Source organism: Sphingobium sp. SYK-6, assembly GCF_000283515.1.
In the GTDB taxonomy this organism is placed as follows: domain Bacteria; phylum Pseudomonadota; class Alphaproteobacteria; order Sphingomonadales; family Sphingomonadaceae; genus Sphingobium; species Sphingobium lignivorans.
In genome coordinates, this window is sequence record NC_015976.1 from 2,535,174 (window position 1) to 2,590,933 (window position 55,760).

General features: G+C 66.5%; 57 protein-coding genes (2 of these 57 cut by a window edge). 21 read left to right on the forward strand and 36 right to left on the reverse strand.

Annotated features, from left to right (window positions below):
- From ftsH to SLG_RS11705, 8 genes are all read right to left on the reverse strand, one after another.
- Positions 1-558, reverse strand: the 5' end (the start) of a protein-coding gene (ftsH, locus tag SLG_RS11670; RefSeq protein ID WP_014076674.1) for an ATP-dependent zinc metalloprotease FtsH. Its footprint begins 1,392 nt before the window's first position; 558 of the gene's 1,950 nt are visible here — the first part of the coding sequence; its start codon is at positions 556-558; its stop codon lies beyond the left edge, outside the window.
- A gap of 53 nt (positions 559-611) precedes the next feature.
- Positions 612-1,559: a tRNA lysidine(34) synthetase TilS gene (gene tilS / locus SLG_RS11675; RefSeq protein ID WP_014076675.1), complete on the reverse strand. Its 948-nt coding sequence runs from the start codon at positions 1,557-1,559 to the stop codon at positions 612-614.
- Positions 1,552-2,487: a tetratricopeptide repeat protein gene (locus SLG_RS11680; RefSeq protein WP_014076676.1), complete on the reverse strand. Its 936-nt coding sequence runs from the start codon at positions 2,485-2,487 to the stop codon at positions 1,552-1,554. Before SLG_RS11680 ends, tilS begins: the two co-directional genes overlap by 8 nt.
- A 118-nt stretch (positions 2,488-2,605) precedes the next feature.
- On the reverse strand, positions 2,606-3,493 hold the full coding sequence (locus SLG_RS11685; RefSeq protein WP_014076677.1) for a helix-turn-helix domain-containing protein: 888 nt from the start codon (positions 3,491-3,493) through the stop codon (positions 2,606-2,608).
- 168 nt (positions 3,494-3,661) lie between these two features.
- Positions 3,662-5,962, reverse strand: a complete 2,301-nt coding sequence (gene ptsP, locus SLG_RS11690) for a phosphoenolpyruvate--protein phosphotransferase (protein WP_041391963.1) — start codon at positions 5,960-5,962, stop codon at positions 3,662-3,664.
- A 97-nt stretch (positions 5,963-6,059) separates the two neighbouring features.
- Positions 6,060-7,430: an MFS transporter gene (locus SLG_RS11695; RefSeq protein WP_014076679.1), complete on the reverse strand. Its 1,371-nt coding sequence runs from the start codon at positions 7,428-7,430 to the stop codon at positions 6,060-6,062.
- 472 nt (positions 7,431-7,902) lie between these two features.
- Positions 7,903-9,300 carry an adenosylhomocysteinase gene (ahcY, locus tag SLG_RS11700; protein ID WP_014076680.1) on the reverse strand — a complete coding sequence of 466 codons (1,398 nt, stop codon included), beginning with the start codon at positions 9,298-9,300 and terminating at the stop codon, positions 7,903-7,905.
- A 154-nt stretch (positions 9,301-9,454) separates the two neighbouring features.
- The gene (locus tag SLG_RS11705; RefSeq protein WP_014076681.1) at positions 9,455-10,024 is read right to left on the reverse strand and encodes a YqgE/AlgH family protein; all 570 of its coding nucleotides are present in this window, start codon (positions 10,022-10,024) and stop codon (positions 9,455-9,457) included.
- Positions 10,025-10,194: 170 nt separating this feature from the next.
- On the opposite strand from SLG_RS11705, the gene SLG_RS11710 reads away from it, so the two are divergent.
- On the forward strand, positions 10,195-10,677 hold the full coding sequence (locus SLG_RS11710; RefSeq protein WP_014076682.1) for a peroxiredoxin: 483 nt from the start codon (positions 10,195-10,197) through the stop codon (positions 10,675-10,677).
- Positions 10,678-10,720: 43 nt separating this feature from the next.
- On the opposite strand, the gene SLG_RS11715 is transcribed toward SLG_RS11710, so the two are convergent.
- Positions 10,721-11,887: a polysaccharide deacetylase family protein gene (locus SLG_RS11715; protein WP_148276572.1), complete on the reverse strand. Its 1,167-nt coding sequence runs from the start codon at positions 11,885-11,887 to the stop codon at positions 10,721-10,723.
- 19 nt (positions 11,888-11,906) lie between these two features.
- Here SLG_RS11715 and SLG_RS11720 point away from each other — a divergent pair, with 19 nt between their 5' ends.
- On the forward strand, positions 11,907-13,355 hold the full coding sequence (locus tag SLG_RS11720) for an AMP nucleosidase (protein ID WP_014076684.1): 1,449 nt from the start codon (positions 11,907-11,909) through the stop codon (positions 13,353-13,355).
- A 94-nt stretch (positions 13,356-13,449) separates the two neighbouring features.
- Here SLG_RS11720 and SLG_RS11725 read toward each other — a convergent pair whose 3' ends face one another.
- Together SLG_RS11725 and SLG_RS11730 are read right to left on the reverse strand one after the other, a co-directional pair.
- The gene (locus SLG_RS11725; protein WP_014076685.1) at positions 13,450-15,348 is read right to left on the reverse strand and encodes a M2 family metallopeptidase; all 1,899 of its coding nucleotides are present in this window, start codon (positions 15,346-15,348) and stop codon (positions 13,450-13,452) included.
- 62 nt (positions 15,349-15,410) lie between these two features.
- Complete coding sequence (locus SLG_RS11730; protein ID WP_041393197.1) at positions 15,411-16,169, reverse strand: alpha/beta fold hydrolase; 759 nt, start codon at positions 16,167-16,169, stop codon at positions 15,411-15,413.
- A 196-nt stretch (positions 16,170-16,365) separates the two neighbouring features.
- Between SLG_RS11730 and SLG_RS11735 the strand changes: the two genes are divergently transcribed.
- The 4 genes from SLG_RS11735 (at position 16,366) to SLG_RS11750 (ending at position 20,180) form a co-directional block, all read left to right on the forward strand.
- On the forward strand, positions 16,366-16,836 hold the full coding sequence (locus SLG_RS11735; protein ID WP_014076687.1) for a MarR family winged helix-turn-helix transcriptional regulator: 471 nt from the start codon (positions 16,366-16,368) through the stop codon (positions 16,834-16,836).
- Entirely contained in the window at positions 16,829-17,944 is a 1,116-nt protein-coding gene (locus SLG_RS11740) for an HlyD family secretion protein (protein ID WP_014076688.1), read from the forward strand. The genes SLG_RS11735 and SLG_RS11740 overlap by 8 nt, the downstream gene beginning before the upstream one ends.
- 3 nt (positions 17,945-17,947) lie before the next feature.
- Complete coding sequence (locus tag SLG_RS11745) at positions 17,948-19,489, forward strand: DHA2 family efflux MFS transporter permease subunit (RefSeq protein WP_014076689.1); 1,542 nt, start codon at positions 17,948-17,950, stop codon at positions 19,487-19,489.
- 97 nt (positions 19,490-19,586) lie between these two features.
- Positions 19,587-20,180 carry a YitT family protein gene (locus tag SLG_RS11750; RefSeq protein ID WP_231848667.1) on the forward strand — a complete coding sequence of 198 codons (594 nt, stop codon included), beginning with the start codon at positions 19,587-19,589 and terminating at the stop codon, positions 20,178-20,180.
- A gap of 279 nt (positions 20,181-20,459) precedes the next feature.
- Here SLG_RS11750 and SLG_RS11755 read toward each other — a convergent pair whose 3' ends face one another.
- Complete coding sequence (locus SLG_RS11755; RefSeq protein WP_014076691.1) at positions 20,460-21,140, reverse strand: DUF2238 domain-containing protein; 681 nt, start codon at positions 21,138-21,140, stop codon at positions 20,460-20,462.
- 98 nt (positions 21,141-21,238) lie between these two features.
- Positions 21,239-22,264, reverse strand: coding sequence for an aspartate-semialdehyde dehydrogenase (locus tag SLG_RS11760; protein WP_014076692.1), 1,026 nt, complete (start codon positions 22,262-22,264; stop codon positions 21,239-21,241).
- Here SLG_RS11760 and SLG_RS21370 point away from each other — a divergent pair.
- Entirely contained in the window at positions 22,263-22,997 is a 735-nt protein-coding gene (locus tag SLG_RS21370; RefSeq protein ID WP_148276573.1) for a hypothetical protein, read from the forward strand. The genes SLG_RS11760 and SLG_RS21370 overlap by 2 nt on opposite strands.
- Before the next feature lie 36 nt (positions 22,998-23,033).
- Here SLG_RS21370 and SLG_RS11770 read toward each other — a convergent pair whose 3' ends face one another.
- Together SLG_RS11770 and soxR are read right to left on the reverse strand one after the other, a co-directional pair.
- Positions 23,034-23,612, reverse strand: coding sequence for a hypothetical protein (locus SLG_RS11770; protein ID WP_014076693.1), 579 nt, complete (start codon positions 23,610-23,612; stop codon positions 23,034-23,036).
- A 101-nt stretch (positions 23,613-23,713) separates the two neighbouring features.
- A complete protein-coding gene (gene soxR, locus SLG_RS11775; protein WP_014076694.1) occupies positions 23,714-24,172 on the reverse strand; it encodes a redox-sensitive transcriptional activator SoxR in 459 nt (152 codons plus the stop codon).
- 103 nt (positions 24,173-24,275) lie between these two features.
- On the opposite strand from soxR, the gene SLG_RS11780 reads away from it, so the two are divergent.
- Positions 24,276-24,686 (forward strand): VOC family protein, encoded by a 411-nt coding sequence (locus tag SLG_RS11780; RefSeq protein ID WP_014076695.1) that lies wholly within the window; start codon positions 24,276-24,278, stop codon positions 24,684-24,686.
- Here SLG_RS11780 and SLG_RS20415 read toward each other — a convergent pair.
- The 6 genes from SLG_RS20415 to SLG_RS11810 all read right to left on the reverse strand — a co-directional run bounded on the left by SLG_RS20415 (position 24,677) and on the right by SLG_RS11810 (position 29,980).
- Positions 24,677-26,428 carry a 2OG-Fe(II) oxygenase family protein gene (locus SLG_RS20415; RefSeq protein ID WP_014076696.1) on the reverse strand — a complete coding sequence of 584 codons (1,752 nt, stop codon included), beginning with the start codon at positions 26,426-26,428 and terminating at the stop codon, positions 24,677-24,679. The two genes, SLG_RS11780 and SLG_RS20415, sit on opposite strands and share 10 nt — an antisense overlap.
- 151 nt (positions 26,429-26,579) lie before the next feature.
- Positions 26,580-26,951 (reverse strand): 50S ribosomal protein L19, encoded by a 372-nt coding sequence (gene rplS, locus SLG_RS11790; RefSeq protein WP_014076697.1) that lies wholly within the window; start codon positions 26,949-26,951, stop codon positions 26,580-26,582.
- Between the two features lie 44 nt (positions 26,952-26,995).
- The gene (gene trmD / locus SLG_RS11795) at positions 26,996-27,697 is read right to left on the reverse strand and encodes a tRNA (guanosine(37)-N1)-methyltransferase TrmD (RefSeq protein ID WP_014076698.1); all 702 of its coding nucleotides are present in this window, start codon (positions 27,695-27,697) and stop codon (positions 26,996-26,998) included.
- Positions 27,694-28,080, reverse strand: coding sequence for a type II toxin-antitoxin system VapC family toxin (locus SLG_RS11800; RefSeq protein WP_014076699.1), 387 nt, complete (start codon positions 28,078-28,080; stop codon positions 27,694-27,696). Before SLG_RS11800 ends, trmD begins: the two co-directional genes overlap by 4 nt.
- On the reverse strand, positions 28,077-28,355 hold the full coding sequence (locus SLG_RS11805; RefSeq protein WP_014076700.1) for an AbrB/MazE/SpoVT family DNA-binding domain-containing protein: 279 nt from the start codon (positions 28,353-28,355) through the stop codon (positions 28,077-28,079). The genes SLG_RS11800 and SLG_RS11805 overlap by 4 nt, the downstream gene beginning before the upstream one ends.
- Before the next feature lie 65 nt (positions 28,356-28,420).
- The gene (locus SLG_RS11810) at positions 28,421-29,980 is read right to left on the reverse strand and encodes a serine hydrolase domain-containing protein (RefSeq protein ID WP_014076701.1); all 1,560 of its coding nucleotides are present in this window, start codon (positions 29,978-29,980) and stop codon (positions 28,421-28,423) included.
- On the opposite strand from SLG_RS11810, the gene SLG_RS21375 reads away from it, so the two are divergent.
- Positions 29,958-30,164, forward strand: a complete 207-nt coding sequence (locus tag SLG_RS21375; RefSeq protein WP_148276574.1) for a hypothetical protein — start codon at positions 29,958-29,960, stop codon at positions 30,162-30,164. The two genes, SLG_RS11810 and SLG_RS21375, sit on opposite strands and share 23 nt — an antisense overlap.
- Here the strand turns inward: SLG_RS21375 and rimM are convergent.
- Genes rimM through ffh form a run of 3 tightly spaced genes read right to left on the reverse strand, consistent with a single transcriptional unit; the run spans position 30,154 to position 32,632 of the window.
- Positions 30,154-30,636: a ribosome maturation factor RimM gene (gene rimM / locus SLG_RS11815; protein WP_014076703.1), complete on the reverse strand. Its 483-nt coding sequence runs from the start codon at positions 30,634-30,636 to the stop codon at positions 30,154-30,156. The two genes, SLG_RS21375 and rimM, sit on opposite strands and share 11 nt — an antisense overlap.
- 2 nt (positions 30,637-30,638) lie before the next feature.
- A complete protein-coding gene (gene rpsP, locus SLG_RS11820; protein WP_014076704.1) occupies positions 30,639-31,091 on the reverse strand; it encodes a 30S ribosomal protein S16 in 453 nt (150 codons plus the stop codon).
- 56 nt (positions 31,092-31,147) lie between these two features.
- Complete coding sequence (ffh, locus tag SLG_RS11825; RefSeq protein ID WP_014076705.1) at positions 31,148-32,632, reverse strand: signal recognition particle protein; 1,485 nt, start codon at positions 32,630-32,632, stop codon at positions 31,148-31,150.
- A gap of 432 nt (positions 32,633-33,064) precedes the next feature.
- Here ffh and epsI point away from each other — a divergent pair, with 432 nt between their 5' ends.
- Positions 33,065-33,790, forward strand: a complete 726-nt coding sequence (epsI, locus tag SLG_RS11830; RefSeq protein WP_014076707.1) for an exosortase-associated protein EpsI, V-type — start codon at positions 33,065-33,067, stop codon at positions 33,788-33,790.
- Positions 33,791-33,994: 204 nt separating this feature from the next.
- Here the strand turns inward: epsI and xrtV are convergent, their stop codons facing one another.
- On the reverse strand, positions 33,995-34,936 hold the full coding sequence (gene xrtV / locus SLG_RS11835) for an exosortase V (RefSeq protein WP_014076708.1): 942 nt from the start codon (positions 34,934-34,936) through the stop codon (positions 33,995-33,997).
- 145 nt (positions 34,937-35,081) lie between these two features.
- Positions 35,082-35,888 carry a CmcJ/NvfI family oxidoreductase gene (locus SLG_RS11840; RefSeq protein ID WP_014076709.1) on the reverse strand — a complete coding sequence of 269 codons (807 nt, stop codon included), beginning with the start codon at positions 35,886-35,888 and terminating at the stop codon, positions 35,082-35,084.
- Between the two features lie 86 nt (positions 35,889-35,974).
- On the opposite strand from SLG_RS11840, the gene SLG_RS11845 reads away from it, so the two are divergent.
- A complete protein-coding gene (locus tag SLG_RS11845; protein ID WP_083853377.1) occupies positions 35,975-37,303 on the forward strand; it encodes an MFS transporter in 1,329 nt (442 codons plus the stop codon).
- Positions 37,304-37,313: 10 nt separating this feature from the next.
- Here the strand turns inward: SLG_RS11845 and SLG_RS11850 are convergent, their stop codons facing one another.
- On the reverse strand, positions 37,314-38,213 hold the full coding sequence (locus SLG_RS11850; RefSeq protein WP_041391970.1) for an acyl-CoA thioesterase: 900 nt from the start codon (positions 38,211-38,213) through the stop codon (positions 37,314-37,316).
- Positions 38,214-38,333: 120 nt separating this feature from the next.
- On the opposite strand from SLG_RS11850, the gene SLG_RS11855 reads away from it, so the two are divergent.
- Both SLG_RS11855 and trmFO read left to right on the forward strand, forming a co-directional pair.
- Positions 38,334-38,684: a DUF952 domain-containing protein gene (locus tag SLG_RS11855; RefSeq protein WP_014076712.1), complete on the forward strand. Its 351-nt coding sequence runs from the start codon at positions 38,334-38,336 to the stop codon at positions 38,682-38,684.
- Between the two features lies 1 nt (position 38,685).
- Entirely contained in the window at positions 38,686-40,044 is a 1,359-nt protein-coding gene (trmFO, locus tag SLG_RS11860; protein ID WP_014076713.1) for a methylenetetrahydrofolate--tRNA-(uracil(54)-C(5))-methyltransferase (FADH(2)-oxidizing) TrmFO, read from the forward strand.
- Between the two features lie 25 nt (positions 40,045-40,069).
- Here the strand turns inward: trmFO and SLG_RS11865 are convergent, their stop codons facing one another.
- Together SLG_RS11865 and SLG_RS11870 are read right to left on the reverse strand one after the other, a co-directional pair.
- Positions 40,070-40,561 carry an EF-hand domain-containing protein gene (locus SLG_RS11865; RefSeq protein ID WP_014076714.1) on the reverse strand — a complete coding sequence of 164 codons (492 nt, stop codon included), beginning with the start codon at positions 40,559-40,561 and terminating at the stop codon, positions 40,070-40,072.
- Between the two features lie 25 nt (positions 40,562-40,586).
- A complete protein-coding gene (locus SLG_RS11870; protein WP_014076715.1) occupies positions 40,587-41,279 on the reverse strand; it encodes a hypothetical protein in 693 nt (230 codons plus the stop codon).
- A gap of 148 nt (positions 41,280-41,427) precedes the next feature.
- Between SLG_RS11870 and SLG_RS20420 the strand changes: the two genes are divergently transcribed.
- Genes SLG_RS20420 through SLG_RS11885 form a run of 3 tightly spaced genes read left to right on the forward strand, consistent with a single transcriptional unit; the run spans position 41,428 to position 44,974 of the window.
- Positions 41,428-43,629, forward strand: coding sequence for a TadE/TadG family type IV pilus assembly protein (locus SLG_RS20420; RefSeq protein ID WP_014076716.1), 2,202 nt, complete (start codon positions 41,428-41,430; stop codon positions 43,627-43,629).
- The gene (locus SLG_RS11880; RefSeq protein ID WP_014076717.1) at positions 43,629-44,318 is read left to right on the forward strand and encodes a TadE family protein; all 690 of its coding nucleotides are present in this window, start codon (positions 43,629-43,631) and stop codon (positions 44,316-44,318) included. The genes SLG_RS20420 and SLG_RS11880 overlap by 1 nt, the downstream gene beginning before the upstream one ends.
- Positions 44,315-44,974 (forward strand): TadE/TadG family type IV pilus assembly protein, encoded by a 660-nt coding sequence (locus SLG_RS11885; RefSeq protein WP_014076718.1) that lies wholly within the window; start codon positions 44,315-44,317, stop codon positions 44,972-44,974. Before SLG_RS11880 ends, SLG_RS11885 begins: the two co-directional genes overlap by 4 nt.
- Before the next feature lie 99 nt (positions 44,975-45,073).
- Here the strand turns inward: SLG_RS11885 and SLG_RS11890 are convergent, their stop codons facing one another.
- The 4 genes from SLG_RS11890 to eno all read right to left on the reverse strand — a co-directional run bounded on the left by SLG_RS11890 (position 45,074) and on the right by eno (position 49,443).
- On the reverse strand, positions 45,074-46,489 hold the full coding sequence (locus SLG_RS11890; protein WP_014076719.1) for a pyruvate dehydrogenase complex E1 component subunit beta: 1,416 nt from the start codon (positions 46,487-46,489) through the stop codon (positions 45,074-45,076).
- Positions 46,489-47,562: a pyruvate dehydrogenase (acetyl-transferring) E1 component subunit alpha gene (gene pdhA / locus SLG_RS11895; protein WP_014076720.1), complete on the reverse strand. Its 1,074-nt coding sequence runs from the start codon at positions 47,560-47,562 to the stop codon at positions 46,489-46,491. The genes SLG_RS11890 and pdhA overlap by 1 nt, the downstream gene beginning before the upstream one ends.
- A 124-nt stretch (positions 47,563-47,686) precedes the next feature.
- Positions 47,687-47,998, reverse strand: a complete 312-nt coding sequence (locus SLG_RS11900) for an FtsB family cell division protein (RefSeq protein WP_014076721.1) — start codon at positions 47,996-47,998, stop codon at positions 47,687-47,689.
- Between the two features lie 170 nt (positions 47,999-48,168).
- A complete protein-coding gene (eno, locus tag SLG_RS11905) occupies positions 48,169-49,443 on the reverse strand; it encodes a phosphopyruvate hydratase (RefSeq protein WP_014076722.1) in 1,275 nt (424 codons plus the stop codon).
- Positions 49,444-49,648: 205 nt separating this feature from the next.
- Between eno and SLG_RS22195 the strand changes: the two genes are divergently transcribed.
- The 5 genes from SLG_RS22195 (at position 49,649) to SLG_RS11930 (ending at position 51,741) form a co-directional block, all read left to right on the forward strand.
- On the forward strand, positions 49,649-50,155 hold the full coding sequence (locus SLG_RS22195) for a hypothetical protein (protein ID WP_014076723.1): 507 nt from the start codon (positions 49,649-49,651) through the stop codon (positions 50,153-50,155).
- A 28-nt stretch (positions 50,156-50,183) separates the two neighbouring features.
- Positions 50,184-50,558 (forward strand): phage holin family protein, encoded by a 375-nt coding sequence (locus SLG_RS11915; protein ID WP_014076724.1) that lies wholly within the window; start codon positions 50,184-50,186, stop codon positions 50,556-50,558.
- On the forward strand, positions 50,555-50,896 hold the full coding sequence (locus SLG_RS21750; RefSeq protein WP_014076725.1) for a hypothetical protein: 342 nt from the start codon (positions 50,555-50,557) through the stop codon (positions 50,894-50,896). The genes SLG_RS11915 and SLG_RS21750 overlap by 4 nt, the downstream gene beginning before the upstream one ends.
- Positions 50,886-51,371, forward strand: coding sequence for a DUF883 family protein (locus tag SLG_RS21755; protein ID WP_014076726.1), 486 nt, complete (start codon positions 50,886-50,888; stop codon positions 51,369-51,371). The genes SLG_RS21750 and SLG_RS21755 overlap by 11 nt, the downstream gene beginning before the upstream one ends.
- A 133-nt stretch (positions 51,372-51,504) precedes the next feature.
- Positions 51,505-51,741: a DUF4170 domain-containing protein gene (locus SLG_RS11930; RefSeq protein WP_014076727.1), complete on the forward strand. Its 237-nt coding sequence runs from the start codon at positions 51,505-51,507 to the stop codon at positions 51,739-51,741.
- Between the two features lie 34 nt (positions 51,742-51,775).
- On the opposite strand, the gene SLG_RS11935 is transcribed toward SLG_RS11930, so the two are convergent.
- The 3 genes from SLG_RS11935 to carB form a co-directional block, all read right to left on the reverse strand.
- A complete protein-coding gene (locus SLG_RS11935; protein ID WP_014076728.1) occupies positions 51,776-52,453 on the reverse strand; it encodes a rhomboid family intramembrane serine protease in 678 nt (225 codons plus the stop codon).
- Positions 52,454-52,484: 31 nt separating this feature from the next.
- Positions 52,485-52,961: a transcription elongation factor GreA gene (greA, locus tag SLG_RS11940; RefSeq protein ID WP_014076729.1), complete on the reverse strand. Its 477-nt coding sequence runs from the start codon at positions 52,959-52,961 to the stop codon at positions 52,485-52,487.
- A gap of 113 nt (positions 52,962-53,074) precedes the next feature.
- Positions 53,075-55,760, reverse strand: the 3' portion of a protein-coding gene (gene carB, locus SLG_RS11945) for a carbamoyl-phosphate synthase large subunit (protein WP_014076730.1). It continues 653 nt past the right edge of the window; 2,686 of the gene's 3,339 nt are visible here — the last part of the coding sequence; the start codon falls outside the window, past its right edge; its stop codon occupies positions 53,075-53,077.

A 55,760-nucleotide genomic window follows, 5' to 3' on the forward strand; every position in this document is an offset into this window, starting at 1 on the left:
CTTCAGGAACTCGACGATCTCCTGCAGTTCCTCGCGCGCCTCGTCGATGCCGGCGACGTCGTCGAAGGTGACGCGGCCATGCTTCTCCGTGAGCAGCTTGGCCTTGGACTTGCCGAAGCCCATGGCGCCACCCGCGCCGCCGCCTTTCTGCATCTGGCGCAGCACGAAGAAGGCAATGCCCAGGATGAGAACGAACGGCAGCGACTGGTAAAGCAGGATCATCCAGAAATTGGGCTGTTCCTCGGGCTGGCCGCTGAACTTGACGCCATTCTGGTCGAGCAGCGTGGTGAGCTGCGGATCAGGCACGGTGTAGGTCGTGAAGCGCTGGTCATTCTTGAGAACCCCGGTGATCCGGTCCGGCGCAATGGCGACTTCCTTGACGGCGCCCGCTTCCACGCGCGAGCGGAAATCGGAATAGGCGATGGCGGTGCCCTTGCCTGCGCTCATGCCCTTGCTGTCGAACACGGTGACGAACATCAGCAGCGCCAGGAACACGCCGGCCAGAATGAGCGCGCTCTTGATCCAGGGATTGCCTTGCGGCTCTTTGTTGTCGTTCATCTCATCTCGCTTTCGCGCTTCAAAATAGGACATCCCGCCCGGAACACAATGGCTCAGCGCGAGTTTCGCGCCGCCGCCCGCCGCACGGTCCACTGCGCGCCGCCGGAGACGACGCAGTCCGCCAGAGCGACCGTCCTACCATCCAAAAGCTGAAGAAGCGCTTGATCCAGCGACGGGCCGCGCGGTTTTTCGGCCTTGGGGTGGCAATGGGCGATCATCCGGAGCAGCAAACGGCGCAGAATCTCGGGCGGCAGGTCCGTGCGGCGGAGCGTCGCGCTCCCGGCCTCGAACGCGATCGACTCCGCCGCGAGCGTGTCCGTCATCCAGCCCAAGGCCGAATCGGCCTGCGCCAGCGCATCCACCGAGCGGGCAAGGCCACCGGGATCGATCAACGTGCTGCCCTCCAGCGCGGTACGCATGCGGACGCGATCGAAGCGCGGGTCCTCGTTGCTGGGATCATCGATGAAGGGAATGCCGGCTCGCTCGCAGAAGTCGCGCAAGGCCGCTCGCCGCGTCCCCAGCAGCGGCCGCAGCAACGTGCCGCGCCGCGCGCGCACGGACGCGAGGCCACCCACGCCCGCACCCCGGCCGAGACGCAGCAGGATCGTCTCGATCTGGTCGTCGGCCTGATGCGCCGTCATCAACCAGGCGAGCCCCCGCGCCCCGCGCCATTCCTCCAGCAAGGCATAGCGCGCGGCCCGCGCGGCGGCCTGGAGATTGCCTTCCAGCGGCGGCGGCGGGCCGAGAATGACGTGGGGAATGCCCTGCCCCTCGCACCAGCGGGCCACCATGGCCGCCTCGCCCCGGGCGGCCGCGCGCAAACCATGATCCACGGTGGCGGCTTCCACCCGGCCGGGCCAGGCGTGATACGCGAGGGCAAGCAGCGCCATGCTGTCCGCCCCGCCGGAAACGGCGATGCCGATGCGCTCCTCCGTCGCCAGCGGCCGGCCGAGCAGGCGGTGGGTTTCCGCCTTCAGCCGGTCCGCAAGCGCGTCAGGCACCGCACTTTGCGCGTGCCCGGCCCCTGGTCATCATGTCCCGCGCCGTGGCCGGCATGTTGTCGGCGAAGACTTCGGCAAGCTCGTCATAAGCGAGGCACGCGTCCTTGAGCCGGTTGAGCTTGATGAGCGCTTCGCCGACCCAGGCGAGGCTTTCCGCTGCCCGGTCACCCTTCGGCCGGACCCGGTAATTCTCGTAGAGGACCTTCGCGGCGGTGGAGGGCTTGCCATCGTCCAGATAGGCGCGGCCGAGCAGGTTCTGCGCGCGGCTGGCAATCGGGTCCTTGCCGTATTTGTCAACGGTTTCCTGAAGCTGCGCCTGCGCCTCGGGATAGAATTTGGCTTCCCAGAGACGGAAGCCATAAGTGTAGCTGTCGAGCGCGGCATTGCCCGTGCTCGGCTTCTCGATCGCCGCCACCTTCTCGGTGCGCGCGAGCAAGGGCGTTTCCCCGGGGGCCGGCCGCGGCTGGGTCGCGGGCGCTTTGCCACCGGCCTGGGCCGGCGGGGTCGCAAGGCCCTCCTCGGCGGGCGGCGCGACCGCCGGCAACGGCGGCGGCGCACTGAACTTGGCGAAGGCCTCTTCCAGCTGCCTCAGCCGATAGCCCGATTCCTCGACCTGGCCGGTCAGACGCGCGAGCTGCGCCTCGATCGCGGAGACGCGCGCGGTCAGATCGGCAACCGGGGATGCGGCCGGCGAGCCGGCGGACACGCCGGGCGTCGGCGTGGGCGGCGCCACGTCCGGGACGACCACCTGCCCGCCCGGGAACACCTTGCGCTGCACGGCGCGCATCTCCTGCTCGAGCCTGTCGACCCGGCGTTCAACGGTCGGCTGCTGCTGCGCGGACGCGCTCGCGCCCCAACCGAGGGAAAGGCAAGCGCCGGCGAGAAGGAAATGCCGGAAACCCCGACGATGAGATGACATCAATTTCATGATCCAGTTCCTGATGGGCTGAAATATCCATAGCCGATCCCATGCCGCGGTAAAGCGCCCAGGTGGCGTGATCGAGGGCCCAGACCGGGCCGGTGCCTGCTCGCGGCCGGTGCAGCCGTCAGTGGCCTCCGGCGCGGGGCGCCGGGCCTGCGCCGGCATTGAGGGGAGACCCAGGAGCGGGAGGCGCGGGGGCGGCATCCTCATTATCCTGCCCGGCCTGACGGGACAGCAAGGCGGCGGCACTGATCGGAACATCCGAGATGGTCCTTTCCGCCGTGCCCAGCGGCGGCACGGCCCGGCCGCTCACGGTGACCGCGAGCGCATCCGGCCGGCCGGTCAGGATCATGGGATTGCGGGCATTGTCCGGCACCGTGTAGCGCTCGTCCTTGGCCAGCATGCCCTCGAACAAGCGCTGGCCATCCGGCTCGTAAACGCGCAGCCACACCTCGTTGACCGCCGTGAGGACCACCGGCCCGCGCGGTGCGACGCCGACAGCAGCACGCGGCGGCGCGACCGGATCTGCGATCCGCGTCTCGGTGCGTTCCTCGGCGGCGAGTTGCTCGTCCGTGGGCGGCGTATTGAGCTGCATGCGCCAGATGGCGTAGCCGCCGGCGAACAGCAGCACGAGCACCGCAGCCACCCAGGCCAGATAGCGCGGGGGGACGCTGCTGGGATCGACCGGCTCCTCGATTTCGTAGGGATCCTGACCGAGCCCGCCCATCTCGTCGATCTCGGCGCGCACCTTCGCTACCAGCGCCGCTTCGTCCAGTCCGACGGCGCGCGCGAAGGCCCGGGAGAAGCCGGCGCAATAGGTCGTGCCCGGCAAAGCATTATAATCACCGGCCTCAAGCGCGGCGAGATGGCGCATCGGCACGCGGGTGCGCGCGGCGACCTCTTCGAGAGTCAGACCCGCAGCTTCCCGCGCCCGGCGCATCTGCTCCGGCGCACTGGCGTTGCTGTCCGCGACCACGTCTTGTTCTTCAGCCTTGCTGGGCTCAGGAGCCATGTCTCGTCCGTTGTTCGGTCCGCATTCCGGCTCTGCGTTGTTTCATGGCAGGCCATGCGCGTCAACGCGCTTAAGAAAGCCGGTGTGAGAGAAATGCGCACGCAAGGGATTGCGTTGCCGGGATAATCATGCGGACACGCGGTGCCGGTCCGCATCGGATCGCTTGGCTCAGCTCAGCTCCACGCCCTGCTCGTCGGCCCACTGGGCAAGCGGCTCGCGCAGATTGGGCACGCCGCCGCTCAGCAATTCGGCGCATTGCTCGGTAAGCAGTGCCAGATCGAGCGAGCGGACCATGGCCTTGACCGGACCGACCGAGGCCGGCGTGATCGAAAGCCGCCGGATGCCGAGCCCGAGCAGCGCCATCGCCTCCAGCGTGCGCCCGCCCATTTCTCCGCAGACGCCGACCGGCACATCATATTGGGCGCAGGTACGCACGATGCGCGCGATGAACCGCAGGATCGCCACGCTCATCCAGTCGTAGCGCTCGGCGAGCTTCGGGTTGGCCCGGTCCGCCGCGAACAAAAACTGGGTGAGGTCATTGGTGCCGATCGAGAGGAAATCGAGCTCCGGCAGGAGGAAGTCGAGCGTCTCGGCCAGCGCCGGCACTTCCAGCATCGCCCCGTAATACACCGCCTTGGGAAGCTTGCGCTCGCGCTTCTCCAGCCAGATCTTCTGCTCGCGGAACAGGGCCTTGGCCTGCGCCAGCTCCCAGGGTTCGGAAATCATGGGGAACATGACATGGAGGGTGCGTCCCGCCGCGGCCTCCAGCAACGCGCGGGCCTGCGCCTTCATCAGCGCGTCGCGCTCCAGCGCCAGCCGCACCGCGCGCCAGCCCATGGCGGGGTTTTCCTCATGCTCATTGTCGCCCGCGCGCAGATAAGGCAGCGCCTTGTCACCCCCGATGTCGACGGTGCGGAAGATGACCGGCCGGTTGCCGGCCGCATCCAGAACGTCGCGATAGAGGCGCTGCTGGCGCTCGCGCTGTGGCAGTGTAGCGGAGACGAGGAACTGGAATTCGGTGCGGAACAGGCCGATGCCGTCCGCCCCGGTCACATCGAGCGCGGCGACATCGTCACGCAGGCCGGCATTGACCATGAGCTCCACGGTCACGCCATCCTTGGTGACCGCCGGCTTGTCGCGCAGCGCCGCATATTCGGCACGGCGCTTCTGGGTGAGCGAGAGCCCCGCCTCGAATGCTTCGTCCATCGGCACGGTGGGCCGGATGTAGAGCCGGTTCTGGTTGACGTCGAGCAGCAGCAAATCGCCGTCATTGATGAGCGCGCGGGTATTCTTCACGCGCCCGAGCACCGGCACGCCCATGGCGCGCGCAACAATGGTGACATGCGCGGTGAGCGAGCCTTCCTCCAGGATGAGGCCCTTGAGGCGCCGCCGGTCATATTCGAGCAGCTCGGCCGGGCCGAGATTGCGGGCGATGAGGATCGTGTCCTGCCGCAGCCCCATCTGCGCGGCGGTACCGAGCTGGCCGGAAACGATGCGCAGCAGCCGGTTGGAGAGGTCCTCCAGATCGTGCATCCGGTCCTGCAGCAGCGGATCGTCGATCTGGCGCATGCGCATCCGGGTGCGCTGCTGCACGCGCTCGATGGCCGCTTCCGCCGTCAGGCCCGCGTCGATCGCCTCGTTGATCCGGCGCGACCAGCCTTCGTCATAGGCGAACATCTTGTAGGTCTCGAGCACTTCGCGCGTCTCGCCTTCCACGCCGAACTCGGCCTGCCCCGCCATGCGATCGATCTGCTCGCGCATCTTGGTGAAGGCGGAATAGACACGCTGGCGCTCGACCTCGATATCCTCCGCGACAGTATGCTCGATGGTGATGCGCGGCTGGTGGAAGACGGCATGGCCGCGCGCCATGCCCATGACGAGCTGAAGCCCGGAAAGGACCGTGGCGCCCGTCTCCAGCGGGCGGTTCTCGCCCGGATTTTCGTCGACCAGCCCGGCATTGGTGATGAGCTCGGCGAGCACCATCGCGACCGTCTGCAGCGCCTCGATCTCCACTTCCTCATAAGGACGCGGATCGACATGCTGGACGCACAGCGCACCGATGGCGCGCTCGCGCCGGACGATCGGCACGCCCGCGAAGCTGTGGAAGAGCTCTTCCCCGGTTTCGGGGCGGTAGGCGAAGTCCGGATGAGCGGCCGCTTCCTCGAGGTTCAGCGTCTCGACATTATGGGCAATGGTGCCCACGAGCCCCTCGCCCAGCCCAAGGCGCGTGACGTGCACGGCTTCCTGCTTGAGGCCGCGCGTCGCGAACAGCTCCAGCATGCCCTCGCGCAGCAGATAGACCGAGCAGACCTCGCTCGACAGCTCCTCGCCGATGATCTCCACGATCTTGTTCAGCTTGGCCTGCGCGGTGGTGCGCGCGGCCATCACGTCCATGAGACGCTGAAGAATAGCCCGGGCAGCGATAGCGGCCGAATTGGAGGAAGCATCCGTGCGATGGGGCGATGTCATGGAACCTTTGCTAACAGAAGTTGCATGAGTGACCAACCTTCCGTCCGGCCACTCATGCCAAGGCTTTGTTGCGCAGCATCAAGCCATGCTGTGACGCTCAGCCCGCCGCCGGTGCCGCCAGCCCGGGCGCGCTTGCCGGCGCCCCGTCCTTGCGCGACTCCGCCTCATCCGGAAGCGGTACTGCGCCGATGTTCGAGGCGTAGCGATAGGGGCCGAGGATCCAGTAGAGGATCGTGCCGAGCGCGAGGCAGACCAGCATGATGACATAGCCGCTCATGTAGGACCCGCTCGAATCATGCAGCCATGCCACGAGCGGCGGCGCGCAGCCCATCGAGAAGGCAAGGAACATGTTCTCGAAGCCGTGGTAGAAGCCGAATGCCTTGAGGCCGAAGAAGCGGACATGCAGATAGGTGCCGATCGGCCGCGCCGTGCCGAAGGCGAAGCCGCCCAGCCCGACCGCCATCGCGAGAAGATACCAGCCGCCGAAGCTCGCGGTGACCATCGCGAATAAGAACAGCCCCAGGAAGGAAATGAACTTGAAGGGGATCGCCACCCGACTGGTGTTGAACCGGTCCACTGCCCAGCCGCCGACCAGCGTGCCGAGCGGCGCGATGAGCGTGGTGATGCTCATATAAGTGACGGCATCGCCCTGGCTGAACCCCTTCTCGTTGAGCATGGGCACCAGGAAGGGCATCATGCCGGTGCGCGGCGCCGTGCCGATGATGGTGGCGATGACGATCAGCCAGAACACCCTGTCGCGCAGGATCTGCTTGTCGGTGAGGCCTTCCAGCTTCGCCGAGCGATCCTCCTTCACTTCCGCCTTGGGCCTGATCAGCTTGCGGTCGCTGCCGATCTCGCCGGGCTCGTCGACGGTGAAGTAGATCACCGGCAGCAGCAGCAGCACGATGCAGCCGCAGATGATGAACATCTCCCGCCAGCCGAAATCCGTGATGAGCCAGTTGAGCAGCGGGGGGATACCAGCGCCGGCAAGCGTCGATTCGACGCCCAGCAGCGCCATCGCCTTGCCGCGATGCTGGGTGAAGAGCGCGCTGACGATCTTGGTATAGCCGATCGCCGTGCTGCCGAAGATGCCGAGCATGGCGAAGCAGAGATAGAATTGCCAGAGCGTGCCATCGATGAAGCCCAGCGCGATCGTCGCCAGGCCCACGCCGATGGTGCCGAAGAAGATCGGCAGGCGCACGCCGACCTTGTCCATGAACTTGCCGTAGAAGGGCAAAGTCACCGCCCCGCACCACATCAGCGCCGTCATCGCCCAGCTATATTCCGTCTGGGACCAGCCGAACTCCTGCGTCATCGGCACGTTGACCAGCGTGATCGCCCCGAAGGGCAGCAGGCTGGTCGCGAACATGTTGGCAAGAGTGATGATGGTGGCGAGCTTGATTTTCCGGAACGAAAAATCCGACTCGTAGCGCGGCTCGGCCCCTGCCGCGGTCGCCGCCCCTGTCATGCCGGCCGACCTTCGCAGGCCATGGGGACCTCGCCCCGCTTCAGTGAACGCGTCATATCCTCTCCTTGACAGCGCACGCGCGATCTCGGCCGCGCTTTCGGACAATGTCAACGATGAGAGGGGGAACGTCAAGCGGAGATACGCATGCCCGGTCGCGGCCATCAGAGCGCCGCGCGCGCCGCGATAAAGGGGGCGATTGCTGTTGCTTCGGAACGGAATGCATGGACGGCGCCCGTCCATCCGGCTCCCTTCAGGACAGGCGGATCTGGAACGGAATCATCGACCCGGCGACGAGCCAGATGCCAGACAGCGAAATGCCGGGTTGCCCCCGCTCGCCAGCAAATGGCCCGGACAGCGAACGGCCCCGGTCCGTCCCCTCATCCGTCCCATGGACATTGCCATGGGACGACGGAGCGGGAACGGGCCGGGGCCGCGATGCGCCGGGGTGGCGCGTGCTGCGAACCGGAAAGGCTCAGTAGCGGTAATGATCCGGCTTGAACGGGCCCTGCTGGGGCACCCCGATATAAGCCGCCTGCTTGGGCGTCAGGGTCGTGAGCTTCACGCCGAGCTTGTCGAGGTGCAGCGCCGCCACCTTCTCGTCGAGATGCTTGGGCAGCACATAGACCTCGTTCTTGTACTCGCCGCCCTTGGTCCACAGCTCGATCTGCGCCAGCACCTGATTGGTGAAGCTAGACGACATGACGAAGCTCGGATGGCCGGTGGCGCAGCCCAGGTTCACGAGGCGGCCCTGCGCGAGCAGGATGATCTTCTTGCCGTCGGGGAACTCGATCTCGTCGACCTGCGGCTTGATCTCGGTCCACTTCATGTTCGAGAGCGCAGCAACCTGGATCTCGCTGTCGAAATGGCCGATGTTGCACACGATCGCCATGTTCTTCATCGCGCGCATGTGATCGACGGTGATGATGTCCTCGTTGCCGGTCGCGGTCACGAAGATGTCCGCGCGGCTCGCGGCTTCCTCCATGGTGACGACTTCATAGCCTTCCATCGCCGCCTGCAGCGCGCAGATCGGATCGATCTCGGTCACCAGCACGCGCGCGCCGCCATTGCGCAGCGAGGCCGCCGAGCCCTTGCCGACGTCGCCGAAGCCCGCGACCACGGCCACCTTGCCGGCCAGCATTACGTCGGTCGCGCGGCGGATGGCGTCGACCAGCGACTCCTTGCAGCCATAGAGATTGTCGAACTTGCTCTTGGTGACGCTGTCATTGACGTTGATCGCCGGGAAGGGAAGCTTGCCCTTCTTGGCCAGCTCATAGAGGCGGTGAACGCCGGTCGTGGTCTCTTCCGAGACACCCTTGATCGCCTGCACCGTCTTCGTGAGATAGCCCGGACGCTCGGCCAGGAACTTCTTCAGCGTCGCGACGAAGATGGTCTCTTCCTCGTTCGACGGCGCGAACAGCTCTTCACCGGCCTCGACCCGCGCGCCCCACAGGGCGAACATCGTGGCGTCGCCGCCGTCGTCGAGGATCATGTTGCAGGTCTCGTCGCCCCAGTCGAAGATGCGCACGACATAGTCCCAATATTCCTCCAGCGTCTCGCCCTTGACGGCGAACACCGGGATGCCGGCGGCCGCGATGGCGGCGGCGGCATGGTCCTGCGTCGAGAAGATGTTGCACGAGGCCCAGCGGATGGTCGCGCCCAGCTCGGCCAGCGTCTCGATGAGTACGGCGGTCTGGATCGTCATGTGCAGCGAGCCGGTGATGCGGGCGCCCTTGAGCGGCTTGCTCGCGCCGAATTCCTCGCGCAGCGCCATCAGGCCGGGCATTTCCGTCTCGGCGATCTCGATTTCCTTGCGGCCGAAACCGGCCAGCGAAAGGTCCTTGACGATATAGTCCTGGGCGATGGTGGCCACCTGAAAATCTCCTCGCGAATGAAAACGGATCGACGGTTCGCCGACGCAGCGACGAACGAAACACCCGCGCGCCCTTAACAAGCCAACGCGCGCCCGGCAAATATAAAGATATCTTTATGTGATAAAAGACCCGGGTGCCATGGCGATCGAACGCTCAGGCATGGCCGCTGCTGCTCGCCAGCATCGCGGGATCGATCCCTTCCAACGCGAAGGCGCCCGCCCAGCGCTGCTCGGGCGGCATGGCGAAGAGCCGGCGCGGATCGGCCTGGCTCACATACCAGCCGGGCGAGGCCAGCTCGCGCTCGAGTTGCCCGCTCTCCCAGCCGGCATAGCCGAGCGCGACCAGATACGCCTCCGGCCCGCGCCCTTGCGCGATGGCCTGGAGGATCTCCAGCGATCCGGTGAGCGCGACATCCCCGGCGACGGCGTGACTGTCGCGGGCCATCCAGTCGCGGCTGTGCAGGACAAAGCCGCGCCTCGGCTCGACCGGCCCGCCGGCAAGCACCGTCCCGTCCGCCACGCCCTCCACGGCGATATCGAAGGAGGACAGCAGCGTATGCAGGCCGACCCCGGCCATCGGCTCGTCCAGCGCGATGCCGAGCGCGCCGCCCTCGTCATGCACGCAAATCAGCACCACCGAGCGCGCGAAACGCGGATCGGGCATGTCGGGCATGGCCAGCAGCAATTGCCCGGCGAGGGATAAGGGAGCAGTGGGCTGCATCATCCTGCCTTCGAGACTCAGCGGACAAGATGCCCCCGCGCTTCCCCATCGTCCAGCACCAACGACGTAAAATGCGTTTCCGTGCGATGGGTTGACAGCGAGGGGCGCAACACCGACTTCCCTGCGCGAGAGCTGGAACACCAGCCATCTCCCCTTCTGACCAGGAGACTGCCATGACTATCAGCGTCGGCGACAAGCTGCCCGCCACCACGTTCGTCACCATGACCGACAACGGCCCGCAACCCATCGAGAGCAGCGAATATTTCGCCGGGCGCCGCGTCGCGCTGTTCTCCGTGCCCGGCGCCTTCACGCCCACCTGCTCGGCCAAGCACCTGCCCGGCTTCGTCGCGAAGGCCGCGGACCTCAAGGCCAAGGGCATCGGCGAGATCGCCTGCACCGCCGTCAACGATCCCTTCGTGATGGGCGCCTGGGGCAAGGCCAGCGGCGTCGATGGGGCCGTCACCATGCTGGCGGACGGCAACGGCGCGTTCGTCAAGGCGCTGGGGCTGGAGATGGACGGCAGCAAGTTCGGCCTCGGCACGCGCGGCCAGCGCTTCTCGATGGTGGTGAACGACGGCACGGTCGAACAGCTCCATGTCGAAGCGCCGGGCGAATTCCGCGTCTCCAGCGCGGACTATATGCTCGAACAGCTTTGAGACTGCGGAGGCGGCGCCGGGCAACCCGCGCCGCCTCTCCGGCTTATACCGCCATCAGGATGTCGAGCGCGATCTGCTGGAGCGGCGTGAGCGTCTGCAGCGGCGCGATCAGCCGGTCGCGGACGGTGAAGGCCGGCGCCGCGGCGCTGACCGGCATGCCGGCAACCTGCTCGCCATAAAGCCCGTTCGAGACGGCCTGCTCGCCGGTCCGCACCAGCGTGCGCGCCAGCGAATGGGGCAGCCAGTCCACACACTCCCCCGCCGGCGCCGGCCGGGGCGGATCGTCGGCATAAGTCGCTGATCGCAGGCGCGGCGAGGATGCGATCACCTCGCACAGCCGGTCGAACCGGCGCACCACGATCCTGTTCGGGCGCGTGCGCTGGCGGCACAGCAGCTCGAAACTGTGCGAGACGATGGTGAAGGCCGCCTGATGGTTCAGCGCGGCATAAGCGAGCGCGGCGATCATCTCCTGCGCGGAGAGCGCCGTGATCTGAGCGTGGCGCGAGCCGCCCGAAGGCCCGGCGATGGCGGAGACCGGCACCTCGATCACGCCCGCGTGCAGGACCGGCGCCGTCGTCTCCCGTGGCAGCGTGATGCCGCAGACGCCGTCCGCATAATCGGGCGAATAGCTGGTGTCGCAAGCGATCCCCACCCGCGCCAGCGCGCGCAGCGTATCGTCGTTCGCGCCATAATTGCCCGCGCGGAAAGCGACCGGCATCGGCGCGCCGGCGGCCAGCAGACGCTCGATGCCATAATCCAGGATGCGGACCTGATCCTCCAGCGGGAAATCGGCCATGTTCCGCCCGCCGCGTCCATCCGTGGGGCCGGACTTCGAACGCCCCAGCCACTCGGCATGGGCATGGAGCTGGACGTCATGCCCGGCCTCCAGGATCGGGTGCACGATACGGTCCACCATCTCCTGCCCGGCGACGAGCGCGACCAGCGTATCGACAAAGAAGATGCCCTTGAGCCCGAAGGCATCGAGCCGCTCCATCTGGTAAAGGATGCCGAAGTCCCCGGCCTCCGTCCGCCCGAGGATGGAGGACGCAAAATTGGCCTCCAGCCCCGCCGCCCCGTGGCGCCGGAAATGGAGGGACGACAGCTCCGTGTCGACCGTCAGATAGACATTCGTCGTGGCCCCCTGGCCAATCACCGCGGACAGTCCCCTTCTGCCTGGCTGATCGAGCAACGTCTCTTTCTTAGGTAACATGTCGTGGTTATGGAAGGCCATGACACAATCATCTAGCACAGCGATCGTAAACCGACTCATAGCGGAATATGAGGCGGCGGCGGGCAATCTGCGCGACGCCCTCTTCGCCTTCTCCCGGGACGGGACACTGCCCTCCCCCGATCATGTGGCCGAGCGCGCCTTCTGCTATCCCTCGCTGACGATCGATTATCGCCGGGCCAGCGACAGCCTGCCGAGCCGCCGCTCCTTCGCGCGCCTCTCCAAACCGGGCCGCTATGTGACGACGGTGACACGGCCCGCGCTCTTCGCCGCCTATCTCATCGAGCAGCTCGACCTGCTGATGGCCGATTATGACGTGGAAGTGAGCGTCGGGCGCAGCGACCAGCCCATTCCCTTCCCTTATGTGCTGGAGACGCTGCCGGCCGGCGCGCTCGCGGCCATTCCGCCAAGCGAACTGGCGCGGCACTTCCCGGCGACGGAGCTGTCCGAGATCGGCGACGAGATCGCGGACGGGCTGTTCCTCCCCGCCCCTACCGGCGAGCGCCCGCTGGCCCTCTTCGACGGACTGCGCACGGATTTCTCCCTCGCGCGGCTGCGGCACTATACCGGCACTCCGGCGGAGGACGTGCAGCGCTACATCCTCTTCACCAACTATCACCGCTATGTGGACGAGTTCGTCCGCTGGGGCTGCGCGGAGCTGCGCCGGCCGGGCACGCGCTTCACGGCCCTCTCGGGCGCGGGCGGCGTGCGCGTGACGTCCGAGACGGCCGACCCGGAAAGCGCCATCGCGGACAGTGCATGGCGCCGCCACCAGATGCCCGCCTATCACATGATCGCGCCGGACGGCACGGGCATCACGCTCGTCAACATCGGCGTGGGGCCCTCCAATGCCAAGACGATCTGCGATCATCTCGCGGTGATGCGCCCCGAGGCCTGGCTGATGATCGGCCATTGCGGCGGCCTGCGCCCCAGCCAGCGCATCGGCGACTATGTGCTTGCCCATGCCTATCTGCGGGACGACCATGTGCTCGACGAAGTGCTGCCACCGGAAATCCCCCTGCCCGCCATCGCGGAAGTGCAGGTCGCCATGGCCGAGGCCTGCGACCATATCCTGGGCGACAGCGGGGACATGAAGCGGCGCCTGCGCACCGGCACCATCGTGACGACGGACGACCGCAACTGGGAACTGCGCTATTCCCACTCCGCGCTGCGCTTCTCGCTCTCGCGCGCCGTGGGCGTGGACATGGAAAGCGCCACCATCGCCGCGCAGGGCTATCGCTTCCGCGTGCCCTACGGGACATTGCTCTGCGTCTCGGACAAGCCGATCCACGGCGAACTGAAGCTCCCCGGCCAGGCCAACCGCTTTTACGAAGAAGCCATTGCCGGCCACCTCGCCATCGGCCTCGAGACCTGCGAACGCCTCCGCGCCCAGGGCGAGCGCCTCCACAGCCGCAAGCTGCGCGCCTTCAACGAACCGCCGTTCCGGTGAGGGGCAAGGCTGCGGCGAAGGTCAGCCCGGGCGAGGCGTAAGCTCCCGGCGCGACAGATCGTGCCGCGCCGGAAGTCCGGTCAGTGCGCCGGGCTCACCAGCCGCACTGCTTGCCCTTGTTCTGCTGGTCGAGCCATTTGCCGAGCGGGGCGAAATAAGCGAGCATGGCCTTGCCGCTCATCTTGCGGCTGCCGGTGAAGGCTTCCAGCGCGTCCGGCCAGGGCTTGGATGCGCCCATCTCCAGCATGGCGTTGAGCCGCTTGCCGACTTCCTTGTTCCCGTAGAAGGAGCAGCGGTGGAGCGGCCCTTTCCAGCCGGCCTGACGGCAAGCCGCCTCGTAGAACTGGAACTGGAGGATGCGGGCGAGGAAGTAGCGCGTGTAGGGCGTGTTGCCCGGCACATGGAACTTCGCGCCGGGATCGAAGCTGTCGGCCGGGCGATCCGTCGGCGGCACGATGCCCTGATAGCGCAGGCGCATGTCCGTCCAGGCCTTGTTATAGTCCGCCGGGCGGATCGATCCGTCGAACACGCCCCAGCGCCAGCGATCGATCAGCAGGCCGAAGGGCAGGAAAGCGACCTTGTCCATCGCCTGCCGCAGCAGCAGGCCGATATCCTTGTCCGCGCTCGGCACCTTGGCGGGATCGAGCAGCCCGATCTGCACCAGATATTGCGGCGTGATGGACAGCGCGATGAAATCGCCGATCGCCTCGTGGAAGCCGTCATTGGCGCCGTTGAGGTAGAGATAGCCGTGCTTCTGGTATGCGCGCTGGTAGTAATTGTGGCCGAGCTCGTGGTGAATGGTGACGAAATCGTCGCTGTTCACCTTGGTGCACATCTTCACGCGGATGTCGTTGCGATTGTCGACGTCCCAGGCGGAGGCATGGCAGACCACCTCGCGATCGCGCGGCGCGATGAACTGGGTGCGCTGCCAGAAGGTCTCGGGCAGCGGATCGAAGCCGAGCGAGGAATAGAAGCCCTCGCCGATGCGGAACATCTGCTTTTCCCAATAGCCGCGCCGCTGGGTCTCGGGCGTGTCCGGCGTGTCGATCGTCTGCGGCGTGGTCTGGACGAAGCCCTTGGCGCGCAGCAGGTCGCCAATGTCATAGCCCAGGTCGCCGGTGCCGGCGGGCGCCACGATGGGGTAGATATTGCCCCATTCCTGCGCCCACATATTGCCGAGCAGATCGGCGCGGATGGGGCCGGTGGGCGACTGCACCGCATCGCCATATTTCTCGTTCAGCTTGGTGCGCGTGTAGCAGTGCAGCGCATCGTAGAGCGGCTTCACTTCCTGCCAGAGCGCTTCGGTCAGCGCGGCGAACTCATCGGGCGGCATGTCATAGCCGGATCGCCACATCGCGCCGGCATCGGCAAAGCCCAGCTCCTTCGCGCCTTCATTGGCGATGTCGACGAGGCGGACATAATCCGCCTTCATCGGCGCGCCGACCCGATCGTGCCAGCTCGTCCACATCTCGGAGAATTGCGCGGGCGTGTGCGAGAGATTGGCCATCTCCGCCTCGATGTCGCTGCCGGTCAGTTCCTTGCCGTCCAGCGTGCCGCGGCCCTTGCCATAAGTGGATTGCAGCCGGGTCGCGATCTCGTTGAGCTCGGCCGCCGCGCCGGGCTTCGTCGGGGCGGGGAGAACGATGCCCGAGCGCATGATGTCGAGCTTGCGCTTGGTATCGAAGGAAAGGCCGGGCACCTGCTCGTATTTCGCGGCCTCAAGCGCGAAGCGGACGGCCATCTCCGTGCCCTTCGCGCCGGCCTGCGCGGCCAGCGCGTCGGTATCGTCCGTGATGTGAGTCGCGTTGACCCACATGATCCGGCTGGCGTCCACGCTATAGTCGAAAGCTTCCTTCTCGGCGGCCGCCACGAATGCGTCCGCCTGCGCGCTGTCCGGCGCCTTCTGGCCCTGTCCGGCCTGCGCCAGCACCGCGGCGGGCGCGGCAAGCAGCATCGCCGCCGAAAGGGCGATGCGCGATACCAATATGTGCATGATGGTCTGTTCCCTGGACAATCTTGGATTGCGCGCAGGCTGCCCCGGCCGGGCGTCGCGCGTCAAGCGGCGAGATAGCGAACGATCGCCTCGCCGAAGTCCGGGAGCGTGATGCAGCTCATGTGATTGCCCGGGACGGTCCAATATTCGGCATTCGGCAGCGCCTGCGCGAGCGCTTGGGCCGAGCCGTTGTCCCGGTCCTCGCTGCCGCTCAGCACCAGCGTGGGCATGGTGACCGCGGCCAGATCCGCCTCGCTGATGTTCGGCATGGAGAGAAGGAGATGCCGCAGCGCCTCGCGATCCACCTTGATCGTCTTCATGAACTGGATGGCCATGAAATCCCGGTCGCCGGCCCGGGCGATATCGAACCGGTCGAGCGCATCGAGGAAGAACTGGCGGCGCGGCGCCCAGTCGAGCAGGCCCTCGAGCCCCATGCCGCCCAGCACCAGCCGGCGTGGCGCCAGCCCGCGCGTGACCAGCGCCGTGCAGATGCGCGATCCCATGGAATAGCCCGCCAGATCGAAGCTATCGAGCCCGAGGGCGGGAATGACCGCCTCCATGTCGAGCAGCATCACATCCTGCGGATAGGCCGCCGCGTCGGCCGGCGTGTCGCTACGGCCATGCACCCGCTGGTCGATCATGATCGCTTCGAAACCGGCCTCGGCAAGGCGCGCAGCGGTGCCATAGCGAATCCAGTTGATCTGCGCGCTGGAACTCAGGCCATGCAGCAGCAGCACCGGCCGCCCCTCGCCGAGACGGTGGACGGCGATGCGCACGCCATCATGGCCGGGGAAGAAATCGAGAGTGGCTTGCGCGCTCATGATCGCCTGTTGGGGATATTCGGCTGCCCAGGCAAGCCCCAATCCGGCCTCGGGGCACGCGCGTCGGCCGAAAAGGGCAAGTCCGGCGAAGTCCTGGAGGGCCCAAAAGTCGCGGTTTTCCGCCACTGCGCGAGAATCTTCGGGATGGCTACGCTCTCCAATTGCATTTAGTAAGCCTACTCACTATTTGGTGGACATGGACAACCAGCATATCGCTTTCGTCATCAGCGACGTCGCGCGGCTGTTTCGTCGGCGCTTCGACGAGCGGACGCGCAGTCTCGGCATCACCGGGCCGCAAATGCGCGCGCTGGTCGCCATCATGCGCTTCCCCGGCATCAACCAGGGTGCGCTGGCCGACCGGCTGGACGTGGAGCCGATCACCACCTGCCGGATGGTCGACCGGCTCGAACAGGCAGGACTGGTGGAGCGCAGGCGCGATCCGCTGGACCGGCGGGCCTGGCAGCTTTACCTCACCGAGGCAGCCGAGCCCGTCACCGAGAAGCTGCAGGCGATCGGCCAGACGGTCCTCACCGAATCACTCGACGGCATAGCGCCGGAGGAACGAGACGCCACCCTGGCCCTTCTCGACCGCATCCGTACAAATCTAACGACCCCTGCTCCCCACGACCGGGCAGGCGAGCCAAGAAAAGGCATGACACATGGCTGAGGCTGATCCCGCTCTCGCGAAGAAGGCAGCAACATCGCCGGCTGCCGGCGCGCAAGCTGACGCACCGACTGAAGACGCGCCCCCTGCGCGCCAGTCCGGCAAGCTGCGGCGCATCATTCTCATGATCTCGGTGCCGCTGGCCCTGCTGCTGGTCGGCGGCTGGGTCTGGGTAACGAGCGGCCGCTTCGTCTCGACCGACAATGCTTATGTGAAGCAGGACATCGTATCGGTCAGCAGCGATGTCGCGGGGCGGATCATCGACGTGCGCGTGCGCGAGAACCAGATGGTCAAGGCGGGCGATGTCCTGTTCGTCGTCGATCCCGAGCCCTATCGCGTGGTGCTGGAGCAGGCCAATGCCCAGATCGCCAATGCGCAGGTGACGGTGGGCAAGCTGCGCACCGACTATCAGGCCACCAATGTCGACATCACGGGCGCGCGCGAGAATGTCTATTATGCGCAGGAAGACCTCAAGCGCCAGCAGGCGCTGATGACGGACGGCTTCACGACGCGCGCGCGCCTCCAGCAGTCCGAGCAGGCGCTCGACAATGCGCGCACGCAGTTGCGCACCGCCGAGGCCGACGCCGCCAAGGCACGCGCCGCGCTCGCCACCGGGTCACAGGTGCCCGGCGTCAATCCGGACCTTGCCGCCGCGCAGGCCCAGCGCGACCAGGCAGCGCTCAACCTGCGCCGGACCGTGGTGCGCGCGCCGGTTTCCGGCCGGGTCAGCCAGGCGGACCGGCTCCAGATCGGGCAGATGGCCGTGCAGGGCCTGCCGCTCGTCAGCCTCGTGGCGAGCGACCGGGTGTGGGTGACGGCCAATTTCAAGGAAACCGACCTCGACCATATGCGCGCCGGCCAGCCCGCGACGATCAAGCTTGATGCCTATCCCGGCACGGAGATCCGGGGGCATGTCGAGAGCATCGGCGCAGGGACGGGATCGGAATTCTCGGTGCTGCCGGCGCAGAACGCCAATGGCAACTGGGTGAAGGTCACCCAGCGCGTGCCGGTGCGCGTCGCGATCGACAGCAAGCCCGCGCGGGACATGATCGCGGGCCTGAGCGCGCATGTGTCCGTCGACATCAGGGATCGGGCGCAGGCGGAGAAATAACAGATGGCGCACGGGGAGGACCGCGCCCAGCTCCATGTGCCCAACAAGGCACTGGCGACGATCGCGATCATGGCCGCGATGGTCATGCAGGTGCTGGATACCACGATCACCAATGTTGCGCTGCCGCACATGCAGGCATCGCTGGGCGCCACGCAGGAAACGATCAGCTGGGTGCTGACCAGCTACATCCTGGCGAGCGCGGTCGCGATCCCCATTACCGGCTGGCTCGCCGACAGGATCGGCGCCAAGCGGCTGTTCGTCTTCTCCGTCGCCATCTTCGTCATCGCCTCCGTGCTTTGCGGCATTGCCCAGAACCTCACGGAAATGGTCCTGTTCCGCACCTTGCAGGGCATTGGCGGTGCCTTTGTCGGCCCGCTCGCGCAAACGCTGATGCTGGACCTCAACCGGCCCTCGCAGCAGGCCCGGGCCATGTCGGTCTACGGCATGGGCGTGATGATCGGCCCGATCATGGGCCCCATCGTGGGCGGCTATCTCACCGAATGGTTCGACTGGCGCTGGTGCTTCTTCGTCAACGTGCCGGTCGGCATCGCCTGTCTTGCGGGACTGATCCTCCTCCTGCCGGAAAAGCCGCTCAAGCGCCGCAGCTTCGATCTCTTCGGCTTCTCGATGCTGGCGCTCGGCCTTGCTTCCCTCCAGCTGATGCTGGACCGGGGCCAGCATGCGGACTGGTTCTCCTCGACCGAAATCTGGATCGAGGCGGCGCTGGCGGTGAGCTGCCTGTGGATCTTCGCCGTGCACACCGTGACGGCGCGCAAGCCGCTCTTTTCCCGCGAGATGTTCGCGGACCGCAATTTCGTGAGCGCGTCGATCTTCATGTTCATCATCGGCATGGTGATGTTCGCGGCCATGGCCCTCCTCCCCTCGCTGCTGCAGGGGCTGTTCGGCTATCCGGTGGTGGAGACGGGCGAGATCCTCGCCTCGCGCGGCATCGGCGTGCTCGTAGCCATGGCGATATCCGGGCGGCTCACCGGCATGATGGACCCGCGCCTGCTCGTCGCCGGCGGCTTCGCACTCTCCACCGCCTCGCTCTGGATGATGACCGGCTGGTCGCTCGATCAGGGCTGGACGCCGTTCGTGACCACCGGGCTCATCCAGGGGCTCGGCATCGGCCTTGTCTTCGTGCCGCTGCAGGTGCTGGCTTTCGGCACGCTGCCCCCCTCCGCGCGGACGGAAGGCGCCGCCGTGCTCAACCTCGCACGCAACATCGGCTCGTCGATCGGCATCGCGGTGGTGATGGCGCTGCTGGCGCGCAACATCCAGGTCAGCCATGCGGACCTTGCCCAGCATCTGACGCCGGACCGGCTGCCGATCGATCCCGCGATGCTGCCCCGCTTCGGCCAGCTCGGCGAGGCCGCGCTGCTCGCGGCGGACGGCATCGTGAACCAGCAGGCCGCGATGATCGCCTATCTGGACGATTTCTACCTGATGGCGCTGGCCTGCGCGATCGCCATTCCCGCTTCCTTCTTCCTCAAGCGGCCAAAGCCGCGCGCGCCCGGGGAACCCCCGCCGGTGATTTCCGAATAGGCTCTTGTTGCAACGCAGCATATCGGCTTATTCGTCGCGGATGGGCAAGAAAGCCGGACAATTCAGGACATATGGGGACGCCGGTGCATCGCCGGCGGTGATCCCGCACAGCGCGGTGGAGGATATCTACGCGCTGATCGTCGGCTGCGTGCTGCTGACGCTCGGGCTCGCCCTGCTGAAGGCAGCGGGGCTGGTGACCGGCGGCATCGCGGGCATCGCCCTCTTGATCTCCTATCTGGTGCCGCTGCCGGCCGGCCTGCTCTTCACGCTCATCAACATCCCGTTCTTCGCCTTTGCCTGGCGGGCGATGGGCCGGGGCTTCATGATGAAGACGATCGCCGTGAATGCCGGCATTGCGCTGCTCTCCATCGCCATGCGCGCCAGCCTCTCGATCACGGTGGCCTCGCCTGCCTTCGCGGCGCTGGTGGGCGGCACGGTGATCGGCATGGGGATCCTCGCGCTGGCCCGCCATGGCGCGGGCGTGGGCGGCACCGGCGTCATCACCTTGTGGCTGCACAAGCGCCACGGCATCAATGCGGGCCTCAGCCAGATCGCCTTCGACATCGTGATCCTGGGCATATCGCTCAGCGTGATCGACGCGCGGGCGCTGGCATGGTCCGCGCTGTCCGCGGCAGCGGTGAGCGGCATCCTGATCGCCTGGCATCGGCCGGGGCGCTACACCGGATTCTGACCGGACCGGCAGGAAAAGCGCCAAAAGATATACTTGACCCACATGACTGCCGCTTTACGCTAAGGACAGTGACGGGCGGGGCGAAAAGGGCGTGGGAGGTGCCCGGCCCCATCCGGACAGCCGGGGCCGGCGGACAGAACCGGACAACCAGAACGATATTCGGCGAAAGCGATCTTCGAAGGCGGGCGGCCATGATCCGGGAGGATCATCATGCCCGCGGAGGGGGACGAGCATCCACATGCCTTCGCTCGTCCCTCTCCACCGGCGGTCAGCGCGGATTCAGCGCCCTTTCCGGTGGAGAAGAGCCGCGAGAAGCCAGGCGATGAGGCTGCCGAGCTGGGCCAGCGCCATGTCCTTCTGCGGATCCCATAGATCGCCCTGCTGACCATTATAATGATCCGCCGTCTCACCGGCGAGGACGAGCGTGAGCTGCCACTCGAACACCTCGTAAAGCGCGCCGGCCAACCCGACGAGCGCGAAGCCGAGCAGCCAGGCGGGGCGGCGGCGCAACCCGCCATGGCGCTGGCCGATCTGCGCGAGGACCGGCGTGCACAGCAGGCCGAACATGAAATGGACGAAGCGATCATAGGCGTTGCGCGCATCGCCCGGGGAACCGGCTTCGGGCAGCCCCGGCGCGTCGCCACCGGAGAGGGCAGCCAGCCACGCGTCATATGGCACATAGGAATAGATGTAGCGCCCGCCCAGCGTGTGCAGCAGCAGGAAGAGCCAGAGCAGCGCGACGGCGCCGGTGGTGAGCGGCCAGCGCCGCAGCAGCCAGGGCGCGGCAAGCGCGATGGCGACGGTCGGCACATGCTGGAGCGGCGCCAGCGCCGGATAAGGCTGCGCGATATTGGCCGCGCCGACCGCGAGCAGCAGGCTGGCGAGAAGCAGCCATTGGGCCGGCGGCACCGCGGTTCCGCCCGCGCCCGCGTCCCCGCCGGGTGGCTCAGGCGCGGACATGGTCGTGCGCACGAAGGACGCGCCGGGAGCGGCAGGCGGCCGGCGGGGACGGCGTCCTGCGCCCCCTGCCCCCGCCGCCGCGCCGGGCGCGCATGGGCTCAGCCCTTCTGCAGGTGCCGGCGGCCGAGCAGCTCGGCGATCTGCACCGCGTTGAGCGCGGCGCCCTTGCGCAGATTGTCCGAGACGCACCAGAGCGCGAGGCCGTTCTCCACCGTCGGATCTTCGCGCACGCGGGAGACGAAGGTGGCATATTCGCCCACGCACTCGACAGGCGTGACGTATCCGCCATCCTCCCGCTTGTCGACGAGCATGACCCCGGGCGCCTCCCGCAGAATGGACTGCGCCTTCTTCGCGCTGATCTCATCCTCGAACTCGATGGTGATGGCTTCGGAATGGCCGACGAACACCGGTACCCGCACGCAGGTGGCGACCACCTTGATCTTGGGATCGAGGATCTTCTTGGTCTCGACCACCATCTTCCATTCCTCCTTGGTCGAGCCATCGTCCAGGAAGACATCGATATGCGGAATGACGTTGAAGGCGATCTGCTTGGTGAAGGTGCGCGGCTCGGCCGGATCGCCCACGAAGATGTTGCGGCTCTGCTCGAAGAGCTCGTCCATCCCCGCCTTGCCCGCGCCGGACACGGACTGGTAGGTCGCCACCACCACGCGCCTGATCCGCGCGGCATCATGCAGCGGCTTGAGCGCGACCACGAGCTGCGCGGTGGAACAATTGGGATTGGCGATGATGTTCTTGCGCCGATAACCGTCGATCGCCTCGGGGTTCACTTCCGGCACGATCAGGGGCACGTCCGGGTCCATGCGGTACAGCGAGCTGTTGTCGATCACCACGCAGCCCGCCGCCGCGGCTCGGGGCGCATGCTCCTTCGTCGGACCGGAGCCGGCAGCGAACAGCGCGATATCCCAGCCGGCGAAATCGAAATGCTCGATATTCCGCACCTTGAGCATCTTGCCGCTCTCGCCGAACTCGATCTCATCCCCCGTGGACCGCGCCGAGGCGACGGCGGCGATCTCGTCGATCGGGAACTCCCGCTCGGCCAGGATATTGAGCATCTCCCGCCCGACATTGCCGGTGGCGCCCACGACGACGACACGATAACCCATGGACGCTTCCTTCCAAATAACGCGAACTGACAAGCGCCGGCGCATAGCCGATTGGCGCGGCGGGGCAAAGGCGGTTGAGGGGGGCGGGGCGGTTAGCGGTACAGACCTCAGGTCCTGCCGCTACCAATCCTTGCCCTCTTGCGTTTATCGTGCAGATGCAATCGCGATATCGGGCACAACTTCGAAATTTTCCCTTGCGGCGGCGGCGCTTCCAGTAGGTAATTTGCTTATCCAAATAGATGGCAGTTTCGAAATGGATTGGAGTGAAATAGCCCTTCCCCTCGGTAGTCCGGAACGTGGAGAGTTTGGATTGCATCTGAACTTCACACTGCCGGATGCAACCGACAACGAACCCACGAGTGAACGTCAAGCCGAAGCCGTTAAGCTGTTTTACCAAACAGACTTCGGCGAGTTACGCGGTAGCCAAGCCCACGCTCTTCTGTCGTGCCGCGAGTACGCCCGGCTATGCGCCGAAACCATTTTCAAACGATATCCGCCGGCCGTGCAGCATATAATGGGGCGAGCACTAGCAGCGTTTTTATTGTCCGACTCCCAAATGGTGGCGTTCGCTACAACCTGGAGCGATGCAGCTTTCAAGCGCGGCTCGAGTTCGCCACGCGTTCGAGGTTCGCGATTCTTCATGGATGTTGAGCACTTTGCCAGCTACCTTGAGGGCATGATGGAGCTGAGCGGCTGGACTATAGAGCATTTGGAGCAATTGCGGTTTCGGTAAGCGCATTCCAACTTCCAGTCCGCGCATGAATGCCCCCTACTCCACCCCCTCCCCAGCCTGTTCGCTGACATGCCGGATGCCCGGCTTGGCAGCGCCGGGGGCGAAGGCGAGGTGGCAGCTTTCGCAGGCGGTATCGAGGCGGCCGCCGGCGTCGAAGAAGGCGTCCTCGTTTCGGTCCTCGGCGGCGCGGGCGGCGCGCAGGGCGGCGGCGCGGACGTCCGCCACGGCCTTTGCCCAGCGCGGATCATCGACCCGCCGGCCGGGCAGCAGGAGGATGTTGGTCAGCTCGGCGAGCGCGAGGCCAGCGCTTTCCGCCTGATCCCACTCCGCGTCGGTCTTCGGGAAGAGCGAGCGCTCGCCATCCTTGTCCGTGACATAGCCCTGCCACTTCCAGATCGCGTCCGCCGAGAACTGGAAGACATGGGCCATCACTTCCTGCATGGAGAGATCGAGCGTATCCGGCGGCAGGGCATCGGCGGGCACATCCTCCATGAAGGCGAGATTGCTTTCCTCCGTGGCATAATCGGCGCCGCGCATGCCCTCCTCGCTATCCTGCAGGCCATCACAGGCGCAGAGCAGCAGCGTCGCAGCGGGGATAAGCGCGGTCCAGCGCATGAGGGCTCCTCTCTCGCGGGTCTTTCCGAGCCGCTCTCCTAGAGCATTTTCCGGCCGGGTGGAAACAGCCACGCGCACCCGGGGCTCGCGCCCCCGCCCGCTCAGCCAGGCTCGCGACCGGCCATCGCGAAACGCGGGCCGGCACCGCCACGGGCCGCGCGATCATCGGGATTGTAGAGCCTGCACTTGCGCAGCGACAGGCAGCCGCAGCCGATGCAGCCATCCAGCGCGTCCCGCGTTCGCTCCAGCGCCTTGATGCGCGCATCGATGGTGCGGCGCAGGCGCGTGCTGATGACGCGCCAGTCCGCCGCCGTGGGGGTGCGCTCGTGCGGGAGCCGCGCCAGCTCCCCGGCGATCTCCGGCAGCGTGAGGCCAAGCTGCTGGGCAATGAGCAGGAAGGACAGCCGCCGGATGTCCGATCGCAGGAAGCGCCGCTGTCCCCCGGCGGTGCGCAGCGAGCGGATCAGCCCCTTCCCCTCATAGAAGCGAATGGCGGACACCGAGAGCCCCGTGCGCCGCGCGAGATCGCCGATGGCGAGCAGATCATGTCCATGCAGCATATCCTCGCCCTCCCGGTCGGCATTCTTTCAAGCTTGACCTCAACTTAGGTTGAGCTTGTAGTGACCGCAAGCATGGCAACCGACTCGAAAAGGACCCATGCCCATGCCGACATCTCTGCCTCTGCCCGGCGCCCGCTTCGCGCCCTTCCTGGAGCATGTGAATCTCACGGTGCGCGACCCGCATCGCTCCGCGCAGCTCTTCATCGCCCTGTTCGACTGGTATGTCCGCTGGGAAGGCCCGGCGCTGAACGGCGGCCGCACCGTGCATGTCGGCGACGATCGCTTCTATCTGGCGCTCTACACCCAGTTCGGCATGGAAACGCCGCCGGAGACATTCCGGAAAGGCCAGCCGTTCAATCATATCGGGATCGTGGTGAGCGACATCGACGCGGTGGAACGGCGCGTGGAAAGCGCGGGCCTCGTCCCCTTTTCCCACGGCGACTATGATCCGGGCCGCCGCTTCTACTTTTTCGATCCGGACGGAATCGAGTTCGAAATCGTCAGCTATGGCTGAGCCGGCACCGGCAGGGCATCGAACGCCACGGTCATGCGCGGATGGGCGCTGGCGAAGGGGATCGTGCCGTGCCAGGCATAGCTCGGGAACAGGACCAGCTTGCCGACTTCCGGCCGTTCGACGCGGCGGGGCGGGAGCGAAAGGCCAAGGCTCGCATCGGGCACGCCGAAGACCAGCGCGCCGGGCACATCGCCCTCCGCCGGCGCCGCTTCCACTTCCGGCGGCAGGCTGACGTAGAAGGCCGAGCTGAGCCAGCCCTCCTGATGGATATGGCTGACATGGAAGCCGCTGTCCCGCAGGCGGATGGACCAGCTATGCCGGAAGCCGATCCACCCGGTGTTGCGGCGCAGGAAGGGATGCGTCTCGTCGCGCGGCAGTGTGGCCAGCCATTCCTCGATCTGCCGGTGCAGGGTGCGGGACAGCGCCTCGATCACCGGATCGCGCCGGGTGAAGAGATGGCCGCGCGTCTGCGTGCCCTGCCGCGCGGACTGGTCATCGGGATGATGGGCACTGGCGCCATGCATCCCCTCCAGCACCGCACGCAGCTCGGCCAGGAAGCTCCCCCGGTCCGCATAGCCGGGCGGCGGCTCGAGCATGAGAGTCGCGACGTGGCGCTCCGGATCGATCAGCCAGCGCTCGCGCGGATCGTTGAGCAGGCGCCAGGCGGTGGCGAGATAGGCCCAGCCGGTCTGCTCGTCCGGCGCGAGCGCGGTGGCGGCGCGGGCATGGCGCTCGGCCGCCTCCGGATCGCCGGTCGCCAGCCGCCAGTGCGCGGCCTGCACGGCAGCGAAGGCATCAGGCGCGGGTCCGCCGGCCAGCCGCTCCAGCAGCGCCAGCGCCGCTTGCGGATCACCCGAGAAGCCAAGCGCATCGGCATGAGCGACGGCGAGGAAAGGATCGCCCGGGAAGCGGCGCACGGCCTGCTCGCTCCAGGCAAGGCAGGCGGGCCAGCGGCGCAGGCCCCGCGCCGTCCGGACGGCACTGCGCCAGAGCGCACGATCGCCGGGCCGGGCGCGCAACGCGGCCTCGTAGCCGGCCAGCGCCTCCTCGCCCTGGCCGATCTGCGGCAGGAGGCGGGCAAGCGTCTCCTGTGCGTCCAGTTCCTCCGGCCGGGTGGCGATGACGGCGCGATATTGCGCAGCCGCGTCCTCCAGCCGATCGAGATCGCCAAGCAGATGGCCGTGCAGCGTGCGGGTGAGCGCCGGAACGCCGGGACGCGTGACGAGGGCGCCAGTGACGGCAAGCGCTTCCTGCGCGCGATCCTGAAGCCGCAGCGCGAGCGCGAGGCCATGGCCGGCGCGGAAGCCGCCCGGCACGAGCGCGAGCGCGCGCCGATAGGCAGGCTCCGCCTCGCGCGCATCGCCAAGCCGCAGCAGCAGATCGCCCAGCGCGAGCCAGGCATTCACCCCATCGGGATCGACTTCCACCAGCCGCCGCCGGGCGACGAGCGCGGTCCCCAGGTCCTCCATCTCCTCCAGCAGGCTGCCAAGCGCCGCCCAAGGGCCGGGCTGGGCCGGATCGAGATTGATCGCGGCATTGAGGGATGTGCGCGCCTCCGCCTTCAGGCCCGCGAGGCGGCAGGCCTCCGCGAACAGCCAGTAGACATCCGCATGGATGACCTTTGCTTCCAGCAGCGGCCGGATGCGCTCGATCGCGCCCTGCCCCTTCCCCTCGCGGACAAGCTGCTGCGCGCGGCGCAGTTCGGAAAGCTGATGATCGGAAAGCGGAGGCCGTGGAGTCATGCCATGTTATCGCGGCGCGGCTGCGAGGACGCAACGCCCTTGTGCGGATGGCGGAGATGAAAACCGGCCTGCAGAGCACATGAAAACGGGCGGGAAGCACCCGCCCGGTTCCGGAAATATCGCTGTACCGGCAGAACCGGCGACGCGGCGCTTACTGAGCGTCGTTGCGGACGTCGCGGCGCTCGGCAATGCGCGCGCGCTTGCCGGTGCGGCCACGCAGATAATAGAGCTTGGCGCGACGCACGACGCCCTTGCGGACGACCGTGATGCTCTCGACGTTCGGCGAATAGAGCGGGAACACGCGCTCGACGCCCTCACCGAAGCTGATCTTGCGCACGGTGAAGTTGGAGCCCATGCCCTTGTTCGAGCGCGCGATGCACACGCCTTCGAAATTCTGGACGCGGGTACGCTCGCCCTCGACGACCTTCACGCCGACGCGCACGGTGTCGCCCGGACGGAAATCCGGAATATCCTTGGAGATGGCGGCAATCGATTCCGCCTCGATGGTCTGCAGCAGGTTCATTGGTCCTGTCTTCCTTCGTCTGTTCGTCGCGCGCCAGAGGCAGGTCAGTCCCGAACGCTCCTGTAGCGTTCCCAGAGGTCCGGCCTGCGTAACCGTGTATCATCCTCCGCCCTTTGTTTCCGCCAGGCGGCGATCTTCGCATGATCCCCCGATCGCAACACTTCGGGGATTGTGCGCCCTTCCCATTCAGCAGGTCGGGTATAGTGGGGATATTCGAGGAGGCCGCTTTCAAACGATTCCTCATCTCCACTCGAAGCGGCGCCCATTACGCCGGGAAGCAGCCGAATGCAAGCGTCCAGCAGCATGAAGGCCCCGATTTCCCCGCCGGAAAGCACGATGTCGCTCATCGAGACCTGCTCGATGGCGCGCGCCTCGAACAGCCGCTCGTCGAACCCCTCGAACCGGCCGCACAGGATGGTGACGCCCGGCCCGGCGGCAAGATCGCGCACGCGCGCCTGCGTGATCGGCGCGCCGCGCGGCGTCATCGCCAGCACCGGCAGCCCCGGCCGCGCCGCCCGGGCATGATCGACCGCCCGCGCCAGCACGTCCGCGCGCAGCACCATCCCCGCCCCGCCCCCGGCCGGCGTATCGTCCACGCTCTTGTGCCTGTCCGTCGCGAAATCCCGGATCTGGATGGGATCGCAGGCCCATTTCCCCTCGGACAGCGCCCGCCCCGCGAGCGAAATGCCGAGCGGCCCGGGAAACATCTCGGGATAGAGGGTGAGGATCTGGGCGATGAAGGTCATGGGGAAAGAGTCCAGTTCTCGGTCTTCAGGCCGGGCACATCGGCGAAATCCGCCTCATTGTTGGTGATCACCGTCGCGCCGATGCTGAGGGCGTGCGCGGCCAGCAGGCGATCGAAGCGAGCGCGCCTGAATGGCAGGCGGGCATATTCGCGCGCGGCGGCTTCATCGAAAGCGACGAGGGGAATCGCGCGAAGGAAGGCATCGAGAATCTCCTGACGCGGCGGCTTTCCATTCCAGCTGCCGAGCGCCACCTCCGCGAAGCTGATCGCGGAGATGGCGACATCGCCCGGGTAGCAAGACGCAAGGCGCCTGTTCAGCACGGAGTCGGCCTCGCCGCCCATCGCGTAAATGGCGAGATCGGAATCAATGAGATAATGCGTCACTCGCCGGACAATGCCTTGCGCCGGGCGACCGTACTGGGGCGGTCCTCGAAATCCTCACGGGGCGCTGGGCTGAAGCCGGGCAGCTTCCCCGCGAAGCCACTGACGTCGATCGTCCTGCGGGGCTGCTCGACCGGCTCGACGCGAAAGGCCATGCGACCTTCCCGCAATATGCGCACCTCGGTGCCTTCCGGCACGCCAAGCCCCTTCGGCAAGCGCAGGGCCACCGAATTGCCGGACTTGAACGTCCTGCCCATATATTCCTTATCGTCGCTCATCGGAGTCTTTCGTATATACAGAATGTATATACTTCATGCCGTGACTCGTCAATCGGCGCCCCTGCTCACCGCGCGACCTCGAACTCCAGTTCCTGGATCGTCGCATTGGCGGTCGGGGCGAGGAGGACATTGCCTGTCACCGTGCCGGTCGCGCAGGTCCAGCTGAAAGTGCCGGAAAGCGCACCGGTGGCCCGGATGGGGGCATCCGTCCCGCAATCGCCCGCCTCCCGCTTCACATCCGCCAGCGCCCGCGCCCAGTGAGCGGCATCACGATCCAGCAGAAAATTCATGGCCAGCGCATCCTTCGCGGCCAGCACGTCTCCTGCCTCATAGATGCGTCCCGCTGCCACATAGCCCTGCGCGAGGAGCGGCGAGACAGGCGTGGGCCGCGGCTTGATCGCACCCGCGCGATGGAGCGCCATGGCGGCATCCCAGACGGCGGGCGTGCTGCTGTTGTAGGTGCGGTTCGAGAAGGCGAAGAGGCCGATGCCGGCGTCCGGCATCAGCAGCACGAAGCTGCCATAGCCCGGATAGCCGCCGCTGTGGCCCAGCGTCAGCCCGAGTGCGCAATCCCGCGCGACACGCATGCCGAAGCCATAAGTGACGCTCTGGCGGCAGGCATTCGCGCCGCCGCTCGCCCCGGGGCGCTGCGCCAGCGAAGCGAAGCCGGCCCCCTGCACCAGCATCCGCACCGAAGCGCGCGGCAGGGGACCGCTCTGCCCGCCCGCGCGCGCCGGCCAGGCGGAGAGCAGGAAAGCGACATAGCGCGCATAATCATTCGCGCTGACCTGAAGGCCGCCCATGGCGTTGAAAGCGCCGTCCGCCAGCTCCGGCTCGGGCCGCCACGCCTCGTCCTCCCACCGATAGCCGAGCGCGCGCCGGGCGAGGGGCGCGGCCGCCACGTCATAACCGCTGGACGCCATGCCGAGCGGGCGCAGGATATGGCGCTGCATATAATCGGCATAAGCCATGCCGCTCACATTCGCGACGATCCGCCCGAGCACCGCATAGCCGAAGTTCGAATATTCGAATGCCGTGCCGGCCGGGCGGCTGAGCGGCACGCCGGCCTGCAGCATCGCGGTGAAGGCGGCCTGCGGCAGATATTGCTGGCGATCGCCCCAGGGATTGTCCGTGACGAGCCCGGCGCTGTGCGTGAGCAGATCGCGCACGCGGATGTGCGGCCAGTCGGCCGGATAGGTCCAGCCGCGCATTTGCGGCACATGCTTCTCGGCGAGATCGTCCAGCGAGAGCTTGCCGGCATCGCGCAGCTGGAGAATGGCAAGCGCGGTGAAGGACTTGGTCATCGAGGCGATGCGGAACAGGCTGTCCGCGCTCACCGGGCGGCGCTGCTCCAGATCCTGGACGCCCAGCCCCTTCACATGAACGAGCCGGCCATTGGCGACGATGCCATAGACCATGCCGGGCGAATGGCTCTCCCGCTGATAATCGGCGAAGATGCGGTCGACTTCCGGCAGGGCGGCGGCGATTTCGGGTGGCAGCGGCGCGTCGGCATCGGCCGGGGCGGGCGTGGCGACAGGCTGCGCGATCCCGGGCGCGGCTGCGGTCACGAGCGAAAGGGCGAGCGGCGCGGCGAGGCACGGCATGATCCTTGCGGCGATCGACATGGCGTTCGGTTTCCCCCGGGGCAGAATGGCAATGCAAAGCCGCACCATAAGGAAGAACCGGGGAGAAAAGCCAGATATTCAGGGCGGCTTCGGCCGCGCGAATGTCCAGGCGAAGGGCGATTGCAGTGCCGAGACCGGCGCGACGGGCGGAAGGCTCCGCCAGCCGCGCGCGCTCAGTCGATGAAGGCCGCCTCGATGACGGCGCGCGCATCCTCGATGCGGGCGGCGTGGATCGGCACCATGAAGCGCTTGCCGTCCGGCTTCTCGATCTCGAGAACGTCCCCGGCGCCGAAATTCTCGACCGAGACGATCGTGCCGACCGCCGTGTCGGGATCGACCACGCACGGCAGGCCGATCAGATCGACATGATAATATTCGCCCTCGCCCAGCGGCGGGAGCGCCGAGCGGGGCACGGTGAGTTCCGTGCCGCGCAGCGCCTCGGCAGCGTTGCGGTCCGCGATCTCCGCGAACCGCGCCACCGCGCCATTGGGCCCCGGGCGGATGGCCCGGAGCGTCAGGGTCCGCCCGCCGGCATTCAGGCCGGCGTAGCGCTTCAGGCTGTCCGGCCCCTCGCCAAACAGCTTGAGGCGCACTTCGCCCGTCACGCCATGCGCGCCGATGATGGCGGCGAGCGTGACGGGGCGATCAGGCTGCAAGCTCAGCCCTCGGCCTGCGCTTCAGCCGGAGCCTCCTCGGCCACGGCTTCCTCGGCGGCGGGCTCTTCGGCCGGCGCCTTGGCAGCTTCCTCGGCGGCCTTCGCGGCGGCTTCGGCTTCAGCCAGCTTCTCGGCCTTCTCCTCGGCGCGGTCCTTGGCCTTCTTGCCCGGCTCGGCCTTGTTCGGATTGTTGCGCGCTGCGCGCTCCTTCACGCCGGCGGCGTCGAGGAAGCGGGCCACGCGGTCGGTCGGCTGCGCGCCGACGCTCACCCAGTGCTTCGCGCGCTCGACGTCGATCACGATGCGCTTCTCGTCGTCCTTGGCGAGCAACGGATTGTAGCTGCCGATGCGCTCGATGAAGCGGCCGTCGCGCGGCGAGCGGCTGTCCGTCACCACGATCTTGTAATAGGGACGCTTCTTCGAGCCGCCACGCGACAGGCGAATGCTGGTTGCCATAAGTTCCTTACCTTACCTTTCTAACGAATTCAGACTGTTGGTTCTAAAAATTCCGGTCATTTCTTGAAGTTCTGGAAGCCGGGCGGCAGCCGGGGCATGTCCGGCATGCCGGGCAGGCCCTTGAGCCCGCTCAGATCGCCGGCCGGGCCGCCCGCAGGTCCACCGCCGCCGCCGAGCAGGCCACCGAGCCCGCCGCCGCCACCGCCGCCGGTGAACATCTTCGCCAGCCCCTTGAGACCGCCCATCTTCTTTATCTTCTTCATGGCCGTCTCCATCTCCTTGTGCATCTTGAGGAGACGATTGACGTCCTGCACCTGCAGGCCCGCGCCCTTGGCGACGCGGATCTTGCGCTTGGCATTGAGCAGCTCGGGCTTCTCGCGCTCCTTGAGAGTCATGGAGCCGATGAGCGCGTCGAGATGGATCAGCGTCTTGTCGTTGACGCCGGCATTCGCCATCTGCGCCTGCGCCTTCTTGAGACCGGGGATCATGCCCGCGAGCATGCCAAGACCACCCATCCTCTGCATCTGGGAGAGCTGGGCGCGCAGATCGTTGAGATCGAACTTGCCCGCCGCCATGCGCTTGGCGAGCTTGTCCGCATCCTCCTGCTGGATCGTCTCGGCCGCGCGCTCGACGAGGCTGACGACATCGCCCATGCCCAGGATGCGCTGCGCGACGCGCGCGGGATGAAAGGGCTCAAGCGCGTCGAGTTTCTCGCCGGTGCCCGCGAACTTGATCGGCTGGCCCGTGACGGCGCGCATGGAAAGCGCCGCGCCGCCGCGCGCATCGCCATCCATGCGGGTGAGCACCACGCCGGTCAGCGGCACCTGCTCGGTGAAGCTGCGCGCCACGTTCACCGCGTCCTGGCCGGTCAGGCTGTCGACGACAAGAAGGATCTCGGCCGGATCGGCGACCTGCGCCACCGCTTTCATCTCGTCCATCAGTGCCTGATCGACATGAAGGCGGCCGGCGGTATCGAGCATCAGCACGTCGAAGCCCTGCAGCTTCGCGGCCTGCAGCGCGCGGCGCGCGATCTCGACCGGCTGCTGGCCCGCGACGATGGGCAGCGTGGCCACATCGGTCTGCGTGCCGAGCACGGCAAGCTGTTCCTGCGCGGCGGGGCGATTGACGTCGAGCGACGCCATCAGCACCTTCTTGCGCTCCTTCTCCTTGAGGCGCTTGGCCAGCTTGGCCGTGGTGGTCGTCTTGCCCGAGCCCTGGAGACCGACCATCATCACGACGGCCGGCGGCGTCACGTCGATCAGCAGATCGGACGCGTCCGCGCCAAGGGTCTCGGTGAGCGTGTCGGAGACGATCTTGACGACCATCTGGCCCGGCGTGACCGAGCGCAGCACATCCGAACCGACGGCGCGTTCCGTTGCCTTGTCGACGAAGGCGCGCACGACCGGGAGGGCCACGTCCGCCTCGAGCAGGGCGATTCGCACCTCGCGCATCGCGGCGCGCACGTCATCCTCGGTGAGCGCGCCGCGCCCCCGGAGCTTGTCGAACACACTGCCCAGCCGATCGCTCAGACTGTCGAACATCCATCACCTCAACTGCGGCCGGAACCGCGAAAAACCTGCATTCAGCCCCACAACGGAAAAAGCGCCGGTGGGCGAAACCTCGCCGACCAGCGTCGATCCCCGAGGCCCCTATGCGGGCCCAGCCAGGACTGTCAGAGCGCCCGGAGAGGCGGAACACCGCCCTCGGGACAAGGGGCCGTTAGCCCAATGGCGGCGAATTGGCAAGATCGGGCGCGGGGACGGGCACGGAACATGGGGAAGATGGCACAGGCCGCGAAGCCCTTGAAGCAGTCCGGTGCCGGACCCAACTGGAGAAGAGACCGCCCGGATGATCCAGAGCGGCACAGGAAGCGCCGTCAACGGCTTGTCAGGACATTGTCGGCAAGACGATTGCCGGTTTTTCGCCGCCCGCATTGCTGCTATCATGCCGGCGAGGCTCAAGAGAGGTAACGCGTGTCCATCGAAGGCAAGATTTTCCCGGGCGAGGAAACGCCAGCACAATCCAGCAGGCTGAACCGGCGGCACATCATCATGGGCGGCGCGCTGCTCGCGGTGAGCGGCCTCGCCTTCGCGCGCACGCCCAAGCGGCGCTACCCGGACCTCAATGACAAGCAGTTCAGCGCGCTGTTCCCGGCAACCTTCGGCGACTGGCGCCCCAACAATGTGAGCGAGCTGGTGCTGCCGCCCGAAAGCGAGCTGGCCGACAAGCTCTATCAGCACATCCTGACGCGGACCTACGTCAACCCGAAGACCAACGCCGCAGTGATGTTCCTGGCCGCCTACAACAGCATGCAGCTCAACAACGTGCAGCTGCACCGGCCGGAAATCTGCTATTATGCCTCGGGCTTCTCGATCGACCGCAGCCGGCCGGTCGAAATCGGCCTGCCGGGCGGTGACGAGATCCCGGCGCGCACCGTGACCGCCACCATGGGCTCGCGGACCGAGAACATCCTCTACTGGACGCGCATCGGCGAGGACTTCCCGCAGAGCTGGGCCGGCCAGCGGCTCGCCATGACCAAAGCCAATGTCGAGGGCTATCTCGCCGACGGCCTGCTGCTGCGCATGTCCGTCATCAATGACGATGGCGACCAGTCCGTCAAGCAGATGACCGATTTCGTCACGGGCATGATGGCCGCCGGCGGCCCGCAGACGCGCCGGCTCCTCATCGGCAACGCCTGATCCCCTGCCCCGCTCCCGCGCCGCCAAGGCGCCGGAGCGAACGCCGCGCATCACGCACCATCATGAGATGAGACGGATCACGCGATCCGGCAACCGCGCGTTGGCGCCTGCCGGCGAGAGCAAGAGCCTGCATGTCACAAGCGCGCCGCGAACGCCCTGAGTGCGCCTCACCCCGCTGCTTGCGGCAGGGGGTTATGCGCGAGTTCAGGCAGTGCCGGTGGCGGGTTGCTCGGCCGGCGGCGGCGGGGGCGTCGCGTCCTTCGGATTCTTGAGCCCGGGCCAGAGCAGCCCGAGCAGATGGTCGATCGCGAAGATGGTGATGAGCGCGGTCATGAACATGGTCATGCCGGCAAAATCATGCAGGAAGCCCTGCGCCGCTGCTTCGCCGCCATGATAGGTCAGCAGCACCAGCAGCAGGATGCGCACGAAATTGGCGAACACCGCGACCGGAACGATCGCGAGAAACATGAGCAGCGCATAGCGGACATTCGCGTGATGCCGCAGATAGACATAGAAGAGCGCGATCGCGGACAGGGAAATCAGCGAGTTGAGTCCGGCGCATGCCTCGGCCACGAGCAACTGATACTGCCCCACCTGGATGGTCACGCCGGCAGAGGCCGTCGGATAGCCCAGATGGTAAAGCAGCGACACCGCGCCTTGCGAGAGGAAAATCTTGAGCGGATTGGTCACCATCGCCACCAGCGTGTCGGGCGGCGGGAGCACGAAGAGCAGGTAGATCAGCGGAAACCACATCTGCTTGATCGCCGCCCAGCCCACGAAGCTGAACAGGGTCGCGACGACGAGGCCATACATGAGATAGCCCTCCGTCTCCACGATGTGGCTGACGCGCGACACGAAATAGAGCAGCAGCAAAGGCACGAAGACGACCGCGACGGTCCACGCCGGCGCCGGCCTGAACAGCGGGCGCGCCTTCTGCCACTCGCGCAGCAGCAGCCAGAGGCCAGTCGCCAGCACGATCGGCCCATGGGCGCCCTGTTCGGTCGACCAGCTCTCGTTCGCCACGAGCGCCAGGGTCGGGACGATGACCGACAATATGCCGGCCGCGAGGATCGGGTTCGCGGTCAGCCAGTCGAACATCGACTGGAGAAAGCTCTTCTGCTTTACGAGAGATGCGTCGGTCGCCATGTCAACTCTTTGCTCGGGGCCGCAAGCCTATCAACGGGGCGTTAAGAGCTGATGACTGCCTGACCATCGCCATAGCGAATAGTACCCCCCACGGACAAGAACCTACGGATATAACCACGGTTATACTGACTGCCTCATATGAATTTCACCACCAGTAAGCGATAGCCCGAATTTCGACGCTGACCCGGGGCTGTGCATCATCGGGACATCCCGGATCGTCGAAGGCCACATGCGGCACGCATCCGGCGACATCCGGCGCGCTGTCATGGGTCTTGAAGACAATGGCCTCGTCGGGCGTCATGTCCGGGAACCAGTGCCAGCGATGCGCGGGATCATGCGCAACGACATAGCCCTCGAAGCTCCAGTCCCCGGCGGGACTGTCGAAGATCGCGTCCGCCTCGATGAGTTCCCGGCCCCGCAGGCTTCCCGCATCGCAGAGCGCGAGCGGCACGTCCTGCGGCGCCGGCGAGAGCACGCGCCAGACATTGTAGTGCGCCGCGCGGGAATAGGCGCCGGGCCGGGGCTGCGAGCGGCGGGAGAAATCCGCGCCGGTAGCCTGGCTGACATCGACATGGGCGAAGCGCGCGGGATGGCTGTTATCACTCGATCCCGCCCGGCCGGAGCGCTCGGAGAAGCGCAGGATCGGCTTGCCGGTAACCACGACGTCATCGGCGCCGGTGACGCTGCGCAGCAGGGCCTCGACCTGCGCAGCATAAGCAGGACGCTGCGCTTCCTCCGCCGGATCGACTTCCAGGACATGCGGCACGAGGATGAAGCCCTGGTCGTCCAGGTCCAGCGCCTGCGCGCGACCATCGACCAGCGGCATGAAGTGCGGCGCGACCACTACCGTATCCCTGCCATGGTCATTGGCATGATAACGGGGCCGACCGCCAGTGCGCGCGGCGTAATTGATGCAGGCGGCGCCACGATCCGTCTGCTCTGTCTGGACCATCTCTCCCACAGCAAGGCAGATTAAAGCAAATGCCCGGCCGAAGGAAGGCTTTTGCCACTCGACAAAGGGCCGCCACCCTCTCCACTATGCGCCGAGGACAATCGGGCGACGGGACGGACAGCTTGCCGGACAGCAGACAGGACTTCGCCCGGGGCAGGGCGCTGCGCTCGATCGTCGGCGGCTCGCTCGGCAATTTCGTCGAATGGTATGACTGGTACGTCTATTCCGCCTTCTCCGTCTATTTCGCGAGCCGCTTCTTCCCGGCCGGCGACCAGACCGCGCAACTGCTGAGCACCGCCGCGATCTTCGCGGTCGGCTTCCTCGTCCGTCCGATCGGCGCATGGCTGATGGGCACTTATGCCGACCGGCATGGCCGCAAGGCCGGCCTCGCACTCTCGGTGAGCCTGATGGGCGGGGGATCGCTGCTCATCGGCCTCATGCCGACGGCGGACACCATCGGCCTCGCCGCACCGGCGCTGCTGCTGCTCGCCCGGCTGCTGCAGGGACTGAGCGTGGGCGGCGAATATGGCGCCAGCGCGACCTATCTCGCGGAAATGGCCGGCCCCAGGCGGCGTGGTCTCGTCTCGAGCTGGCAATATGTCACGCTGATCGGCGGGCAGCTCGCGGCGCTGGCCGTGCAGCTCAGCCTCCAGACCATGCTCAGCGAGACAGCGATGGAGCAATGGGGCTGGCGCGTGCCGTTCGTCATCGGCGCGATGCTGGCGCTCGGCGTCTTCTACCTGCGGCGCCGGATCGACGAGACCGCCGATTTCGCGGCAGCGCGGGCGAGCGGTCGCCGCTCCGGCGGCTTCGCGCTGGTGCGGGAGCATCCGCGCGAGGCGCTGCTGGTGATCGCGCTCACCGCAGGCGGCACGCTCGCCTTCTATGCCTACACCACCTACATGCAGAAATATCTGGTCAACTCGGCCGGCTTCACCCGCCCGCAGGCGACAATCATCATGGCCTCGGCGCTCGGGGTGTTCATGCTGATGCAGCCCCTCTTCGGCGCCTTGTCCGATCGCATCGGGCGGCGGCCGCTGCTGATCGGCTTCGGGCTGGCCGGCACCTTGCTCACCGTGCCGCTGTTCACCGCCATCGGCCAGGCGACGAGCGCGGCGGGCGCCTTCGGGCTGGTGCTGGCCGGGCTGCTCGTCGTCTCGGGCTATACGTCCATTAATGCGATCGTGAAGGCGGAGCTCTTCCCGCCGCACATCCGCGCGCTGGGGGTGGCGCTGCCCTACGCCATCGCCAATGCCCTGTTCGGCGGCACGGCGGAATATATGGCGCTGTGGCTCGTGCAGGTCGGCCACGAGGCACTGTTCTTCTATTATGTGAGCGGCATGTGCGCGCTCTCGCTCATCGCTTACTGGCGTATGCGGGAAACCGCCGTGCATGGCGCGATGAGCCGGGGCTGACCGGCCCCGTTCAGCCCGGCTCGCGCAACCGCATCAGGCCTTCCTGCGCAACGCTTGCCAGTAGCCGCCCATCCCGCGCGAAGAAATGCCCGCGCGCAAAGCCCCGGCCATCGCCCGCGAAGGGACTGTCGGTCGCGTAGAGCAGCCAGTCCCCGCACTCCACGTCATTGTGCAGCCACAGGCTGTGATCGATGCTCGCGCTGATGACGCCGGGACCGGCGATCTGGAGGCCATGAGGCCGATAGGCCGTACCGAGCAGGAACAGGTCGCTCATGAAGGCGAGCAGAGCGCGCTGCAGCGGCTGACCGACGCCGAGCGGCCCGCCCGTGCCGATGCGCATCCAGCATTCCGCATGCGGCGCGCGCATCTCGTCGAGCAGGCCGGACTGGATGGGCCCGACGGGACGGAACTCGATGGGGCTTGGCTGGGTCGCGATGGCGCGCAGGGCCGGGCCGGCGGGAATATCGTAGGTCGCCAGCAATTCGCGCAGGCTGCGCAAATCCTCGGGCGGCGGCACCTGAGGCATGGCGCTCTGGTGCTCCGGCCCCCTCTCCCGCCGATGGAAGGACGCGATCATGTTGAAGATCGGCTTGCCCTGCTGGCGCGCGACCACGCGGCGATTGGAGAAGGCCCGCCCCTCCATGTCCGCCTCGACCGCGAAGTCGATCTCGTGATCCTCGCTGCCCGGCCGCATGAAATAGCAATGGAGCGAATGGGCCGGCCGGTCCTCCGGCACGGTGCGCGCGGCAGCCATGAGCGCCTGCCCGACGACTTGCCCGCCGAACACCCGCCCCACGCCGCCCGGCTTGCGCGCGCCCGTGAAATGATCCTTCTCCTCGCCGGGCGTGACATCCAGCAAGCGAATGAGGGCCTGCGTCAGCCAGGCGACATCGGGCATCGGTTGGTTCATTCCTGCGTCTTCATTCTCATCGAAAAGCCCGGGACCGGGCATGGCCGGGGGAAAATGCGTCCATAACGCATGGCAAGGCAAGCGCTGGACGCATCGAGGCCCTTGCCGTAGCGTCCCGGCATGACAGATTTCTTCGCTTTCAAGCTGCTGCCACCCGAGGAATGGACCCGGTGGCGCGAATCAGGCACGTTCGAGGGATCGCCCGTCGACATCGCCGATGGCTATATCCACCTCTCCACGCGGGACCAGGTGCGCGAGACGGCGGCCAAATGGTTCGCACAGGTGGACCCCACCATCCTCGCCATGGTCGACCTGCAACCGCTCGGCGATCTGGTGAAGTGGGAAGTCTCGCGCGGCGGCGCGCTGTTCCCCCATGTTTATGGCACCATTCCCCTTGGCGCCGTTGCCGGGCACAGCAAGTTGCGCCTAGGGCCCGACGGAAAGCACGTCTTCCCGGCAGGATTCGACTGACATGACGCATCAGGTTCACATCATCGGCGGCGGCCTCGCGGGCAGCGAAGCGGCATGGCAGCTCGCGCAGGCGGGCGTGCGGGTCCGCCTTTCCGAAATGCGCGGCGCGGGCGACATGACGCCGGCTCACCAGACCGACGCGCTGGCCGAGATGGTCTGCTCCAACAGCTTCCGCTCGGACGATGCCGACAGCAATGCCGTGGGGCTGCTCCATCAGGAGATGCGCGCGCTCGGATCGCTGGTGATGGCGAAGGCCGACGCGGCGAAAGTGCCGGCCGGCTCCGCGCTGGCGGTGGACCGAGACCGGTTCGCGCAGGGCGTGACGCAGGCGATCATGGATCATCCGCTGATCGAACTGGTGCGCGAGCGCGTGGACGGCCTGCCGGCGGAAGGGCTGACCATCGTCGCGACCGGTCCCCTCACCGCCCCCTCGCTGGCGGACGCGATCGCCGGGGCCACCGGCCGCGACCAGCTCGCCTTCTTCGACGCCATCGCGCCCATCGTCCATGCCGACAGCATCGACATGTCGATCGCATGGAAGGCCAGCCGCTGGGACAAGGGCTCTCCCGATGGGGACGGCAAGGATTACATCAATTGCCCGATGGACAAGGCGCGCTATGACGCGTTCGTCGCGGGACTGCTGGCGGGGCCGAAAACGGAATTCCGCCAGTGGGAAAAGGATACGCCCTATTTCGAGGGCTGCATGCCCATCGAGGTGATGGCCGAGCGCGGGCCGGAGACGCTGCGCCACGGGCCCATGAAGCCCGTTGGCCTCGACAATCCGCGCACCGGACGCTGGCCCCATGCCGTCGTCCAGCTGCGGCAGGACAATGCGCTGGGCACGCTGTGGAACATGGTCGGCTTCCAGACCAAGCTCAAATATGAAGCGCAGGTGGAGTTGTTCCGGACCATCCCCGGCCTCGAGAATGCGCAGTTCGCGCGGTTGGGCGGGCTGCACCGCAACACCTTCATCCGCAGCCCCGAGCTGCTCGACGGCCAGTTGCGCCTGCGCGCCGCGCCGCACATCCGCTTCGCCGGGCAGATCACCGGCTGCGAGGGCTATGTCGAAAGCGCGGCCGTCGGCCTGCTCGCCGGCCTCATGACCGCAGCGCAGATCGCCGGGGAAACGCTGGCCGTGCCGCCTGCCGAAACCGCGCTCGGCGCGCTGCTCGGCCACATCACCGGCGGCGCCGACGCAGGCAGCTATCAGCCGATGAACGTCAATTTCGGGCTGTTCCCGCCGCTCGCGGACGATATCCGCAAGAAGGACCGCAAGCGCGGCTATACCGACCGTGCCCGCGAGGCACTGGCGGCATGGCAGACGCAGGCCCTACGCAACAGGGTGGCGGTGAGCGCCTGATCGCGAGGGCTGGACCTGCGAGCGGCTATTCCTCCTCGTCGCAGGCGCAGGCCTGTGTCGGGCGGGTTGATTTCTTGGCGGGTTTGGGCGCGGTCGTGGCGAATTCGGCGCGGGTGAGCTTGCTGTCGCCGTTCGCATCGGCACCGGCGAAGCGATCAGACGTGCGCACGGCCCATTCCTCGAAGGAGAGGAGATTGTTGCCGTCCTTGTCCAGCTTGCGGAAAGCGGCGGCGCGGCTGCCCATCATCTCGGCGCGGCTGATGATGCCGTCGCGATTGCGGTCATAACGGTCGAAGCGCTTTTCCTCGCGCGTGCGGGGCGTCGCTTCCGGCACGCCGGGGGGCGGCTCGCCCATCGCTGCCGGATCACCCTCGCCAGGCAGAGCCGGCCCCTGCGCCCGAGCGCCGCCCTGCGCGATCAGCGGGCGCGCGGTGCGATCCGCCTCGCCCTGCCACCAGAACAGGCCAGCGGCGACCATCAGCAATGTCGCAATCGATCCCGCCAGAATGCGTCCCATGTCGGCTCCCCCCGATGGGCAGAGACTAGCCCCGCAGGGAGGCGCGCAGCAAGCGCCCATAATGCCGGAGCGTGAAGCCCGCCGCCGGCACGCGCCCGGCGCGCACGTCCGGCAAGGCGACGGCATGAGCCAGCCGCAAGGGCCGGAACAGGCGCCCGGCGGGCAGGCTCGCCGGCCCGGCACTTTCCCCCGCGACCGCCAGAACCTGCCGGGCGAGCCCCGCATCGCTGACATGGCCGGCAAAGTCCCAGAGTGCCCAGATAGCGCCCGCGCGGCTCAGGGGCTCCGCGTCCGCCCCTGAAGCGGGCTCCGCGCTGGCCGCCAGCAGGCCGAACAGCCCGCCGCCCCGCGCCAGGCCATGGGCCGCGATATCCTCGGCGCTCAGGGCCTCGGGAGAGGCCAGCACGCGCCAGCCGTCGATCAGCCGCTCGGCTGCCTGCGCCGCAGCGGGTGGCGCGATCGCGCGCCAGCGCTCGACGAGCGGCTCCCCGCCCCCCTTGTCCTTCTCCTGCCGCACCAGCACCCCTTCCCACCAGGCAAGGCGGATCGCCGTGATGGTCGGGTCCCCGCCCCGGCGCACCACCTGCGCGAGGCGCTGGTCGAACTGCCAGCAAAGCGCTTGCCACGGCCGGGCATCCGCCGGCGCATAAGCGAGCAGGAGGCGCTGCAGAGGGGGGAGGTCCAGCTCCGGCCCAGGGGACTGCGGGCTGCCGTTCATACCTGCTCAACCATCGCCGTTAGCCCTTTCTCTACCGCTGCAAGCTAGGGGAACCGGTGGCTCAGTGCGGAACGCGGGTTCCGGCCGGGCTGGCCTGAAGGGGGCGGTGAGGGCAATCATGAAGCGCATTCGGGCAGGCGGTTCCTTGATGACGCGGCTCGGCCGCGACGTCAGCGGCAATACCATCGCGCTTGCTGCTGCCGCCATGATCCCGCTCGCAGGGCTGATCGGCGGCGGCGTCGACATGAGTCGTCTTTATCTGACCAAGACGCGTCTGCAACAGGCTTGTGACGCCGGCGCGCTGGCCGGGCGCAAGGCCATGGGCCCGGGAAGCTGGACGACCGGCGGCACGACGAGCTCCCAGGCCAGAGCCAACGAACTGTTCGCCGTGAATTTCAAGGAAGGCGCCTACGGCACGGGCGCGCTCAGCAAGGACTTCACCGAAGACAGCGGCACGGTGAGCGGGACGGCGAGCGTCGCCGTACCCATGACGATCATGCGCATCTTCGGCATGACGGCCCGCACGCTGACCGTGAACTGCACCGCCAAGATGGAAATCCCCAACACCGACGTCATGTTCGTGCTGGACGTCACCGGATCCATGAACTGCGCCACAGGCAGCTCAGGCTGTTCGAACAATGGCAATGTGCCCGCCGCCGGAGCCAAGATCCTGGGCCTCAAGAGCGCTGTGAAGTGCTTCTACGAAGCCCTGCTCAAGGTGAACACGCCGGAAGTCTGCGGCAGCGACCCGACCGGCACATCCTATACCCAGACCGCGCAGATCCGCATCGGCTTCGTGCCCTATTCCATCGCCGTCAACGTCGGCAAGCTCCTGCCGAACGCATTTCTGGCAGACCAGTGGGACTACCAGTCCCGCGTCGCCAACGTGCAGACCGTCTATGCCTGGACGCTGGGCACCGAGAGCGGAAAATCTGCCTGGAGCAGCTGGTCGCCCGCCAACATGCCGAGCAGCTTCAATACCGCCAGCGGCTTTTCCGGCTGGTCCACACCCAATTCCAACGTGACGATCAGCGGCAACACCTATTCACGCCAGCGCTCCGACCGCACATCCTCCAACTGCACCGGCCTGAACACGTTGAGCGGCTCCAGCAGCACGCTGGTGGCGCGCACTGACGTCGCCGGCAACACAAGCTCCGGCCTGAGCAACACCAGCAACAACCCGCCCGTCCATCCGGCGAACAGCCAGACCCTGACCTACACCGACACCGAGCCCCACACGGTGACCGGCTATCGCTATCGGTGGAAAAGCGTCAGCGGCACGAGCAGCTGCTGGCTGGAGCTGAGCAATGGAAGCTACGACAAGACGCGCACCCAGACCTCGACCCGGCCGATCAGCTGGACGACCTATGAAAACACGTTCCAGAACTGGACCTACCGGCAAGTCACCCATGATGTCTCCGGCCTGAAAGCAGGCGAAGCGAGCTGGAACAATGCGGTCGCCCTGCCATTGGCGACGACCAGCGGCCCCACCGTGAAGCTCTCCGGCTCCAGCTCGAACACGACTCTCGCCTACGTCGCCAACACCAATGTCGCCTGGAACGGCTGCATCGAGGAGCGCCAGACGGTCAAGAATTCCGATGGCGACCCCAGCGACGAATGGAGCCCGATCCCGACGGCGGCCTATGACATGAACATCGATCTGGTGCCCAGCGCCGGCGTGGCGGGCAGCTATTGGGGGCCAATGCTGCCCGATGCCGTGTGGGCGCGTTACTGGTCCGGCAACACCACAAACGACGTGACGACCACCAGCAATCTCATCCGCAACTATTACAACTACTGCGGCACGGAAGCGAAGAAGCTGCAGACCTGGTACACGCCCAATTCCTTCGTCTCCTATGTCGATTCACTGCATGCGGAAGGGAACACCTATCACGACATCGGGATGATCTGGGGTGCCCGGTTCATCTCCCCGACCGGCATCTTCGCCAGCGAGAACGCCGCGACATCGACCGGCGGCGCCATCCAGCGCCACATCATCTTCATGACTGACGGCGACACGATGTCCTACAATGACGACTATAACAGCTACGGCATCAGCTGGTGGGACCGGCGGCAGACGACCTACGCGCCCTCCAACTACAGCGGCACGAACAGCCACACCTCCAAGATCGTGAATGCGCATCTCGCCGGCCTGTGCACGGCGATCAAGAACAAGAACATCACGCTCTGGGTGATCTCCTATGGCGGCGGGATCAACGAGGAAACGGAAGCGCGCCTCCAGGCTTGCGCGACCAACGGCAAATATTTCAGCGCGAGCGACACCCCTGCCCTCATCGCGCAGTTCAAGCAGATCGCGTCCGAAATCGCGCAGCTGAGGCTCACGAGCTGATGATCGCCCGGCGCATCCCCCTGCCCCGCCGGCACCCGCGCGACATCGCAAGCGCGCAGGACGGCGTGACCATCGTCGAGTTCGCTCTCATCGCGCCGGCGCTGATGGTGCTGCTGTTCGGCGCGCTGGACGTGGGGCACACCCTCTACATGCAGAGCGTGCTGCAGGGGACGGTGCAGAAGGCGGCGCGGGATGGATCGCTGGAGTCGGCGGCAGGGACGGTAACGACGCAGCGCGATGCCATCGACACGATGGTGCGCGACCAGCTCCTGACGCTGAATCGGACGGCCACCGTCAAGTTCAACCGCCGCTTCTACAAGACCTTCTCCGACGCAGCGGCCGCGAAGGCCGAGGAGTTCACCGATTCCGCGGTCGGCAGCCCCTTCCGCGACGGCAAATGCAACAATTATGAATCGTTCGTCGATGCCAACAATAATGGCCGGTTCGACCGGGACGGCGGCGATTCCGCCGAGCGCGCGGGGGCACGGGACAACGTCGTCTACACCGTGACCATCCAATATGATCGCATGTTCCCCATCGACAGGCTGATCGGCGGCAACGGGCTCACGACGCTCAGCGCAGCGACAGTGCTCTCCAACCAGCCCTTTGGCGACCAGTCGAGCACCGGCACGCCAACCGTCGCCCAATGCGGCCTCGGCGCCCCCAATGTGGAAGCGCCCGCGCCATGATGCTGCGCCTGCGCCATGACATCGCCCGCCTGAAAGGCGACCGCAACGGCCTCGCCGCCGTCGAGTTCGCGTTGTCCGCGCCGGTCATCCTCACCATGTTCCTCGCGGGCGCGGAGCTGACCAACTTCGCCATCACCAAGATGCGGGTCAGCCAGGTAGCGCTGCACATCGCCGACAATGCCTCCCGCATCGGCACGAACAGCCTGCTCACCGCGCCCCAGATCAGCGAGGCGCAGATCAACGACCTGCTGATCGGCGCCAATCTGCAGGCGGGCAAGCTGCAGCTCGCGACGCGCGGGCGCGTGATCGTCTCCAGCCTCGAACCGATCGCCAATCCCAACCCGACCGGGAAGTTCAGGATTCGCTGGCAGCGCTGCTACGGGACGAAGTCCCATCCTTCCAGCTACGGGCTGCAGGGCGACACGAACCTGACCGGCATGGGACCGAGCGGCCAGCATGTGACCGCCCCGGACGGCGGCGGCGTGATCTTCGTCGAGGTCGCTTATGATTACGAGCCGCTGATCTCGGACCGGTTCCTGCCCTCCAGCCAGATCAGGGACATCGCCGCCATGACCGTGCGCGACGACCGCGACTTCGGCGGCAACGGGGAAATCGGCATCTACAACAGCGAAGGCGTGACGCCCTCCACCTGCTGAGCGCGGTTAAGCCGGAAAAGCAGGGCATGGCGAAAACGATGAGCGCCGGTTCTGACTGGATCAGACCGGCGCCCTCGGATCGACAAATCTTGCCGATGGTCAGTCGCGATAGCAGACCTTCTTCGCGGCCGCGACGACGCGCTTCGCGTCGATCAGCGCGGCCTTCTCGAGATTGGCGGCATAAGGCAGCGGCACGTCCTCATTGGTGACGCGCAGCACCGGTGCATCGAGATCGTCGAAGCCCTGCTCCATGCACACAGCCGCGATCTCGCTGGCGATCGAGCAGACCGGCCAGCCTTCCTCGACGGCGACGATGCGATTGGTCTTGGCGAGGCTCTCCAGCACCGTCTGCGTATCCAGCGGACGGAGCGTGCGCAGGTCGATGACCTCGGCATCGATGCCATCGGCGGCCAGCATCTCGGCTGCTTCCAGCGAGACGCCCACGCCGATCGAGTAGCTCACCAGCGTGACGTCCTTGCCGGGGCGGACGATGCGGGCCTTGCCGATCGGCAGGACATGATCCTCGACCTGCGGCACATCGAAGCTGCGGCCATAGACCAGCTCGTTCTCGAGGAACACGACCGGGTCCTCGCTGCGGATCGCCGCCTTGAGCAGCCCCTTGGCGTCCGACGAGTCATAAGGCGCGATGACGACCAGACCCGGCACGCTGGCATACCAGGGCGCATAGTTCTGGCTGTGCTGCGCGGCGACGCGCGACGCAGCGCCGTTCGGGCCACGGAAGACGACGGGGCAGCGCATCTGGCCGCCCGACATGTAATTGGTCTTGGCCGCCGAATTGATGATGTGGTCGATCGCCTGCATCGCGAAGTTCATGGTCATGAACTCGACGATGGGACGCAGGCCACCCATGGCCGCGCCCGTGCCGACACCGGCAAAGCCATATTCCGTGATCGGCGTATCGATGACGCGGCGGGGACCGAACTCGTCGAGCAGGCCCTGCGTCACCTTGTACGCGCCCTGATACTCGGCCACTTCCTCGCCCATGACGAAGACACGCGGATCCTTGCGCATCTCTTCCGCCATCGCGTCCCGCAGCGCCTCACGCACCGTGGTCTTCTGGAAGGTCGTGCCTTCCGGCAGCGTGGGATCGGCCGCGGGTGCGGCTTTCGATACGGCCAGATTGCTGGTGCCGCTCTCGGCCTTGGGCGCGGCGCCCGTGCCGGACTCCGCGGCCTTCTGCTCGGCCTCGGGCGCCTCGGTCTTGGGAGCCTCGGCAGCAGGTGCGGCAGCGGCGGGTGTAGCGGTTTCCTCGCCCTCGCCCGACAGCATCGCGATCACCGTGCCGACCTTCACATTGTCGGTGCCTTCCGCGATCAGGATCTTCTCGATCGTGCCTTCGTCGACCGCCTCGAACTCCATCGTCGCCTTGTCGGTCTCGATCTCGGCCATGATGTCGCCGGCCTTGACCTCGTCCCCTTCCTTCACCAGCCATTTGGCCAGCGTGCCTTCTTCCATGGTCGGCGAAAGGGCCGGCATCTTGATCTCGACACCCATCAATACTGCTCCACCAGAACGTCGGTATAGAGTTCGCCAGGCGCCGGCTCGGGCGAAGTCTCGGCAAAGTCGGCCGCCTCGCTCACGATCTTGCGGATCTGAGCGTCGATCGCCTTCATTTCGTCCTCGGCGACGCCGGCCTCGGCCAGCGCCTTCTTCACGCCCTCGATCGGATCGGACGTCTCGCGCACATGCTGCACTTCGTCACGCGAGCGATATTTGGCGGGATCGGACATCGAGTGGCCGCGATAGCGATAGGTCTTCATCTCGAGGAGGATCGGCCCCTTGCCGGCCCGGACCCACTCCAGCGCTTCCTGCGTGGCGCCGCGCACCGCGAGCACGTCCATGCCGTCGACCTGGAGGCCGGGGATGCGGAAGCTCTCGCCGCGCCGGTAGAAATGATCCTCGGCCGACGAGCGCTGCACCGAAGTGCCCATCGCATACTGGTTGTTCTCGATCACGTAGATGATCGGGAGCTTCCAGAGCGCGGCCATGTTGAAGCTCTCGTAGACCTGGCCCTGATTGGCGGCGCCGTCCCCGAAATAGGCGACGCACACGCCGCCATCCTCATTATATTTGTGGCCGAAGGCGAGACCGGTGCCGAGCGACACCTGCGCGCCCACGATGCCATGGCCGCCGTAGAATTTGTGGTCGACGCTGAACATGTGCATCGAGCCGCCCTTGCCACGGGAAATGCCGGCCTCGCGGCCCGTCAGCTCGGCCATGATGAGCTTGGGATCGATGCCATAGGCCAGCATGTGGCCATGGTCGCGATAGCCGGTGATGACGCTGTCCGCGCCCGGCGTCAGCGCCGACTGGATGCCGACGGCGACCGCCTCCTGACCGATGTAGAGATGGCAGAAGCCACCAATCAGGCCGAGGCCGTAAAGCTGGCCGGCACGCTCCTCGAAACGGCGGATGAGCAGCATCTGCCGATAGAATTCGAGCAGCTCGTCCTTGCTGGCCTCGTAACTTTTCGGTTCGCCGGGACGCTCGCGATTATGATCGGCAGCGGGCGGCGGGGAGGACGCCGAAGAGGTCTTTCCCGATCGGCTGGAAGCTGGCTTCGCCAATGTTTCAGGTCCTTCTCGCGTGGAAATTTTGTGCAGCTATAGGCACGGCACATGCAGGAGCGCAATGTCCAGATAGGTTAAATGCACGCCTCGATCCCGAAAGAGGGACGAAGCGGGCCGCGCCTCACTTCGTCGGAATCACGACTTCGTCCGGGTGCGCGACGCCGAGTTGCCGGCGCACGAGCTCGTCCACCATGTCCGGGTCCGCCTTCTTGGGATCGAGCAGCTTCACGCGGTTCGCCAGCGCGGCTTTCTGCGCCTGCAGGACGCGCAGTTCGGACTGGCGCTGCTTGAGCTGGCGACTGTAATCGCCCCAGGCGAGAATGCCGTTGGGCCCGATGATGGCATAGACGATGAAGACGAGCAGCAGCACGATCGCAATGGCCGGCATCATCGCCGAACCGAACAGGGATCTCAATTTCGCAAGCTGCGCCATCGCTTCTTGGAATCACGGCGACTCCCGCTTTGCAAGCCCAAAATGCAGGCCATGCGACGAGAGGTTTGAAATCGGCAGAAAAACGGCATCCGGAGAGACGAAATGCGGGCCGGACCATCCCGGAGGAAGTCCGGCCCGCGATTTATGCGTCAACCGTCGCGGAGGCGCGCTCAGCGGAAAATCGACGCTCCGGCATAATAAGCCCGGTCGCCCAACTCCTCCTCGATGCGGATGAGCTGGTTATATTTGGCGAGCCGGTCGGAACGGGCGAGCGAGCCGGTCTTGATCTGCCCGCAATTGGTGGCAACGGCGAGGTCCGCGATGGTCGCGTCCTCGGTCTCGCCCGAACGATGCGACATGACATTGGTGTACCGCGCGCGGTGCGCGAGATCGACGGCCGCCAGCGTCTCGGTGAGCGAGCCGATCTGATTGACCTTCACCAGCATGGAGTTGGCGAGGCCCTTCTCGATGCCCATGGCGAGGCGCTTGGGATTGGTGACGAACAGATCGTCGCCGACGAGCTGGCACTTGTCGCCGATGAGATCGGTCAGGATCTTCCAGCCCTCGAAATCATCCTCGCTCATGCCATCCTCGATCGACTTGATCGGGTAGCGCGCAACGAGGTCGGCGAGATAATCGGCCATTTCGCCCGGCGAGAGGGTCTTGCCTTCGCCCGAGATCACATAGCTGCCATTCTTGAAGAACTCGGTAGCCGCGCAGTCGAGCGCCAGCACGACATTCTCGCCCGGGCGGTAACCGGCCTTCTCGATGCTCTGCATGATGAAATCGAGCGCTTCCACGGTCGAGGCGATGTTGGGCGCGAAACCACCCTCGTCACCCACGCCAGTGGCGAGACCCTTCTCATGCAGGCCCTTCTTGAGCGTGTGGAAGATCTCGGAACCGATCTGCACGGCATGGGCAATGCTTTCGGCGCCCACCGGCATGATCATGAACTCCTGGAAGTCGATCGGATTGTCGGCATGCTCGCCGCCATTGATGATGTTCATCATCGGCACCGGCAGGACATGCGCCGAGACGCCGCCGACATAACGATAGAGTGGCAGGCCACGCGCATCCGCCGCGGCCTTGGCGACTGCGAGGCTGACGCCGAGAATGGCATTCGCGCCGAGCCGCGCCTTGTTCTCCGTGCCGTCGAGTGCGATCATCGCTTCATCGATGTCGCCCTGATCCTCGGCATCCATGCCGACGACGACCTGGCTGATCTCGTCATTGACCGCAGCGACTGCCTGCAGCACGCCCTTGCCGAGATAGACGTTCTTGTCCCCGTCCCGCTTCTCGACCGCTTCATAAGCGCCCGTCGACGCGCCCGAAGGCACCGCGGCGCGACCGAAGCTGCCATCCTCCAGCAGCACGTCGACTTCGACGGTGGGATTGCCGCGGCTATCGAGAATCTGGCGCGCGTGGATATCGAGAATTTCGGTCATGCCGTGGCCTTTCCCTTGCAAATTCACTGGTTCTGCGTGGGCCGCCGCTTAACGGGCGCACCCGTCATTGGCAATGGCGCGAACCACCCCGCATCGCGCGGCGCGAGAATTGTCCGGGAACAATTGGCCCTCTGGGTCTGTTAAACAAAGCGGGCCCTGCTATATCGATCTTGAGGGGCACATCTGTTGCCAGAAAGGGAAGATCATGTCTGACACCAGCAGCACCGACACACCAAAGCGCAAACCCTCCACGAAGACCGCCGCCAGCAAGAGCGCCAGCCCGAGCACCACGAAAGTCGCAGCCGTGAAGCAGGCCGCTTCGGCGCGCAGCACCGGCGATGAGGCCGAGGGCGGCAAGTGGCGCGAGCAGGCAGGCGAGTTCGCCGAACAGGCCAAGGCAACCGCGCGCGATGCCGCGACGACCGCCAAGAACACGACCGGCGATGCCCTTGCCGGCCTCTCCAAGCTGATCGCGGAAACCGCGGAGACCGTCGATTCCAAGCTCGGGCCCCAATATGGGGATTATGCCCGCAAGGCGGCCGAGACGGTGGCCGGCGCGGCCAAGTCGCTCGACGAGAAGGATGTCGACCAGCTCGCCGAGGAAGCGCGCAATTTCGTGCGCAAGAGCCCGGCGGTTGCGATCGGCGCTGCCGCCGTGGTGGGCTTCGTCCTCATGCGGATGATGCGCGGCAGCTCCTCGAACGACACTTAAGAACCAGTAATCGGACCAACGCAGACCCATGACGACACCAGACGGGGAAACGGAGGCGCAGGCAGCGCCGACCGCTGACGATGGCTCCATCCGGGCAAGCGTCGAGCGTCTGGTGGCGTCCGGCCGGGAGATGGCCGAGGCGGAGCTCACCTGGGCGAAGCTCAAGGCGGCCATCATCGGGGCCATTCTGGGCAGGGCGCTCGCTTTCGGCGTGCTGGCCTTCGTCTTCCTGGTGATGACGCTCATCATGCTGATCGTCGCGGCGGTGATTGCGCTGGCACCGATGGTGGGCTGGCTCGGCGCCACCCTGATCGTGGCAGGCGTTTCGCTTGCCGCCACGATCCTCTTCGGCCTGCTGACGCGCAGCAGCGTTCAGGCCCTCAAGAGGGGAGGAAGGCCATGACGACACCCGAGCAGAGGCAGGAAGTGGCCCAGGCCCGCGCGCATGCCGACCTCGCCCGGCTGCGCTTCTCGACCGCGCTGGGCAATCTCCGCCAGCGGGTATCGCCAGGCCGGCTCAAGGACGACGCGCTCACCGCCGTCGGCGAAAAAGTGGAGAGTGCCAAGCTGCAGGCGCGCATGTCGATCCGCAGCCATCCGTTCCTCATGGCATCGGCCGCGAGCGGATTCGTGGCCTTGCTGTTCTGGAGACCCGCGCGCACAACGCTGCTCTACGGCGCACGACTGGCGCAGATCGTGTGGCTCAATCGCAAGCTATGGAGCGCGGGCAGTGACGACTGAGAAGAAAAACAACCGGGATGGCAGCGGCACTGCGAGCGAGGTGCGCGCCCGCGCCATGGACGGCATCGACCAGGCCCGCCGCAAGGCAGGCGAAGTCATCGCAGCGACGCGCGAGAAGGGCGAGGCCGTGATCGACGACACGCGCGAGAAGACCTATCGCGCCGCAGCCGAGACCAATCGCCTGTTCCAGGAACATCCCATCGCCGCCGTGGCCGCCGCCGCGGCCGCAGGCGCAGTGCTCGCCATCTTCATTCCCAAGATCGCCATCGCCGGCAAGGCGGGGCAGACGGCGGGCCGGGCAGTGAAAGCCGCCGCCGGGAGCAAGGCGGCGAAGGCCATGCTCGTTGGCCTCACCGACACGCGCCACAGCACATTGCGGCGCGTCGCGAGCCAGGCTGCGACCAGCATGGGCAAGCATGTCTTGACCCGCAAGGCGCGAACGGCAAAAGGGAAAGCGAAGGACGGAGAGGAATAGCCCGCAGACGCAGGCAGACGCCCGCCCCGGCCGCCGTCTTGGCAGTCAGGCGCAACGCTGCTAGCCACGCAGGCAAGAGGCCAGCCCGGCCGGCTCGACAGGATCCGGCGGGTCACCCCAGGGAGCATTTCCGTTGAGCTTATTGCATCTTGTCATGGGCGGGCGCGTCAAGGACCCGCAGAAACTCGAATTCGAGGACCTGAAGTCGATCGACCTGATCGGCGTCTTCCCCGATTATGCCAGTGCCGAAACCGCCTGGCGCGGCGCAGCGCAGCGCACCGTCGACGACGCCGAAATGCGCTACGTCATCGTCCACCTTCATCGCCTGCTCGACCCTGCCGGCGAAGCGATCGACCCGCAAGTCGGCTGAGGCGGAACGACGAAAGGTCGTTTTCGCTGGCCGGTCAGGGCGCGGCGCGGAAGCGTCGCGCCAGCAACGGCCGGGCCAGCAGCAATCCCGCGATGAAGCCGCCGATATGGGCACCGATCGCGATGCCGCGGAACAGGCTGTCAAACCCGCCGGCGAACGCGATGAGCAGCTGCAGGATCGTCCAGGCGACCGCGAGCCAGATGATGCGCACGACATGCGCGGGAATCGGCCCCAGCGATCTCACGCCGCGCTGGCTGTAGATCACGGCATATGTGCCCAGCAGCGCGGACACCGCGCCGCTTGCGCCGATCATCGGCACGACGCCGTCACCGGCCGGCATGAAGAAGGCGGATGTCGCCCATTGCCCGAGCGCCGCGGCATAAGCGCCGACCAGATAGACGATGACCGTCCTGCCCTGCCCCAGCACTTGCTCCACGAACCGGCCGCAGAACACCAGCATGAGCAGATTGAAGGCAAGGTGCAGCCAGCCGGAATGGATGAGCGTGGCGCTGAGCGGCGTGATCCACAGCGGCAGCCACGGAATATCCAGCGATATGTTCTGCGCCGCCAGCGCCGTGACGCGCTCCGGGATGAAGCCCGCCAGGATGGCGGCACGATCCGTCTCGCCCGCCAGCTGGACCGGCAGGAAGGCAAGCAGCGTGATCGCTGCCAGGATATTCGTCGCCGGCCCCCGGGGAAGCGTCACTGACATGAAAGCTGGACCTCGTGCGCCGCGAAACGGCTCAAATGAACTCGATCTTCTCGACGAGGTAGAACTTGTCGCCGGACGGCACTGTCACTTCGACTTCCTCGCCGACCTGACGCCCGATCAGCGCACGGCCCAGAGGCGAGTTGTAGCTGATCATGCCCATCTTCGCGTCGGCTTCCGCCTGACCCACGATCTGGTAGCGCACCGGCTGCTCGTCCTCGTCCAGCAGAGTGACGGTCGCGCCGAAGATGATCTTGTCGCCTGACAGCGACTTGGGATCGATGACCTGCGCGCGCGAAAGCTTGTCCTCCAGATCGGCGATCGTCGCCTCGACCTGGCCCTGCCGCTCCTTGGCGGCATGATATTCGGCATTCTCGGAAAGATCGCCGTGCGCACGCGCCTCTTCGATCGCGTCCACGATCTTGGGACGCTCCGCCTTGAGGGCACGCAGATGATCGGTCAGCTTTTCATAGCCAACAGCCAGCATCGGCAACTTCTCAACGGTGGCCATCTACACTCCCCAATCTCTTCACTTGGCTTCAAACGGCTGTCCGGAAGCGCGCATTCCCTTGCCGACCGGCGGCTCCGGCCAGCTCGCATGCTGATTTCATGTCTGTCGGAAGATCAGTCCTGCGACGCCTGATAATAGGATTGGAGCGACCGCACTTCAAGGGGACGCGCACGCAAGGCCTCGATGGCGTCCACCGCGGCAAGGCTCGCCGCCGCCGTGGTGAAGCTCGGAACCTTGAGGCGCAGCGCACTCGTGCGGATCGCCTTGCTGTCGATGAGCGACTGCCACCCTTCCGTCGTATTGAAGATCAGGTCGATCGCGCCGTCGGTGATCCGGTCCACGATATGGGGCCGCCCCTGCGCCACCTTGTTGACCGTCTCGATCTCCAGCCCGGCTTCCGACAGGAACTTCGCCGTGCCGCCGGTCGCGACGATGCGGAAGCCCATGCCGGCGATCTTGCGAGCGGCTGGCAGGATGACCGTCTTGTCGCTGTCCTTCACGGACACGAAGACCGTGCCTTCCTTGGGAAGGACAGTGCCCGCGCCGATCTGCGCCTTGGCGAAAGCGGTCGCGAAATCGACGTCGATGCCCATGACCTCGCCGGTGGACTTCATTTCCGGGGAAAGGACCGGATCGACGCCCGGGAAGCGATTGAACGGGAACACCGCTTCCTTGACCGCGATATGGCTGATCGCGTTACGGTCGATCGTCGGCAGGTCCGCCAGCATCTCGCCCGCCATGACGCGCGCGGCGATCTTGGCAATGGGCGTGCCGATCGCCTTGGCGACGAAGGGCACGGTGCGCGAAGCGCGCGGATTGACCTCGATGAGATAGACGTTGCCGTCCTTCACCGCGAACTGGATGTTCATGAGGCCGCGCACATGCAGCGCCCGGGCAAGCACGTCCGTCTGCCGCTCGATCTCGCCGATGATGGCTTCGGGCAGGCTGTAGGGCGGCAGCGAGCAGGCGCTGTCACCGGAATGCACGCCGGCCTCCTCGATATGCTGGAGCACGCCCGCGACGACCACGTCCCGGCCATCGCACAGCGCATCCACGTCCACCTCGACCGCGTCGCGCAGATACTGGTCGATGAGCACCGGCGAATCGCCGGAGACCTGCACGGCGGTGGCGATATATTCCTCGAGCTGCGCCTGCCCGTCGACGATCTCCATCGCCCGGCCGCCCAGCACATAGGAGGGACGCATGAGCACGGGGTAGCCGATGCGGCCAGCGACCGCGATCGCTTCCTCCTTGCTGCGCGCGATGCCGTTGGCGGGCTGGAGCAGGCCCAGTCTCTCGATCAGCGCGGCGAAACGCTCGCGGTCCTCGGCCAGGTCGATGGCATCCGGCGACGTGCCGAGGATGGGGATGCCCGCATCCTCCAGCGCCTGCGCCAGCTTGAGCGGCGTCTGCCCGCCGAACTGCACGATGACGCCGGCCAGCGTGCCGCGCGACTGCTCGACATGCAGGATCTCCAGCACATCCTCGGCGGTCAGCGGCTCGAAATAGAGCCGGTCCGACGTATCATAATCCGTGCTCACCGTCTCCGGATTGCAATTGATCATGATGGTCTCGTAGCCGGCATCCTCCAGCGCGAAGCAGGCGTGGCAGCAACAATAATCGAACTCGATGCCCTGCCCGATGCGATTGGGGCCGCCGCCCAGGATCACCACCTTGCGCCGGTCGCTCGGCTGGCTCTCGTCCTCGGGCTCGCCGAAGGTGGGCGCCTCGTAAGTGGAGTACATGTAAGGCGTGCGCGCCTCGAACTCGGCCGCGCAGGTATCGATGCGCTTGAACACCGGGCGCACGCCCAGCTTGTGGCGCAGCGCGCGCACTTCCTTCTCCGTCACGCCACCCGTCATGGCGACGACAGCCTCGCGCACCAGCCCCGAGCCGCGGCGAATGGCATTCTCCATGCCGCCGGGGACATTGGCGGACTGCAGGGCCAGCCACGCAAGCCGCTTGTCCGAAAAGCCCATGGCCTTGAGCGCGCGCATGCCCTGGGCGTCGCGCGGCAGGCCGTTCTCCATCACCTGTCGTTCGGCCGCGACGATCTCGGCAAGCCGGTCGAGGAACCAGGGATCGAACCGGGCGACCGCGTTGATCTCCTCGACGCTCAGCCCCTCGCGCAGCGCCTGCGCGGCAATGAGCAGCCGGTCCGGCGTGGGCTGGCCAAGCGCGGCGACGATCTCGTCCTTGCTCGCGCCGACCAGATGATCGACCTGATTGAAGCCGGAGAGCCCGGTTTCGAGGCCCCGCAGCGCCTTCTGCATGGACTCGTGGATGTTCCGACCGATCGCCATCACTTCGCCCACCGACTTCATCGCGGTGCCCAGCAGCGGCTCGGCGCCCTTGAACTTCTCGAAGGCGAAGCGCGGAATCTTGGTCACGACATAGTCGATGGTGGGCTCGAAGCTCGCGGGCGTGACGCCCGTGATGTCGTTCTGGATCTCGTCCAGCGTGTAGCCGACGGCCAGCTTGGCCGCGACCTTGGCAATGGGAAAGCCCGTCGCCTTGGACGCCAGCGCCGAGGAGCGGCTGACGCGCGGGTTCATCTCGATGACGATCAGGCGGCCGTCCTTCGGATTGACCGCGAACTGGACGTTGGACCCGCCCGTCTCCACGCCGATCTCGCGCAGCACCGCGATGCTGGCGTTGCGCATGATCTGATATTCCTTGTCGGTCAGCGTCAGCGCCGGCGCGACCGTGATGGAATCGCCCGTGTGGACGCCCATCGGATCGACATTCTCGATGGAGCAGATGATGATGCAATTGTCCGCGCGGTCGCGGACGACTTCC

Coding starts and splice junctions, on each gene's coding strand:
- SLG_RS11680 (WP_014076676.1), bottom strand. CDS start 2,487: ATGAAATTGATGTCATCTCATCGTCGGGGTTTCCGGCATTTCCTTCTC.
- SLG_RS11685 (WP_014076677.1), bottom strand. CDS start 3,493: ATGGCTCCTGAGCCCAGCAAGGCTGAAGAACAAGACGTGGTCGCGGAC.
- ptsP (WP_041391963.1), bottom strand. CDS start 5,962: ATGACATCGCCCCATCGCACGGATGCTTCCTCCAATTCGGCCGCTATC.
- SLG_RS11695 (WP_014076679.1), bottom strand. CDS start 7,430: ATGACAGGGGCGGCGACCGCGGCAGGGGCCGAGCCGCGCTACGAGTCG.
- SLG_RS11705 (WP_014076681.1), bottom strand. CDS start 10,024: ATGATGCAGCCCACTGCTCCCTTATCCCTCGCCGGGCAATTGCTGCTG.
- SLG_RS11710 (WP_014076682.1), top strand. CDS start 10,195: ATGACTATCAGCGTCGGCGACAAGCTGCCCGCCACCACGTTCGTCACC.
- SLG_RS11715 (WP_148276572.1), bottom strand. CDS start 11,887: ATGTTACCTAAGAAAGAGACGTTGCTCGATCAGCCAGGCAGAAGGGGA.
- SLG_RS11720 (WP_014076684.1), top strand. CDS start 11,907: ATGACACAATCATCTAGCACAGCGATCGTAAACCGACTCATAGCGGAA.
- SLG_RS11725 (WP_014076685.1), bottom strand. CDS start 15,348: ATGCACATATTGGTATCGCGCATCGCCCTTTCGGCGGCGATGCTGCTT.
- SLG_RS11730 (WP_041393197.1), bottom strand. CDS start 16,169: ATGAGCGCGCAAGCCACTCTCGATTTCTTCCCCGGCCATGATGGCGTG.
- SLG_RS11735 (WP_014076687.1), top strand. CDS start 16,366: ATGGACAACCAGCATATCGCTTTCGTCATCAGCGACGTCGCGCGGCTG.
- SLG_RS11740 (WP_014076688.1), top strand. CDS start 16,829: ATGGCTGAGGCTGATCCCGCTCTCGCGAAGAAGGCAGCAACATCGCCG.
- SLG_RS11745 (WP_014076689.1), top strand. CDS start 17,948: ATGGCGCACGGGGAGGACCGCGCCCAGCTCCATGTGCCCAACAAGGCA.
- SLG_RS11755 (WP_014076691.1), bottom strand. CDS start 21,140: ATGTCCGCGCCTGAGCCACCCGGCGGGGACGCGGGCGCGGGCGGAACC.
- SLG_RS21370 (WP_148276573.1), top strand. CDS start 22,263: ATGGACGCTTCCTTCCAAATAACGCGAACTGACAAGCGCCGGCGCATA.
- SLG_RS11760 (WP_014076692.1), bottom strand. CDS start 22,264: ATGGGTTATCGTGTCGTCGTCGTGGGCGCCACCGGCAATGTCGGGCGG.
- SLG_RS11770 (WP_014076693.1), bottom strand. CDS start 23,612: ATGCGCTGGACCGCGCTTATCCCCGCTGCGACGCTGCTGCTCTGCGCC.
- soxR (WP_014076694.1), bottom strand. CDS start 24,172: ATGCTGCATGGACATGATCTGCTCGCCATCGGCGATCTCGCGCGGCGC.
- SLG_RS11780 (WP_014076695.1), top strand. CDS start 24,276: ATGCCGACATCTCTGCCTCTGCCCGGCGCCCGCTTCGCGCCCTTCCTG.
- SLG_RS20415 (WP_014076696.1), bottom strand. CDS start 26,428: ATGACTCCACGGCCTCCGCTTTCCGATCATCAGCTTTCCGAACTGCGC.
- rplS (WP_014076697.1), bottom strand. CDS start 26,951: ATGAACCTGCTGCAGACCATCGAGGCGGAATCGATTGCCGCCATCTCC.
- trmD (WP_014076698.1), bottom strand. CDS start 27,697: ATGACCTTCATCGCCCAGATCCTCACCCTCTATCCCGAGATGTTTCCC.
- SLG_RS11805 (WP_014076700.1), bottom strand. CDS start 28,355: ATGAGCGACGATAAGGAATATATGGGCAGGACGTTCAAGTCCGGCAAT.
- SLG_RS21375 (WP_148276574.1), top strand. CDS start 29,958: ATGATCCTTGCGGCGATCGACATGGCGTTCGGTTTCCCCCGGGGCAGA.
- SLG_RS11810 (WP_014076701.1), bottom strand. CDS start 29,980: ATGTCGATCGCCGCAAGGATCATGCCGTGCCTCGCCGCGCCGCTCGCC.
- rpsP (WP_014076704.1), bottom strand. CDS start 31,091: ATGGCAACCAGCATTCGCCTGTCGCGTGGCGGCTCGAAGAAGCGTCCC.
- ffh (WP_014076705.1), bottom strand. CDS start 32,632: ATGTTCGACAGTCTGAGCGATCGGCTGGGCAGTGTGTTCGACAAGCTC.
- xrtV (WP_014076708.1), bottom strand. CDS start 34,936: ATGGCGACCGACGCATCTCTCGTAAAGCAGAAGAGCTTTCTCCAGTCG.
- SLG_RS11840 (WP_014076709.1), bottom strand. CDS start 35,888: ATGGTCCAGACAGAGCAGACGGATCGTGGCGCCGCCTGCATCAATTAC.
- SLG_RS11845 (WP_083853377.1), top strand. CDS start 35,975: ATGCGCCGAGGACAATCGGGCGACGGGACGGACAGCTTGCCGGACAGC.
- SLG_RS11850 (WP_041391970.1), bottom strand. CDS start 38,213: ATGAACCAACCGATGCCCGATGTCGCCTGGCTGACGCAGGCCCTCATT.
- SLG_RS11855 (WP_014076712.1), top strand. CDS start 38,334: ATGACAGATTTCTTCGCTTTCAAGCTGCTGCCACCCGAGGAATGGACC.
- trmFO (WP_014076713.1), top strand. CDS start 38,686: ATGACGCATCAGGTTCACATCATCGGCGGCGGCCTCGCGGGCAGCGAA.
- SLG_RS11865 (WP_014076714.1), bottom strand. CDS start 40,561: ATGGGACGCATTCTGGCGGGATCGATTGCGACATTGCTGATGGTCGCC.
- SLG_RS11870 (WP_014076715.1), bottom strand. CDS start 41,279: ATGAACGGCAGCCCGCAGTCCCCTGGGCCGGAGCTGGACCTCCCCCCT.
- SLG_RS20420 (WP_014076716.1), top strand. CDS start 41,428: ATGACGCGGCTCGGCCGCGACGTCAGCGGCAATACCATCGCGCTTGCT.
- SLG_RS11880 (WP_014076717.1), top strand. CDS start 43,629: ATGATCGCCCGGCGCATCCCCCTGCCCCGCCGGCACCCGCGCGACATC.
- SLG_RS11885 (WP_014076718.1), top strand. CDS start 44,315: ATGATGCTGCGCCTGCGCCATGACATCGCCCGCCTGAAAGGCGACCGC.
- SLG_RS11890 (WP_014076719.1), bottom strand. CDS start 46,489: ATGGGTGTCGAGATCAAGATGCCGGCCCTTTCGCCGACCATGGAAGAA.
- SLG_RS11900 (WP_014076721.1), bottom strand. CDS start 47,998: ATGGCGCAGCTTGCGAAATTGAGATCCCTGTTCGGTTCGGCGATGATG.
- eno (WP_014076722.1), bottom strand. CDS start 49,443: ATGACCGAAATTCTCGATATCCACGCGCGCCAGATTCTCGATAGCCGC.
- SLG_RS22195 (WP_014076723.1), top strand. CDS start 49,649: ATGTCTGACACCAGCAGCACCGACACACCAAAGCGCAAACCCTCCACG.
- SLG_RS11915 (WP_014076724.1), top strand. CDS start 50,184: ATGACGACACCAGACGGGGAAACGGAGGCGCAGGCAGCGCCGACCGCT.
- SLG_RS21750 (WP_014076725.1), top strand. CDS start 50,555: ATGACGACACCCGAGCAGAGGCAGGAAGTGGCCCAGGCCCGCGCGCAT.
- SLG_RS11935 (WP_014076728.1), bottom strand. CDS start 52,453: ATGTCAGTGACGCTTCCCCGGGGGCCGGCGACGAATATCCTGGCAGCG.
- greA (WP_014076729.1), bottom strand. CDS start 52,961: ATGGCCACCGTTGAGAAGTTGCCGATGCTGGCTGTTGGCTATGAAAAG.